The sequence below is a fragment of the Nakamurella lactea DSM 19367 genome (assembly GCF_000426645.1).
GTDB classification, from domain to species: Bacteria; Actinomycetota; Actinomycetes; order Mycobacteriales; family Nakamurellaceae; genus Nakamurella; species Nakamurella lactea.
Window position 1 is genome coordinate 1 of record NZ_AUFT01000025.1, and the last position, 47,144, is coordinate 47,144.

General features: G+C 65.4%; 42 protein-coding genes. 12 read left to right on the forward strand and 30 right to left on the reverse strand.

All coding sequences use genetic code 11. The features are described 5' to 3' along the window. Positions 1-659 precede the first annotated feature (659 nt). On the reverse strand, positions 660-2,315 hold the full coding sequence (locus tag K340_RS0120450; protein ID WP_154674388.1) for a hypothetical protein: 1,656 nt from the start codon (positions 2,313-2,315) through the stop codon (positions 660-662). Between the two features lie 744 nt (positions 2,316-3,059). On the opposite strand from K340_RS0120450, the gene K340_RS36775 reads away from it, so the two are divergent. Both K340_RS36775 and K340_RS31915 read left to right on the forward strand, forming a co-directional pair. Continuing rightward, entirely contained in the window at positions 3,060-3,200 is a 141-nt protein-coding gene (locus tag K340_RS36775; protein WP_211229565.1) for a hypothetical protein, read from the forward strand. A gap of 396 nt (positions 3,201-3,596) precedes the next feature. Further along, positions 3,597-5,069, forward strand: a complete 1,473-nt coding sequence (locus K340_RS31915; protein WP_051267047.1) for an SEC-C domain-containing protein — start codon at positions 3,597-3,599, stop codon at positions 5,067-5,069. 255 nt (positions 5,070-5,324) lie between these two features. Here K340_RS31915 and K340_RS0120465 read toward each other — a convergent pair whose 3' ends face one another. The 3 genes from K340_RS0120465 to K340_RS0120475 all read right to left on the reverse strand — a co-directional run bounded on the left by K340_RS0120465 (position 5,325) and on the right by K340_RS0120475 (position 8,092). After that, positions 5,325-6,566 (reverse strand): ATP-binding protein, encoded by a 1,242-nt coding sequence (locus K340_RS0120465; protein WP_211229566.1) that lies wholly within the window; start codon positions 6,564-6,566, stop codon positions 5,325-5,327. 271 nt (positions 6,567-6,837) lie between these two features. After that, positions 6,838-7,428 (reverse strand): YciI family protein, encoded by a 591-nt coding sequence (locus tag K340_RS34610; protein ID WP_051267048.1) that lies wholly within the window; start codon positions 7,426-7,428, stop codon positions 6,838-6,840. Next, positions 7,376-8,092, reverse strand: a complete 717-nt coding sequence (locus tag K340_RS0120475) for a DUF3159 domain-containing protein (protein WP_161632153.1) — start codon at positions 8,090-8,092, stop codon at positions 7,376-7,378. The genes K340_RS34610 and K340_RS0120475 overlap by 53 nt, the downstream gene beginning before the upstream one ends. A 106-nt stretch (positions 8,093-8,198) precedes the next feature. Here K340_RS0120475 and K340_RS0120480 point away from each other — a divergent pair, with 106 nt between their 5' ends. Beyond that, a complete protein-coding gene (locus K340_RS0120480; protein ID WP_029138074.1) occupies positions 8,199-8,831 on the forward strand; it encodes a TetR/AcrR family transcriptional regulator in 633 nt (210 codons plus the stop codon). 68 nt (positions 8,832-8,899) lie between these two features. Here the strand turns inward: K340_RS0120480 and K340_RS31925 are convergent, their stop codons facing one another. The 13 genes from K340_RS31925 to K340_RS0120550 form a co-directional block, all read right to left on the reverse strand. Then, positions 8,900-9,475, reverse strand: coding sequence for a hypothetical protein (locus K340_RS31925; protein WP_037365987.1), 576 nt, complete (start codon positions 9,473-9,475; stop codon positions 8,900-8,902). A gap of 48 nt (positions 9,476-9,523) precedes the next feature. After that, positions 9,524-10,102 carry a hypothetical protein gene (locus tag K340_RS31930; RefSeq protein ID WP_037365989.1) on the reverse strand — a complete coding sequence of 193 codons (579 nt, stop codon included), beginning with the start codon at positions 10,100-10,102 and terminating at the stop codon, positions 9,524-9,526. A 457-nt stretch (positions 10,103-10,559) separates the two neighbouring features. Then, entirely contained in the window at positions 10,560-11,165 is a 606-nt protein-coding gene (locus tag K340_RS37610) for a Fic family protein (RefSeq protein WP_084614702.1), read from the reverse strand. Between the two features lie 45 nt (positions 11,166-11,210). Beyond that, positions 11,211-11,495, reverse strand: coding sequence for a Fic family protein (locus K340_RS34615; RefSeq protein WP_154674390.1), 285 nt, complete (start codon positions 11,493-11,495; stop codon positions 11,211-11,213). 644 nt (positions 11,496-12,139) lie between these two features. Then, on the reverse strand, positions 12,140-12,640 hold the full coding sequence (locus tag K340_RS0120510) for a 2,4'-dihydroxyacetophenone dioxygenase family protein (protein WP_037365992.1): 501 nt from the start codon (positions 12,638-12,640) through the stop codon (positions 12,140-12,142). A 32-nt stretch (positions 12,641-12,672) separates the two neighbouring features. Continuing rightward, positions 12,673-13,983 carry an NAD(P)/FAD-dependent oxidoreductase gene (locus tag K340_RS0120515; protein WP_029138078.1) on the reverse strand — a complete coding sequence of 437 codons (1,311 nt, stop codon included), beginning with the start codon at positions 13,981-13,983 and terminating at the stop codon, positions 12,673-12,675. A 6-nt stretch (positions 13,984-13,989) separates the two neighbouring features. Continuing rightward, positions 13,990-14,526 carry a type 1 glutamine amidotransferase domain-containing protein gene (locus K340_RS0120520; protein WP_245599655.1) on the reverse strand — a complete coding sequence of 179 codons (537 nt, stop codon included), beginning with the start codon at positions 14,524-14,526 and terminating at the stop codon, positions 13,990-13,992. Beyond that, positions 14,523-15,575 (reverse strand): phosphoglycerate dehydrogenase, encoded by a 1,053-nt coding sequence (locus K340_RS31940; protein WP_051267049.1) that lies wholly within the window; start codon positions 15,573-15,575, stop codon positions 14,523-14,525. Before K340_RS31940 ends, K340_RS0120520 begins: the two co-directional genes overlap by 4 nt. Next, entirely contained in the window at positions 15,572-17,221 is a 1,650-nt protein-coding gene (locus tag K340_RS31945) for a thiamine pyrophosphate-binding protein (RefSeq protein WP_051267051.1), read from the reverse strand. Before K340_RS31945 ends, K340_RS31940 begins: the two co-directional genes overlap by 4 nt. Before the next feature lie 108 nt (positions 17,222-17,329). Continuing rightward, complete coding sequence (locus tag K340_RS31950; protein WP_037365994.1) at positions 17,330-18,310, reverse strand: D-2-hydroxyacid dehydrogenase; 981 nt, start codon at positions 18,308-18,310, stop codon at positions 17,330-17,332. Then, positions 18,307-19,329, reverse strand: coding sequence for an LLM class flavin-dependent oxidoreductase (locus K340_RS0120540; protein ID WP_029138080.1), 1,023 nt, complete (start codon positions 19,327-19,329; stop codon positions 18,307-18,309). The genes K340_RS31950 and K340_RS0120540 overlap by 4 nt, the downstream gene beginning before the upstream one ends. Before the next feature lie 61 nt (positions 19,330-19,390). Continuing rightward, the gene (locus K340_RS0120545) at positions 19,391-19,588 is read right to left on the reverse strand and encodes a tautomerase family protein (protein WP_029138081.1); all 198 of its coding nucleotides are present in this window, start codon (positions 19,586-19,588) and stop codon (positions 19,391-19,393) included. Between the two features lie 52 nt (positions 19,589-19,640). Next, positions 19,641-21,077 carry an aldehyde dehydrogenase family protein gene (locus K340_RS0120550; RefSeq protein WP_029138082.1) on the reverse strand — a complete coding sequence of 479 codons (1,437 nt, stop codon included), beginning with the start codon at positions 21,075-21,077 and terminating at the stop codon, positions 19,641-19,643. An 85-nt stretch (positions 21,078-21,162) separates the two neighbouring features. On the opposite strand from K340_RS0120550, the gene fgd reads away from it, so the two are divergent. Next, complete coding sequence (gene fgd, locus K340_RS0120555) at positions 21,163-22,194, forward strand: glucose-6-phosphate dehydrogenase (coenzyme-F420) (RefSeq protein WP_029138083.1); 1,032 nt, start codon at positions 21,163-21,165, stop codon at positions 22,192-22,194. 40 nt (positions 22,195-22,234) lie between these two features. On the opposite strand, the gene K340_RS31955 is transcribed toward fgd, so the two are convergent. The 8 genes from K340_RS31955 to K340_RS0120595 form a co-directional block, all read right to left on the reverse strand. Then, complete coding sequence (locus K340_RS31955) at positions 22,235-23,527, reverse strand: M24 family metallopeptidase (RefSeq protein ID WP_051267054.1); 1,293 nt, start codon at positions 23,525-23,527, stop codon at positions 22,235-22,237. Further along, complete coding sequence (locus K340_RS34620; protein WP_051267056.1) at positions 23,524-25,488, reverse strand: S9 family peptidase; 1,965 nt, start codon at positions 25,486-25,488, stop codon at positions 23,524-23,526. Before K340_RS34620 ends, K340_RS31955 begins: the two co-directional genes overlap by 4 nt. A gap of 108 nt (positions 25,489-25,596) precedes the next feature. After that, the gene (locus K340_RS0120570; RefSeq protein WP_029138084.1) at positions 25,597-27,198 is read right to left on the reverse strand and encodes a gamma-glutamyltransferase; all 1,602 of its coding nucleotides are present in this window, start codon (positions 27,196-27,198) and stop codon (positions 25,597-25,599) included. Between the two features lie 65 nt (positions 27,199-27,263). Then, complete coding sequence (locus K340_RS0120575; RefSeq protein WP_029138085.1) at positions 27,264-28,877, reverse strand: ABC transporter substrate-binding protein; 1,614 nt, start codon at positions 28,875-28,877, stop codon at positions 27,264-27,266. Between the two features lie 73 nt (positions 28,878-28,950). Then, positions 28,951-29,781 (reverse strand): ABC transporter ATP-binding protein, encoded by an 831-nt coding sequence (locus K340_RS31965; RefSeq protein WP_051267059.1) that lies wholly within the window; start codon positions 29,779-29,781, stop codon positions 28,951-28,953. Beyond that, entirely contained in the window at positions 29,774-30,652 is an 879-nt protein-coding gene (locus tag K340_RS31970; RefSeq protein ID WP_245599656.1) for an ABC transporter ATP-binding protein, read from the reverse strand. The genes K340_RS31965 and K340_RS31970 overlap by 8 nt, the downstream gene beginning before the upstream one ends. Then, entirely contained in the window at positions 30,649-31,539 is an 891-nt protein-coding gene (locus K340_RS0120590; protein ID WP_037365996.1) for an ABC transporter permease, read from the reverse strand. The genes K340_RS31970 and K340_RS0120590 overlap by 4 nt, the downstream gene beginning before the upstream one ends. Then, positions 31,536-32,849, reverse strand: coding sequence for an ABC transporter permease (locus tag K340_RS0120595; protein WP_084614703.1), 1,314 nt, complete (start codon positions 32,847-32,849; stop codon positions 31,536-31,538). The genes K340_RS0120590 and K340_RS0120595 overlap by 4 nt, the downstream gene beginning before the upstream one ends. Between K340_RS0120595 and K340_RS36075 the strand changes: the two genes are divergently transcribed. Further along, positions 32,788-33,498 (forward strand): GntR family transcriptional regulator, encoded by a 711-nt coding sequence (locus K340_RS36075; RefSeq protein ID WP_154674392.1) that lies wholly within the window; start codon positions 32,788-32,790, stop codon positions 33,496-33,498. The genes K340_RS0120595 and K340_RS36075 overlap by 62 nt on opposite strands. A 32-nt stretch (positions 33,499-33,530) precedes the next feature. Further along, entirely contained in the window at positions 33,531-34,253 is a 723-nt protein-coding gene (gene pgl, locus K340_RS0120605) for a 6-phosphogluconolactonase (RefSeq protein ID WP_037365998.1), read from the forward strand. A gap of 9 nt (positions 34,254-34,262) precedes the next feature. On the opposite strand, the gene K340_RS0120610 is transcribed toward pgl, so the two are convergent. Further along, positions 34,263-35,258, reverse strand: a complete 996-nt coding sequence (locus K340_RS0120610) for a TIGR03557 family F420-dependent LLM class oxidoreductase (RefSeq protein ID WP_029138089.1) — start codon at positions 35,256-35,258, stop codon at positions 34,263-34,265. Positions 35,259-35,516: 258 nt separating this feature from the next. On the opposite strand from K340_RS0120610, the gene K340_RS31980 reads away from it, so the two are divergent. The 6 genes from K340_RS31980 (at position 35,517) to K340_RS31990 (ending at position 41,702) form a co-directional block, all read left to right on the forward strand. Next, positions 35,517-36,239: a GntR family transcriptional regulator gene (locus K340_RS31980; protein ID WP_084614706.1), complete on the forward strand. Its 723-nt coding sequence runs from the start codon at positions 35,517-35,519 to the stop codon at positions 36,237-36,239. A gap of 136 nt (positions 36,240-36,375) precedes the next feature. Beyond that, positions 36,376-38,076, forward strand: a complete 1,701-nt coding sequence (locus K340_RS0120620) for an ABC transporter substrate-binding protein (RefSeq protein ID WP_084614707.1) — start codon at positions 36,376-36,378, stop codon at positions 38,074-38,076. 19 nt (positions 38,077-38,095) lie between these two features. After that, a complete protein-coding gene (locus tag K340_RS0120625; RefSeq protein ID WP_029138091.1) occupies positions 38,096-39,073 on the forward strand; it encodes an ABC transporter permease in 978 nt (325 codons plus the stop codon). Continuing rightward, positions 39,060-39,920, forward strand: coding sequence for an ABC transporter permease (locus tag K340_RS0120630; protein WP_029138092.1), 861 nt, complete (start codon positions 39,060-39,062; stop codon positions 39,918-39,920). The genes K340_RS0120625 and K340_RS0120630 overlap by 14 nt, the downstream gene beginning before the upstream one ends. After that, entirely contained in the window at positions 39,917-40,948 is a 1,032-nt protein-coding gene (locus K340_RS31985) for an ABC transporter ATP-binding protein (RefSeq protein WP_051267063.1), read from the forward strand. Before K340_RS0120630 ends, K340_RS31985 begins: the two co-directional genes overlap by 4 nt. Next, on the forward strand, positions 40,893-41,702 hold the full coding sequence (locus K340_RS31990) for an ABC transporter ATP-binding protein (protein ID WP_037366000.1): 810 nt from the start codon (positions 40,893-40,895) through the stop codon (positions 41,700-41,702). Before K340_RS31985 ends, K340_RS31990 begins: the two co-directional genes overlap by 56 nt. 31 nt (positions 41,703-41,733) lie before the next feature. On the opposite strand, the gene K340_RS34625 is transcribed toward K340_RS31990, so the two are convergent. The 4 genes from K340_RS34625 to K340_RS0120670 all read right to left on the reverse strand — a co-directional run bounded on the left by K340_RS34625 (position 41,734) and on the right by K340_RS0120670 (position 47,014). Then, positions 41,734-42,687 carry an LLM class flavin-dependent oxidoreductase gene (locus tag K340_RS34625; protein ID WP_051267065.1) on the reverse strand — a complete coding sequence of 318 codons (954 nt, stop codon included), beginning with the start codon at positions 42,685-42,687 and terminating at the stop codon, positions 41,734-41,736. A 479-nt stretch (positions 42,688-43,166) separates the two neighbouring features. Next, the gene (locus K340_RS0120655; RefSeq protein ID WP_029138093.1) at positions 43,167-43,571 is read right to left on the reverse strand and encodes a hypothetical protein; all 405 of its coding nucleotides are present in this window, start codon (positions 43,569-43,571) and stop codon (positions 43,167-43,169) included. A gap of 63 nt (positions 43,572-43,634) precedes the next feature. After that, a complete protein-coding gene (locus K340_RS36080) occupies positions 43,635-44,858 on the reverse strand; it encodes a thermonuclease family protein (RefSeq protein WP_154674394.1) in 1,224 nt (407 codons plus the stop codon). A 1,388-nt stretch (positions 44,859-46,246) separates the two neighbouring features. Next, entirely contained in the window at positions 46,247-47,014 is a 768-nt protein-coding gene (locus tag K340_RS0120670) for a GIY-YIG nuclease family protein (protein WP_211229567.1), read from the reverse strand. Between the last annotated feature and the right edge of the window lie 130 nt (positions 47,015-47,144).

Below are 47,144 nucleotides of genomic sequence, written 5' to 3' on the forward strand. Positions count from 1 at the left end.
TCCCGCCGAGTACACCTGCGGCTGTCGGCGCACACACCCTGGGTCCGCCTGATCACCACTGCCATCAGACAGCTGAACCCAGCACCGACCTGACCATCAGAACCCGACCTATCCCGACCTGGCAGCACCACCCCTCGGGCAGTGGAACCCGACGCACCAACCGCGGCGACACGCGGACCACCAGCCACCACCAACCGCAAACGGAAGGAGAAAAGGATCAAGACCCGGCGCCATCAGACCAACCCGGCCGACTCGCGAAAGATCGAGGCTAAAGCGGCAACCACGGTGCGATATCCGACTCCGTGCTCTCTCTGCAGTGCCCGGTTCGACAGCCCCGAACGCGCGCCACGTCGGATCGCTGCATACAACTCGACCTTCGACCGCTGCGCCACCACCAACCCTCACCTCAACGCTGGGCAGCCACATCATCACCCCGCCACCCGAGTGGTGTCGATACCCACCGGCACAACATTCCCCCGGCCTTAGGTGGTGTCGGTTCCCGGCGGCATTCGGTGTCGGTTCCTACCTCCAAAGCCACACAGCCGCCGCACCGCTCTCGGGCAGCGCCGGCTGACGCCCGAAGACATCAACTTCGTGCGATTGACCTAGTCAAGCTCATCGCAGATGAGCCGCTTAAGCATCTGGCGGAGATCCCACCGCTATACGAAAGGCTGGTATGCGACCGTGGGCAGGACGTTATCGATCCGAAGGTCGACGCTGTCCCACTGATTGTTGGCCCGCAGGATCCGCAAGGCCACGGACAGGTCGGTCGGCGCCATCTGGTCTTCGTAGGCCCACAACGCGGCATTCGCGTTCATCCTGGCGATCGTCTGGTCGATCGTCACCGTTGCACGCTGAGCGAGCGGGACAACCGCATCGATGGCGGGCTTGATCGGCGTCCAGTCATCGCTGTATTGCATGCCCCAGGATCCGGCGAGCAGGCCGACTCTGAGCGCGCCGATCGTCACCGCGCCCGGGTTGACCTGACCCTGGAATGCCATCATTGTCTTGATCAGCTCGAGTAGGCCCGGGGCGCTTCTGACGTCGCCGCTGGCGTGCGCCCGATATGGGTGTCCCGCGAACCGTGCAACGACGGAGTACCAAACCTCGGTGATGTCATACGGGTTGGGCGATGGCGGCATGTGGAGCTTGAAGGCACGTTTCGTGTCCGAGCGCGTTTGGAGCATCTCCTTTACGGCGGCCTTCGCGCGACCCTCGACCGCGTAATAGTGGTTCATGTTCGTGTTGTTGGTCGCCGAGGTTGCCGCCGCCACCAGCGGCACCAGGTTGTACGCCAGGGCCGGCCCGCCGAGGTGGTCGTTGAGCAGGTGTCCCTGGATGTAGAGAGGCCCGGTCCGGTCCAGCTTCTTGCGTTGATTGAGTCGACCCTGGTTCCACGGCATCGGCGCGGAACCGGTATCCGATGACGATCCGGGCGCCCAGGTGCCCGCGGACGTGAACCGCGCGCGCATCCAGGTGCCCACCCCGTCGCCGATGACCGGGCCCCAGCGCGGAAGGTCGGGCACCGGGAATTCCTCGCGGGGCAGGCCGGGGTTTGCGGTAGCGGCCCGCGTCGCCTGCAAGACCAGTTGCCAGATGCCTTCCAAAGCGACCTCCAGGTCGCGTGACGGCGTCAGCATCGCGCGCATGAACGTGGCGCCCGACCCCCCGGCCTGGACGTCCTGGGACTCTGCTTGGACGAGCCCGCCGAACAGAGTGTGGAGCAAGTGCCCATTGGTGGCATCGGTGGCCGCGAGCGCGAGCGCGGGCCCCAGACCTCCCCCCGGCGCTATCACATGGACCGCGTCGAGCTCGCGGGCGGCTATCTGGGCCGACCCCTCGAACACGGTGAATAGCGCCTGCCCCATCGCGCCCAGGGGCGCCGCCGCCAGCGCGGTACGCGCGGCGACCAGCTGCCCACCGACGAAGTGCGACCAGTTGCTGCGCGGAGCGGTCGTCGGGGTGGAATACTTCCCAAACCCTGTGCGTGTATAGGCGCCGCCCACCGGGTCAGCGCCCGACACTGCTGGCAGACCCAGGGGCAGCGTCTTGCCGGGACCTTGATGTTGGCGCCGGGACGCGATGGCAACGAGGGCGGGAGGTGCCGGGGGCGCTGCCGCCGCCGGAGGCAGCAGAGCGGAGACGGCGTTCGGCAGGTTTGGCGGGATCGGCCCGATCTGCGAAAGCACATAGGCCAGCATGGCGTTGGTGCTCGCGAACGTGTACTGCTGGTGCGGGTCATGCTGCATCCGCCGGACCTCTGCCTGTTGCACCGGCGTCAATAACTGCCAGGTGGCCGTTATCGCCGGATTCATGCCGGCTCCGCCCGCGGACAGAAGAGTCCGCCGAAGCGGTGCGACGGTCCGCCGGGTGAGTGGCGGCGTAGCCTCCGCGCGGTCGGAGACTTGTCGCCGCAAACGCCGCAGGTTTTCCGTAGGAACCCGGCGCTGCCCGCCGCCCGACGCTTCGCCCATCGATCCGCCGGGCACAGAGACGTCCTCACCCAGCCAAGCGGGCGACGCCCCGCCCGATCCAGAAGCGAGCCGGGTTCCAGCCCGCTGGTCGTCTGGTTCGCGACGGCGACGAGGCCCCATCACTGCCAGCCCCACGACCGGCATCGGGCCACCAGCGGCTACCGGCACATCCAATTCAGCGGGCACACCCAACGCAGCGCCGCTGCTTGCGCTCACCGATGCAGGCACAGCATGTGTCAGAGCCACGGTCGCTCACCCCTCGTCACATCGAACCTAACGCTCGGTCACACGGCACGCAACGAGACAGCCACGCATCGCAGGTCACCGCCAACACAATCCGTCACAGCGCCGGAATTCCAGCGAGATGAATCCAGCCGTACCCCACACACGACCACGGGACCCGAGCCGGCCATGATCGACGGGCATCGCCTCACACAGAGTCGGTACCCACACGCGGTTGCGCACTACCGACGTGCTGGCGTTCCATCGCGCCGACCTGGAACGTCAGCAGCAGGAATATGACGAGCTCCGCGCGCTGGAAGACGAACTCGGACTGCAATAGCCCTGCCGGGTGGCGTCGCGTGGATGGCCGGTACCCAGCGGCCCTCACTGGGCGAACTTCTCCAGCAGACCCTGGCCGCGCACGGCCCGATCGCCGAGGACGCCCTGGCCACCCTGCTGATAGCCAGGGACTCGACCTCGGCCCGATCCCGCCGAGACCATTGAGGACATCGTCGACGACGAGCCAGGTGTCGTCATGCCGTTGGCCTACGGTCGGTGGGCCTGGATCCCCGGCCTGCTGCAGGGACGAATCTTCACCCATCGGCTGACTGCGGCGGAGCGGGAGTCCGACCTGCTCGCCGTCGGGCCTGATCTGGCCCCGCTGGCGATGTTCACCGAGAGCCAGACCTATCAATACCTCACGGACGGCTCCGCCGTCACGGCGTTCGTACCGTTCCTGGACGGCGAGCTGCTCACCGAGCGCGGGATACCCCTGGACGCCGTCGGCGATCAGGAGCTATTCCTGTTGCCGCCGGGGCACTTTGCCGCCCGACGGTTCAGCATCGGCGACCTGGTCGGTCTGTCAACAACGCTGAGGACCTGGCCGGCACGGTCCTGCGGATGTTCGCCGAGTCGTTGGAGCCGTTGGTGGCGCGTGAAGCCAGGCCGGTGCTGCGCTGGTTGCGGGCGACCGCTTACGAACAACTCGGTGACGTCGAGGCGGCCGAGAAGACCTACAGCGAGGCCGAGTCGCTGGATCCGACCTGGCCGCTGACCCTGCTGTCACTGGCTCGCTATGCCAGCGATCGCGGCGATGCAGACCGCGGCCTCACGCTGTTGCGCCGGGCGGGGGTGCCGCCGGAGGACTCGCTGGTGCAACTGCTGGAGCAGTTCCGCCCGGTCGCGCGCCCCGATCTGGGTCGCAACGAACCGTGCTGGTGCGGGTCGGGTCGCAAGTACAAGGTCTGCCACCTGCATCGTGAGCGGGCGGAGTTGGCCGAGCGGGCCGCCTGGCTCTATCAGAAGGCGGGCGCCCATCTGCTCGACAGTGCGTTCGGCGACCTGCTGATGCGGGCGGCCCGGGCGAGGGCACAGCACTGGGGGTCGCCGGACGCACTGGTCGACGCGCTCGACGATGGTCTGGCTGGCGACGTGGTGCTGTTCGAGGCCGGCGCGTTCGAGGAGTTCCTGGCGGTTCGTGGTTGGCTGCTGCCCGAGGATGAGCAGCTGCTGGCCCAGCAGTGGCTGCTCGTCGAACGTTCGGTGCACGAGGTGGTCTCGGTGCGGCCGGGTGAGGGGATGACGCTGCGCGACGTGCGCACCGGTGACGTCAACGAGGTGCGGGAGCGGGCGGGCAGTCGACAGCTGAAGCCCGGCGAGCTGTTCTGCGCCCGGGTCGTGCCGGCCGGCGAGACGATGCAGATCTTCGGCGGGCTCGAGCCGGTGTCGATCGGGCAGCGGGACCGGCTGATCGAGTTGCTGGACGACGATCCGGATCCCCTCGAACTGGTCGAGTTCTTGTCCGCCCGGTTCGCACCACCGACGCTGCAGAACACCGAAGGCGAGCCGACGGTGCTGTGCAGCGCCGCGCTGAAGATCAGCAACGTCGAGCGGTTGGTGGCGTTGCTGGACAACAACAGGTACGACCGCGCCGACGACGAGCCGGACGGAACCCTGACCTGGTTCGAGCACGTCGTCACCGGCGGGATGAGCCGGATTCGTGCGCAGCTGGAACTCAGGGCTGACGAACTGCACATCGATGCGAACAGCGAGGCCCGGTTCGATCGCGTCCTCAGTACGGTCCGGACACTGGATCCATCCGTGATGGTGTTGCGCGAAAGCCGTGAGCCCGCAGCTGATCTGCGCGCCGTGCAGCGACTCGCGGCCAACGGCCCCGCGCCATCGGCACCCCCGCTCGACCCGACCAACGATCCGGCACTCGCCGCAGCGCTCAATGAGATGGCCCGCACCTACGAGGCGAACTGGCTCGACGAGTCGATTCCTGCGCTAGCCGGTCACACGCCCCTGCGAGTGCGCGGCCGACCCGACCAGGCGGCCCGACCTGATTCGACTGCTCGACTCGTTTCCCGATGACGACGGCAGCCCGGGCGCCATGAGCCCCGCCCGACTGCGCGCCGCGCTTGGCCTGAACGAAACGTGACTCTGCTGGCCAGGTCTCGTGCCATTGTCACGATCTCGGCACTCGCCGTCCTGCTACGGCGACGTCACAGTTGTCGCCGATCGAGGACTTCCGACACTGTCCTCGAACGAAGGACACGAGGAATGGTCGGCGAGGTCACCGCGGACGAACTGGTCTTGAGGATCTGCATTCGATGCCGGGCTCCGTCGTCACGGCCCGAGCAGTGCGAGTGGGATCACGGCAACGCCGTCGGGCCGGCGATAGGCATCTTTGCCGGTGGTGATCAGGACACGGTCGGCAAGACGATCGCCGAGCTGCCTCTGCAGCCAGTTGAGGTGACGGACATCCTTGTCGCTGACCGATTCGCTGAGCTTGACCTCGATCGCAACGACGCTGCTGTCCTCGCCCTCAACGATCAGGTCGATTTCACGGTCCGTCTCCTTGGTTCGCAGGTGCCCGACCCTCGCCGAGGCAACCTCTGCATAGACCCGGACACTCTGCGCCGTCAGCGATTCGAACAAGGCCCCCAGCCAAGTACCGGTGTCGGTCGCGACGCCCCGGCCCTCGCCCTTGAGCAGGCCGGCCTTCCCGACGCCGACCAGACGCGCGGCCAGCGCCGGATCGAGCAGATGGTGTTTGGGCGAGCGAGTCAGTCGCTTGAGGGGATGGAAGGTCGGGATCCACGCGGGAATCGGATCAAGGACGAAGATGCGGGTCAGATGCTCGCGGTAGGCGTCGGCTGTAGCCCTGGACGACTTGTTCTGCTCACCGGCGGTCGCCGCGTCGAGGAGCTTCGTATACGCGGTATCCGTCGCCGTCGCCGCGGCGTACGCCGCGATCCAGGCTCGCAGTGCCTCCGGGCGGCGTACCGTCACGCCGTTCTCCGGGAGTTCTCTCTCGACGATTCGCCTGAGGTAACTGTCGAGCTGGAACTGTCGTGCCCGCGGCGGCAGGCCTCGGATTCCCGGCAGGCCGGAACCGAGAATCTCGTCGGTGTAGGCGGAAAGATCGACCGGCGATTGCCCGCCGATCCTCGGCCGACGTCCGGTCAGCAGATCGCTCAACGAGACGGTTGGCGCGACCAGCCCGCGCTCCGCCATGGACAGTGGCCGCATCGCGATGCTGACGATTCGGCCTGCGCCGGAGTGAATACGCACTCCCGGGGCGACACCCGCGGAGCCGGCCAGCAGGAACTGCCCGCCCGCGTTGTGCTGGTCCACTGCCTTGCGCACGCGATCCCAGACCGACGGCACCAGCTGCCACTCATCGATCAGAACCGGCGTCGGGACCTGCGTGACGTAGTCAAGATCCGCCGAGAGCGTCTCGCGCTGGCCAGGCCGGTCAAGAGACAGCACCGTTGCCGCGCGCTGACTCGCCGTCGCGGTCTTGCCAACGCCCTTGGCCCCCTCCAGCGCGATCGCCGCCAACTCGGGGAACAGCTCATCGAGCACACCGTCGACGATCCGGCGCTGATAGGCCATCGGCCACCCAATCTGCAGATGGACGCCTCTGAACTAGGCCTTTCGACGCCACTCTATCAGGCATTTGGACGCTTCTCTGGCAAGCATATGGACGCTCGTCCACCCCTGTCCCCGTCGTGCTCGCCGAGCTGATGGATGCCACGTTGCTTGATGGACGTCGAACTGGGCCGGCGAGCGCTGACCAACGGGGTCGCACGGAGCTCAACCCCCCCCTCGACCACCTGACTCAGGAACGAAACGTCTAGGCCCGGCGACCGCCGAAACGCCAGTCGCGAACCTCGCGAGGCTCCCGGGCCAGCGAAGGAAACACCTTCTCGAACAACTCATTCGCTGCATGACGGTTCGGCGCTGGAGCAGCAACCGCGACTCCGCTGCCGGCGCTCGACTCGGCGTCCACGTCCTCAAGAATCCCGCAGACCGCGAGATCCCGAGCCACATCGGATGAGAGTTGCACCGCCTCGCCGTCTTCTGACGCGGTTGACCTGCCAGGGCGTACCAGCGTGAAGAACAGCGGCCCGTCCCAGGGCTGACGAAAATCCCACATGGTGCGGCCGATGAGGTTGGTGAAGCGCCAGACCGAGTGCTCGCCGTAGGCGCCGGCCTGGTGGTACGGCTCGTTGTTGATGAACTCAAGGACCGCGGCGGGGCTGGGCAGATCGAGCACATGGATGCTGCCGGTCCAGGATTGCCGGTCGGGGCCCAACACCGGGCCGCGAGCCGTCAGGGCGTCAGCGAACCTGTCGAAGTACGCCCAGTGCCTCTCGTCGAGATCGGGATCGTCATCCGCCTCGAGGGCACTGACTGAGGCGCGGCTGTCGATGAGGAAATCCATGCTGCTCCTTGGATGACTCGGCGTCGGATGGCTGGTGAGCAGGCTGCCGGGGCCTGTCGGCGACGGGGCGCTCCAGGCCGCCTGCCGCGTAACAAGCAGCGATCACCACCAGGGTGCCGGGCGGTCCAAGTCCTATTCTGACCGCCAGCAGCCAACCGACCGGCCCTCCGGCCAGAAAGACCGCGGTCATGGCCAGTCCGCGGGTCAGCAGGACGCCGCCCGCGAGGGCTGTCGTGAGGAGATATGCGCGCACCGTTGCCCGGTCGGCCGTGCGAGGAATCCGGTAGATCCCCCTCCAGAGACTCCCGAAGAGTGGACGTCCGGTCAGGACCGACACCAGCAGGACGCCGGAGATGCCGAGGTCGATCACCATGTCCGTGATGAGGCCGTTCGCTGCCACTCCGGTGAGTCTGGCGATCACGGTGGCGACCGTCAGGCCCACGACCCCGCCGGCCATGGTGCGTAACGGCATCGATCGTGCGATGCGCATGATTACCACCGCTGCAAGAGCCGCGACGCCGCAGCCAAGGCCCCAGCCGAAGCCGGCTCCGGTGGCCACCGCGACGAAGACGACGGTGGGCAGCTCGGGCACGACGAAGCCGGTGCGTCGCAACGAATGCCAGGCTGCGCGGAGGTCTGCGCCACGCGGCGTGGCTGTGTTCACGGTCGCTCCTCCGTGTCTGATTCCGCGACTCGGCTGCCCGAGAGAGGACTCAACCCGGGGCATTCCATCTCACTGTTATATATCGCTGTGATGGTATGGTCAAGGGATGCCGAGAGCCGCCGACCCGCAGGTTCGAGCCAAGCTTCTTGCGGCCGCCACTGGGCTGTTGGCCACCGAGGGGCGCCAGGCGCTGAGTACACGACGGTTGGCGGGCGAGGTCGGAACCTCGACCATGGCCGTCTACACGCACTTCGGCAGCATGGATCGTCTGCAGCACGAGATCCGGCGCGACGGATTCGCCCGGCTGTGCGCCGCGTTGGATGCGGTGCCGCGGACCGCCGACCCGGTCGCCGACCTGGCCGCACTCCTGTTGTGTTACTTCGATTTCGGCGCCGACGACCCCCAGCTCGACCGGGCCATGTTCGCCGACCGCACACCAACCGAAGAGGACGAAGGCTCCGGAGTCTTCGATCGAGTGCTCGCCGGCGTCGACCGCTGCGTGGCCGACGGTCGCTTCGAGACCGGCGATCCCACCCTCGCCCGCGCCTGGGCCGCGCAGCTCTGGATGGCCGCCCACGGGACGCTGAGCTTCGGTCAAACCGGCCTGCTCCCGAGCGATGCACAGCGATTCCTCGTGACAGACATGATCTTTCGATTGGCGATCGGCTACGGCGACGCCGCTTCGAAGGCGCAGGCGTCCGTTCTGGCGGCCGGCTATCAGTCCGCGCCACCCACGTGAGGAGCCATGCATCTGGACGCCTCCGTAGACGGCACGCCCCTCGCGCCGGCGGCTCGCCGAGCGAGTCGTCAGCCGGTGGCTTTCGCCTCGAACACCATCTGCAGTCCGTGGTCGGGGTGGTAGGTCCAGCTGACGTTGCAGTTCTTGCCCTCGGCGGTCTGGGTGCCGTCCAGGGCGCGGGTCTTCGTCATTCGCTCCACCACTGCGTGGCTGAATCCGAGATCATCCAGGAAGCCGACCAGCTTTGCGCCCATGGTGGCGGCGTCGCCGTCGGTGATGGTGATCTCGAGGTAGTCGGCCTCACCGCTGACCGCCGAGTTGGTGCCGAAGTGTGCCTCGGCCAGTTCGCTCAGGTTGGGCGACTGAGCTGCCGCCGCTTGAGCCACGGCAGCATGGTTGCGGTCGGAGGCCGCCATCCCCTGCCGGTATCCGACGACAGCGGCAACGGCGGCCGTCGCGACGAGCAGGACAACGAGAGCCGCGATCAGCAGGACGGCGCGAGACCGTCGGGCTGCACGCGCCGGGGGTATGGGTCCGTCGGTGACCGGTGCCGCGAACTGCGGCGCGATCGCCGCGGCCTGCGGTCTGTCGGGCTCGAACCGGGGATCGCGGGGCGCCCAGTAGGACGAATTATGGTCGATCATGATGATTCTCCTTTGATGAGTACGGTTTTGAGGGTGGACGGGCGCGAGCTACTGCCCGCTGACCGGCTTCCAGGTGCCGCAGCCGGAGACCCGGACGCTGAAGGCTCCTGAGCGGATGAACAGCAGCCCGTCGTTGACGCCGTTGTCGGCCAGTTCACCGTCGGCACTGCGGGTCTCCCAGTAACACAGGCCGTCGGGAGGGTTCGGGTCGGACGCCTGGTAGGTGCCGGGCGCTACGTCCTTGCCGACCACGTAGGTGCCGTCGCCGAAGGTGCCGGCCGGCTCGGGCGGGGCGGCCGTCACGGTGTGTTTCTCGGTGACGCTGACGGTGACCTTGCTGGTGCGCACCTCGGTGCGGGTGCCGGCCGGCTTGGGCGTCAGGGTCGCCGTCGCGGTGACGGTTGCCGTTGTGGGTTGCACCCTGGTCTCGGTACTGACGTCGGTGACGGTGCTGACCTGCGCGACGGTCGTCGGCTCGGTACGGACGACGGTGACGGTGCTCGGCACCGGCGCGGCGGCGCCGCTACCGGTCGACGAGCAGGCGGCGGCCGCGGTGATGCCGAGCAGCGCGCCGGCGATGAACAGAGCGCGGCGTGCGGCGTCGCGGATTCGTGCGGTGTAGAACATCGGAATCTCCTTCGGGTTATGGCCGTCCGATTGGACGGCGGCAGTTGGTTCGGGCAGCCGCCGATAGCCGATGTCCGGACATGCGGCATCGACGGCTACTCGAAGGTGGGGTCGGCTGCGCATCCGACCCCGAATGAAGTCCGACGGACCCCTCGTCCGTCGGCGGTCGACATGAGCTACATGACGTTCTCTGTGACGACCTGAGGAGACTGTAAAACCCAGTACCGACAATGGGTCTCGTCGTTGCGCCTATCATTCGAACAGGTGTTGCGATATCGGTCGCGACGGCCTGAATGACAATCATGTGATGAACTCGCGACTGCCGTCGATGTGGCAACCGAATGCAACTGGCGACCGGATCAACGTCTACAAGCAGGCCGCGGAAGTCTTGAAAGCGATCGCAAACGCGCAAGCCGTTGGCGAACGGGCCTCGGCACGATCATTCGCGGGTTCTGGCTCACCGGAGGGGCTGCGGGCGTCGGCTGCGTGCGACGAACTCGTCGATCATTGCCAGTATCTCGTCGGCGTGCCAATGGCCCCACGCCGGAACCCGCTGAACTTGGTGACAGCTCCCGCACTCTCGAGCGGCTCGAGGCACCGCGAAGCGTGGGCACTTCGGATGCCCATTTCCCCGGCGAGAACCCAGGTATTGAGCACCGGACCACGAACCAACGGGTCTGCCACCCGCCAGGTCGTCGAGTCCCGCCGCGCCTTCGCCCGACCCGACCAACTGCCCCGAACCTTCCCCAGTTCGCCGACGAGCCATCGCCCGTTCGCTATTGCCGAGAATGCCGCCGCGGGGCACGTCCGATGATCTTCTCTGGGTCTCCAGTTCGAAAGTCGTTGAGCGCCTGATGCTATGCCAGGATGCTGACCAGCAGGCCGGCGGAGATGGGCACGATCGCCGAGCGGGTGAGCCCTTGTTCCGCAACATCGCATCCATCAGGGCTCGACCGACCCGGCCGTTCCCGCCAGGGATCGGATGGATCGTCTCGAACTGGGCATGCGCGATCGCGGCCTGCTCGATCAGCGGGATGTCCTGTCGATTCACGTAGCGCAGCAGGTCTGCATCGCATCCGGAACGAGTTTCGGCCCCGGCGAGACATAATCAGCGCCACCGGCGTTCGGGACGAGACCCGATCCACACGGGTTGATCACGCCAGCGGCCGGCGATGTCCGGCTCATCGTGACCCAATAGTGCCTCGTGCATGCTCAGCACCGACTCGTCGGCGAGCTCGGCGGCAAGTTCGACTCCCGCGCTCGTCGCGGTCGTATTGGCGACGATCAGGGTGGCATTGCGGCGACTGGTATCCCCAGGGCGGGCCATCGCGATGGCCCGCGTCGATGCGGTGAGGTTTTCGATCTGTGATGACGCGGCGGCTTCGGTGCGCAACAGAATCGCGGCGTGGACCGCACTCTGCGTGCCTATCTCGTGATCGAATCTGGCGATCTCGTTCGCGGCATCCTCAGCAGCCGCTGCAGTCGATCTGGATGGAGCTCAGCTAGTCCGGGCAATCTCGGGGACGGCCGCCGATGAGTAGCTTCCCGCGGCCTTGGCCCGCTCTTATCGCGTCATCGTTCAGGGCTCGTCGGCAACCCGCCGCCGCGCATCTCGTACCCGACCGGCGGCAACCACCGCCCATCTGATTCCATCAGGACCCGCTACGCCCGGCTATGTCCCTAAGTGGGTATTTCATGCCGTCACCTGCACATTTGTCCACACCGGCGAGGAGTCACCGGGACTGGTGGCTAAGCAACAGCACGCCGGTGCCGCCTTCGCACCGGTGCCGTTCCAGGATTTACAGGGCGCCTACCTGTCCGGCCCACGCCCTCAAGTCGATGAGGGCCAAGCTGGCCGCCGAGTGCATTACCCGACTCGCTAACTCGAGCAGTACCAGTCAGTCGGAGATGGCAGCCCAAAACCATGCGTAGCATGCTCGCGACCGGCACTGCGTGCCTGCTCGGCGTCCGTGCTCGGCGTCCGTGCTCGGCGCGCGAGCGACGCCCGGTTCGTGAAGCAGGCCGAGCGACGGAAGGTCAACGGATGAACTGGTCGACATAGCTCGCACCGAGCCCGTTTGAGTCGTAGTAGTCACGACATAGCTGGATCTTAGTGAACGCATCTTCGTAACCAGTCTGACGGCCTTCCTCGTCCACGTAGACCATGGCGCCTGAGATGTTGAAGAACGTAACCATCTCCGACGATTCCGGCGGAACCCTCAGGGTGTGAATCTCGCCGGGCGGCTCGTAGACGAACGAACCCGCCTCCGCGGTCCAGTCGTGCTCGTCATACTTCCACTTGCCAGATATCACGTAGCCGAAGACGGCCCCGGGATGCCTGTGCCGAGACACGATGCCCGTGGTTGTGACTTTAAGCAGATTGCACCATCCGCCGGCAACCGTGTTGAACATCAATGGGCGGAACCAGACACTCGGCGCCTGCGGAACCCATACACGGGGATCGTCGGGAACTGCTGCTACTGCGATCTCCGCCGGGTAATCCGGCGAAATTGGAATAGATGGAACACTGGATGCCATGATCGATCCCTTCTCGCATTTGGGTACTGACGTCATAGGTGCTGATGTGCCTTTACCGCGCCCTCCTTGAACCGACCGATGCGGTATGGGCTTAGATCAAAGGCCACCTGTTGTTCTCTCACCAAGGCAGCGGCGGCGGCGCCGACACCGGGGCCGATTCCGAAGCCATGACTGCTCATTCCAGTCGCGAGTATCAAGCCATCGATGTCTGCGATGCGCTCGATGACAGGCAGCGCGTCCGGTGTCACGTCAACGGTGCCGGCCCACGATCGCTGAATACGCGAATTGGACCAGTCGGGGACGAGTTCGGTCAGATGCCGATGCGCAAGCTCGATCTTGCGAACATTTGCTGGAGGATTGTCCATCCGCGGCCAATCAAATGGGTCCGGCTCGCCACCGGGGAGCCGTCTGCGCAAATCCTGAAACGCAACGCGATTCAGATGCAATCGGATCATCTTTCGGTTCCGCGCGAAGTTCGGAAGAAACAATCGCAGGTCACCGAGTGTATCGATCGCTATGTCGTAGTCACTCCATGCCGCACTGCCGAAGATCACGGATCCGTCATTCTGTTGACTAAAGCCCACCTGCGGGACATGAACGGCCAATTCAGTGACCCGCGGCAACGGCACCGTTCGTGCCGCTGTTGCCCGAATCCATCGGACCGGCAGCCGCAACCCCAGCGGCGCCAATAACTTCCGCGACCAGGCACCAGCAGCGATTACCACGCGGTCAGCGGATCGAGAGCCTGCCGAGGTGTGCACGCCGCGCACGACATCGGAGATGATGTTCAGGCCGGTGACGGTTACCTGCTCCTCAATGATCACTCCACGCCGGCGGGCAGCGTCGGCTACCGCAGCGCCCGCACGTTCTGGGTCCGCATGACCGTCTGTGGGCGTATAGAGGCCGCCGGCCCAGCGGCCCGCCGTCCAAGGCACCAACTCGGTGGCTTCCTCCCCGCTAATCATTCGGCTGCCGAATGCCTCAGTACCGCTGGAGGTATCGAGCCACGTGCGGTACTTGGTGAGCTCGGGCTCAGTCCGGGCGAGATTCACCAAGCCCTTCTTCACCAGGGTGAGATCGGGCCCGATCTCCTCGGCCAAGCGCTCCCATGTCGAGGCGGCGCTCTGGACCAGGTCGATCTCTGACGGGTCGCAGCCCTGACGGCGGACGAATCCCCAGTTCCGGCTGGACTGGAGACCAGCAGCCTTGCCCTTATCGATCAGCCGAACAGTCAGGCCGGATCCGGCCAGCTCGTACGCGGTTGTGAGCCCGACGATGCCGGCGCCTACGACGATGACATCCGACCCGCCAGGGCCCGTCGGTCGCGATCTTTCCTCGGACACGCGCGGTCAGATCTTTCGAGCCGCGAGTGCCTCGATGAAGGGCGGCATGAAAGCAGGCAGGTCGTCCGGGATCCGTGAGGTGATGATGTTGCCGTCGACCACCACAGCCTCGTCAGTGAACTCCCCACCCGCACCACGGATGTCGTCGGCGATGGAGAAGTAGCAGGCGATCTTGCGACCCTTGCACAGACCAGCCGACGCCAGCACCCATGGACCGTGGCAGATCGCGGCGACCGGCTTGCCGGACTCCCCGGCTTCACGCACGAAGTCGATCATCTTCGGAGCCCGGCGCATGTAGTCCGGTGAAAAGCCGCCGGGTATCAAGACTCCGTCGAAGTCATAGGAAGACACCGCATCGATGTCGACGTCGGCAGTTACGGGCAGTCCGTGCTTGCCCTTGAATGTGGACGCCCGGCCGCTCCCGACGATGATCACCTCGGCCCCCTCCTCGCGCAGCCTGTACAACGGGTACCAGAGCTCGACATCCTCGTACAGATCTTCGGCCAGCACGGCCACCTTGATCGAGTTCAGTGACTGACTCACGGCATGACTCCATTTCCTTGGGTTGTTTCGGGGGCGGGGGTAACGACGATTGGTTGGGCCCACACGGGAGCTCGGGGTCGATTGACCAGGTCCGCGGGTTTGGTCCCGGTCAGCGCGGCAGCAACCGCCTCTGTCGCGTGCCACACCATCGACCGTACCGAGTCGCGAGTGAGACCACCGACGTGGGCGGTGAGGACCGTCCGGTCGACCAGATCCAGCAATCCTGATCTCGCAGGTGGTTCGGTGGTGAACACGTCAAGGGCTGCCATCGCGAGATGACCACTGCGCAGTGCAGTCTCGAGCGCACGCTCATCGACGATCCCGCCGCGCGCCGTGTTGACGAGAATCGATCCCGGTCGCATCGCCTTCATGAGCGTCGCGTCGAACATATGCCAGGTCTGTGGAGTCAGCGGGAGATGGAGCGAGACGATGTCACAGCTGGCCAAAAGCTGGTCCAGCGGCACGACGGTCACACCCGGCAATTCGGCCACTAGGGGGTCGGTGCCGAACACCGAGGCACCGAACCCCTCGAGACGTCGAGCGACCGCACGGGCGATGGTGCCCAACCCGATGAGGCCGACACTCGCCTTGTGTAGATCGCGGCCCACCCAATCGCCGGTTCGGTCCCACCGACCCGCACGCACCGCCCTGTCGTGCTGGGCGACTTTGCGGCACGCCGCCAGGATCATCGCAACCGTGTGGTCGGCAACGGCCTCCTCGTTCGTTCCTTTGGCACTCGTCACTGCGATGCCTAGGTCAGCGGCGGCGGCTAGATCGATGCTGTCGGTGCCCACCCCTACCCGACTCAGGATGCGCAGGGTCGGTGCTGCCGCGAGTACCTCGCGGGAGAAGCGGTCGGTGCTGACAATGCCAGCAACACAACCACTAACGAGTTCGATCATCTCCTCGACCGTACGATCCCGGGTCCGTGGTGACCGCCGCAACTCCAGTCCGGCGGCCTTCAGCCGGGCGACCTCCGGGGATCCGTCATCGGGGAAGTCCGGCCAGGTGACCAGCACCTCGCGTGGCGCGTCGCGGACCGTCGTCATGCCCAGGCTCGAATCTGCAACGGCGAGACGAACGCATGCACCACGGCCGGCCGGTCCTCCGCGAGCGCCTTCGACATGGCGGAAACAAACTCGGCGTTCGTACGGGCGCAATAGGCAGCGGCGCCCATCGCGAGAGCACAACCGGCGAGATCGAGGCTGCCCTGGTCGACACCGATCTCCCGGCCGGGGAACCTCCGCTCCTGGTGCGCCCTGATCGAACCGTAGGTGCCGTTGTCGAAGTCGACGAAGACCAATCCACCTAATCCCAGCCGCACAGCGGTGTGGATCTCGCTCATCGTCATCGCCGATCCACCGTCGCCCGCGATCGCCACGACGGGCCGGGCGGGGTCGGCGAGCTTCGCCCCGATGGCAGCAGGAATCGCGTATCCCATCGATCCGGAAGTGCTCCCGTAGAACGTATCCGCCTTGTCCCAGCGGAAGTATCGGTTGAGGTATCCGGAGAAGGCGCCGGCGTCGCAAGTGATGGCCCCGTCCGGTGGCAACACATCGCGCAGGGCAGCGATAGCGCTCGGCAGGTCGACCATTGGGTCGTCCTGGTCATTCACCGGGATCTCCGGCACGGTCGAGTCGAGGTAGCAACGGTGGACGTCGGCGGTGCGGGTCCGACGTTCGGCAAGGAGCGCATCGGCAGCCGGACGGTCGGCGAGTGCGGCCGTGATGGCCTCAGCGACCGGCCCTGCATCACCCACGACGGGGACATCGGGATTTCGCACCACGTTCATCGATTCCGCGCTGGAGCTCACCTGAATCAGTAGTTGCCCGTCCCCAGGGACCGAGTAGCTCAGCGAGCTGAAGTCGCCGAATCGGGTACCCAGCGCGACGACGACATCAGCGCCGCGGAGTGGGCCGAGGAGATCGGAGGACAGCCACGGCAGGTTCCCGGCGTACTGCGGATGAGAATTCGGGAACGCATCGAACCGTCGCCAGCCGCCATAGACCGTTGCGCCGGTTGCCTCGGCCAGCGCGATGGCTGCCTGACGGGCGGCCTCACCGCGCAAGCCCCCACCGACGACCATGGCGACAGATCCAGCGAGTCGAAGCGCCGAGGCTGCGGCCGCAACGTCTTCCAGATTCACGCCCGGCCGGGGGACCCTTTGCCGGGCGGGAGTCTCAGTTGTCGACGTAGCGTATCCCAGGTCCTCAGGCAGACTCAGCAGCACCGGTCCCGGCCGGCCGGACTGGGCCAGGTAGAAGGCTCGCTGTACCTGTTCCACGGCCCGGTCGGCGCTGACGATCTCGACGCCGTCCTTGCCCAGGAGTTTGCCAAAACCCACCATGTCGAGTTCCTGGAAGCTTTCCCGACCGGCGTCCTCTCGGGGAACCTGACCGACCAGCACCACCAGCGGCGTCGAATCCTGTCGAGCGGCGTGCAGGGCAATCGCGGCATGCGCGAGGCCCGGCCCCCTGGTCACCATGAACACCCCCGGCCGACCGGTCGTCCTCGCCCAGGCGTCCGCCATGAATCCGGCGCCTTCTTCGTGGTGCGCAGTGATCAGGTCGACGCCAGGCGCATCGTTGAAGGCGTCAAGCACCGGAAGGTAGCTCTCACCGGGCACGCAGAAGACCCGATCTACGCCCTCTGCTTCGATCGCCCGCACGATGATCTGACCGACGGTCGCGCTCATCGTGGCACCGCCACGGCACTCCGGGTCACGGTCGTTCTCCTTGCTCGGTATGCGGATCCGTCCGTTCTTCTCGATGGACAGAGCCCGACTGATTCGAAATTTTGACCGTCAGTTCAAAGGGGCGTAGCCAAGGTCGAGATCGACGACGTTGAGGACCGACTGCCCGGTCAAGTAGCGCCGAAGATTCGTGACGAACAGGTCGACCATGGCCGTCTCCCAACCAACGAAGTCAGCGGACATATGGGGCGAGAGAAGTACCCGATCGTGCTGCCACAACGGGTGGTCCGGCTCCAGCGGCTCCCGCCACACCACGTCAAGCCCGACGCCACCGAGCCGGCCGCTGTCGATCTCCTGCACCAGCGCCGCTTCCTCGATCACCGGACCCCGCCCGATGTTGACGATCACCGCACCGTCCGGCAACGCTGCAAGCTCGGTTGCCCCAACCATCCCGCGGGTCTCTTCCGTGAGTGGGGTCGCGACGACCACGTATGCGGCCTCAGCCATCGCCCTCTCCAGTTGGTCCGCGCCGACCACTTGATCGAACCCGTTGATGTGGCGAGCGGTGCGACCGACGCCGATCACCCGCATGCCCATGGACTTCGCCCTGCACGCGAGTTCGCGGTTCACGGCACCAACGCCGACCGTCACCAGCGTCGTGCCCGCAAGCAGTCGGGTCTCGCGGGGGCGCCATCGCCGATCGGCTTGGTCCGCGAGGGTGGTCGGCAGATCCTTGGCGTGGGCCAACATCAGGGTGAGCGCGTATTCGGCCATCGCGACCGCCGTGACGCCCCGAGAGTTGGTCACGGTGAGCTGCCGCCGACGGACCTCCGCCGAAAGCGAGGCATCGACGCCGACTGCGGCGACATGCACCCACCGCAGATCGGTGAGCCGGCCAATGGCGTCCGGCACCACAGTGCTGCGGAAGTTCCAGACAAAGGCGATCTCGATGTCGCCGGCGTCGGCGGGGACCCCGTCGACGCCGGTCACGAGGACCAGGTCGACCAGGCCCTCGACGGATCGACGCAGTCCTGGCGGCTCGATGCCGTTGGGGCGCAGGGCCACCAGGACGCGTGGACGGGCAGGACTCACGGCTGGGCGGCCAGCGGAACAACTTCCTTGGCGAACCGGGTCATGTGCTCGAGGCCGAACTCCGAGTCTTCCCAGCCGTGCAGGTAGAAGTCCATCACCAGGTGGTCGACACCGGCGTCCAGCAGTCCGGCGAGGCGCTTAGCCGCGTCCTGCGGGCGACCGATCATCAGCCGCTCCTCCGGCCGGGCGATGCTCGGGTCGTCCTTCTTCTCCAGTGCCTGGTCCAGGGTCATCCCGTTGGTCCTGGCGATCAACCGCGGAATCGCCCAATCCTTGATCCACTGTTCGTCTTCGCTGATCATGCCGTAATTGACCACAGCCAGTTCGAGCCGCTTCTCCCGCCCGAACTTCTCGCTCTTGGCAGCGAGGGTCGGGATCATCTCGTCCCGCACCTCCTGTTCGGTGGGGAACAGCGGATAGAACGCCTCGGCGAACCGGGCCGATCGGTCCAGCGACTTCTCGCCGCCGCCGATCCACATTGGGAACGGTTGTTGGACCGGGCGTGGGTTGAGTTCGAGGCCCGCAGACTCCCAGATCCCATCGGACTCAACTGCTTCACCCGCCCAGAGTTTGGTCATGACGTCCAATGCCTCGTCCATCCGCTTGCCGCGGCGCTTGGAGTCGACCATGCCGACCGAGTAGTCCTCGTCCCACCAACCGAGCACCGGCACTGCCAGGGCACGGCCGTTGCTGGCGTTGTCCAACGACGCGAAATACTGCGCCCAGACGAACGGGTGCAAAGCAGGCACGACAAATTCGAAGGCGATCTTGATCCGGCTGGTCTCCCTGGCCAGGATCGGCATCAGCACCATTGGGTCGAACAGGTACCGAGTACCGAACTCCGCGAAGCTCTTGGTCTTCGGCATGGTGAAGTGCCACGGCACATGGACCGCGTCGAAGCCCAGGTCCTCCGCCGCCTTAACGAACTTGATCATGGACGCGACGTCCGGTTCGTTGGCACCCCAGGGAAAGAGGTAGACCCGCAGCTTGCTGAAGATTTCTTCGGTAGTGAACGCCATCTTGGTTCCTTTCGGCGTGGGGAGTAATCGGGTTGGGGCGGATCGAGGGGTGGCGTTGGCGTCAGTCGTCGGACATGTTGAGGTGCTTGTGGAACGTCGTCCCGTGCGTGCCCCACATCTTCGGGCTGTGCTCGGTAAGCAGCACCTGGATGTTCTCCAGGCGTGCACCGTTCGCTACCATCACGTCCGTGATGCCGGCGATGATCGCCTCCCGTTGTTCCTGCGTGCGGCTGGCGATGTCGACTCGGACGAAGGCCATGTCGTGTCCTTTCTGTTGACAACTGATCGGATAGTGCTTGCGGGAACGGGTTTCAGGCCCGTTCGTAGGCAGTCTTGACCTGGGTATAGAACTCCTGGGCGTATCGGCCCTGCTCCTTGGGTCCGAACCCGGAGCGCTTGCGTCCGCCAAAGGCGACGTGCGGGTCGACCCCGGCAGTCGGCAGGTTGACCGTCACGATGCCAGTGTCCGCGCGCCGACGGAACTCGGTGGCTGCCCGCAGTGAGCTGGTGCAGATGCCGGCGACCAACCCGTAGGCGGTGTCGTTCGCACGCTTGATTGCCTGGTCCAGATCGGCTACCGATTGCACGCTGGCGACCGGACCGAACGTCTCGGATCGGTTGATCTCGCATTCATTTCCGGCACCGATCACAACCGCCGGGGTCAGGAAGTGACCATCGGTCGCCGCTCTAACGTGCCGACCACCGTGCACCTGGACGTCAGTCAGAGCCCTTGCGCCCTCGATCCTGTCGACGACATGCGCAAGTTGGCGCCCATCGACCACCGGCCCGATCTGGGTTGCCGGATCCAGCGCGTGCCCGATGCGCAGCGACTCGGTCCGGGCGAGCAACCGATCGACGAATATCTGGTAGATCGGTTCCTCGACGTAGATACGGCTGGTCGCGGTACATCGCTGCCCGGTCGACATGAAGGCACCGTCCACGGCGCAGTCGACGGCCAGATCGAGGTCGGCATCGGCCATCACCACCAGTGGGTTCTTCCCGCCGAGCTCGAGTTGGACCCGGACCAGCCGGCCGGCTGTCGCTGCGGCGATCGACACCCCCACCTCTTCGGATCCGGTGAAGGTGACGGCGTCGATGTCGGGGTGGGACACCAGGTGTGCGCCAATGTTCGAGCCCCTGCCGGTGACCACGTTGAACACGCCCGGCGGACACCCTGCCCGGTCGAGGATCTCAGCCAACGCTATGGCGCTCGCCGGCACCAATTCGGCCGGCTTCAGTATCACGGTGTTGCCATGGGCCAAGGCCGGTGCGCACTTCCAGGCCGGAATCGAGATCGGGAAGTTCCATGGTGTGATCACGCCGACGACCCCGACCGGCTCCCGGACGTGCGTCACGCTGACACCGGCCCGGATCGAGTCCTGGAAATCCCCGACCAACCGTAGCGCCTCGCCCGCATGGAAGCGGAAGATCTGTGCCGCCCGCCGAACCTCGCCGATCGCCTCCGGAAGTGTCTTGCCTTCTTCCCTGGCAAGCAGCGTGCCCAGCGCGGTGGCGTCCGCATCGATCGCCGCCCCGACGCGGTCCAACAGATCCGCGCGGACCTGCGGCGACTGTGCCGCCCAACCCGGTTGGGCCGACCGGGCCGCCACGACCGCCTGGTCGAGCAACTCCTGGTCAGCGTCGGCGAACAGCCCAATCACGTCGGTGACGTCAGAAGGGTTCACGTTCGGGACGAGCTCGGTCGCCACCACCCAGACACCGTTCAGATATGCGCCGTGCCGTTCCATGTTGTGCAATGTAGCATGCTACATGCAACATGTTCAAGCTGCGATCGTCAGGTTTGCAGCAGACACTTGAGGAAGAGAGATCGGAATGTCGACGCGTTTCAGACTGGGCTACAAGGCATCTGCAGAGCAGTTCGGACCCCGCGACCTGGTGGAGTTCGGCGTCAGCGCCGAGCAGGCCGGGTTCGACTCGGCGATGGTCAGCGACCACTTCCAGCCCTGGCGCCACACAGGTGGGCACGCACCGTTCTCGCTGGCCTGGATGACGGCCGTCGGCGAACGCACGGAACGGATCGTTGTTGGTACATCGGTACTGACGCCCACCTTCCGCTACAACCCGGCCGTGGTGGCCCAGGCCTTCGCCACCATGGGTCTGCTGTACCCAGGGCGGGTGATCCTGGGGGTCGGCAGCGGTGAGGCACTGAACGAGATCGCCACCGGGTTCCAGGGCAGCTGGCCGGAGTTCAAGGAACGGTACGGCCGGCTCCGGGAATCGGTGCGGCTGATCAGGCAGCTGTGGACCGGCGAACGGGTCGACTTCGACGGTGACTACTACCACGCAATCGGGGCCAGCATCTACGACGCACCCGTCGGTGGTATCCCGATCTATGTCGCCGCCGGCGGCCCATTGGTCGCCAAATACGCCGGGCGGTTTGGCGACGGATTCATCTGTACTTCCGGCAAGGGCATGGACCTGTACACCGAGAAACTGATCCCGGCAGTGCAGGAGGGTCGCGCAGCCGCCAAGGACCCGCACCGCGAGGTCGACCACTTGATCGAGATCAAGCTCTCCTATGACCGAGACCCGAGGCTCGCCCTGGAGAACACCCAGTTCTGGGCGCCTCTGTCGTTGACGGCCGAACAGAAGCACAGCATCGACGACCCGATCGAAATGGAACGCGCAGCCGACGCGCTGCCGCTGGAGCAAGTCGCCAAGCGGTGGATCGTTGCCTCCGACCCGCAGGCCGTGGTCGACCAGGTCAGGCCGTACGTCGAGGCCGGCTTCAACCATCTCGTGTTCCACTCCCCTGGGCACGATCAGCAGCGCTTCTTCGAGCAGTTCGCACAGGACCTTCATCAACCGCTCCGTGATCTGCAGTCCACCTCAGCCATCGGCTGAGCCGTCCGGCGGTGCCGCGGCTCGCAGCGGCACCGCCGGATCACACCGTGATCCAGCCCCATTCCGTCGTCCACGGAACCCGGGACATCTGCAGCGCAGGACCGGATTCCTGCACCACGAAGGTGTCGGAAAAGTTGGCGCTGAAACCGTCCACTGGGTCGTAGAGGCCAGGCTCAACGGAGAAGCACATGCCCGGCTCAAGGACGGTGCCATCGCCGAGTGCGAGCCACGGCGGCTGGTGTCCCTCCGGCCCCTGGCCGTGCGCCGGCCGGTGATACAAGTGGCCCTGCATCCCTGCATCGATCTGGAATCGATGGATCACCGCAGCGACCTCACCGCAGGTCCGGCCTGCCTGCAACTGCTCGCGTTGCAGTAGACAACTGTCCCGCACCACAGTCCACAGCCGCTCGCGGCGACTTGTGCGCGGCGAGATGACGTAAGGCCGATAACACTCACCGCCGTACCCTCCTAGTCGGATGACGCCGGAGACTTGCAGCGGCCCACCTGGTTCGATCTTGGAGTACCGGAATTGATTGGGGTGGGGATATCCGGTCACCCGGCCCGCCCGCACCCATCCCAGGTCGACGGCCACGCCGACGCCCCGATGCGGCTCGCCGTCCAAGCCGAGGTCCGGAACGATCAAACTGAGTGCGTGCTCGGTCATCGCCGTCCGCAGGTCGTAGTCCGTCAGCCCTGGTCGGTAGTCGGTGAGCAGGAAGTCGCGGGCGAAGGCGTGCACCCGCTCGAAGTAGCCGTAGGCCCGCCGAATGAGGGCAAGTTCCTCGGGCCGCTTGTGGACTCTGGACCGAAGGCATCGGTCCCGCAACGATTGGGGCGCATAACCGAGGGCTCGCTGCGCAGTGATACGGTCCGCACCCTCGACATTTCGATCCAACATCAGGCTGCCGGGCGCGGTGAGCCCCCGGCCGGCGCAGATGCTCAACGCCCAGTCCCACAGATCGAGGGCCGGACCGGGTTCGGCTGTCCCGCGGCTCGGGAACTGGCCGGCGACGTGGGGGTAGTCGAAATACTCCGCGCCGTCGGCGAACCACCAGCTGGTCACCAGTTCTCGATCGAGCGTCGGGTAGAACCAGAACGGAGCGGAACCCCCGACGGTGAGTAGCGCGTACAACGGACGCTCGGTGGTAGCGGCCCACAGCCCGGTGTAGTGCACGATGTTCCACGGATCGGTGAGCAGCACCGCACGCCCACCCAGGCCGGCGACTTCAGCCAGCAACTCTTCGGACCGCTGTCGGTTGAACTCCAGCGGCAGTCGGGTGTCGATGGACGGCTGGATCGCCGGCTCGGGAAGGAACAGGTCGACCGAGCTCACAACGACCCGCCCAGGTGTTCCAGGAAGTACCTCGCCATAGCCGAGGAGACGTACTCCCCTCGGAACCCAGAGAAGTGATGCGGCTGTTCATTGACCGGCAGGAAGTCGAACGGCTTGCCTGCCTCCATCAGTTTGTCGACGAGCTGCAGTGACGCAGCAAACGGCACGTTCACGTCGGACGTCCCGTGCACGATCAGCAATTTGCCGACCAGACGGTCCAACATCGGGTACAGCGACAGCTTGTCGTATCCGGCGATGTCGTCCGCGAGCGGGCCCATGACGCATTCGATCGGTCCCGGCCCGTTGCCCTCGCGCATCTCGTAGACGCCGTTGACGGCAACACCTACCTTGTACACCTCCGGCGCCTCGAGCAGGGCCCGCGCCGTGAAGTACCCGCCGTAGGAACGGCCGTACACGCCCACCCGGTCGAGGTCGAGGTACGGCCGGTCCTGCGCCAGTTCCCGCAGTGCCGCGACATGATCGCTTATCACCTCGCCCGCGAAGTTTCGGTAAGCGACGTCGTGGAACTCCTTCGAGCGTTCCGGCGTGCCGCGGCCGTCGAGCATCACTACTGCGAACCCGAGCTGCGCCAACGCATGGGACTGGATGCCGTTGGCGTCCAGCAATTGTTGGGGGACAAATGCACTGTTTGGCCCGGCATAGATCGATTCGATCACCGGGTAGCTCCGTTGCGGGTCGAAGTCCGCCGGCAGGAACAGTTGCCCGTGCAACACCGTCACACCGTCGGCGGCGATCACCGTGAATTCCTCTGGCGGCGTCCACGGCGCGTCCGCAGGGGTCTTGATCTCACCGGTTAGCACACGCTGCGACTGTTTACCGTCCACCGCAAGCAGATCCACGACCGGTGCATTCTCCATGCTCGCGTGCCGGTCGGCCAGCCAACGCCGGTCCGGCGACAGACTGCCGGAATGGACGCCGCGTCCTGAGGTAAGAGTCTCGACACCGCCACCGTCCAGCCGTGCCCGACCCAAATGAACGTCGTACGGGTGGTCTGGGTCTGAATGGGCTTCGAAGTACACCCAGCCTCCGGCCTCGTCAACGCCGAACACCCTAGTCACCGCCCAGTCGCCGGCCGTCACAGTCGCCACCAGGACACCGTCGTCGTCGTGGCGGTACAGGTGCGCGAACCCGGAACGTTCACTGAGCCACAGTTGCCCCTCGTTGCGCGGCAGCAGCGTGACGGAAAGACCCTTTTCCCAATACGAAACCCAGGTCGTCGAACGCTCTTCCCGCACCACCCTGGTCGCTCCGGTCGCCGGATCAACGGCCAGCAGCACGTACGGGTTCTTGTACCGGTTGGCCTTCAACAAGTATGCCTGTTTGCCGTCGGCGCTCCAGCCGACCGGCCGGAGGTCCTGTTCGGGTTCCGGCCCCGAGTCGACCTCCACCGCATCCCGGCTGATCCGATGGATCACGAATGCGCGGGTCGACTCGACGGCGCCGCCGACGCTTCCAGCCGGAAAGAAGTCGACCTCTTCACGCGGCTTGAGCCAATGCACAACCGGAAACAAGTCCATCCGTCGGGTGTCCGTTCGTCGGGCGAGCAACTGCAAGCCGTCCGGCGACCAGGTGGCACCTGCCCCGTCCCAGCGATTGCGCGGTTCACCCGTGTTCGTCAGCGGAACGATGCGGTCGTCCACCGCCCAACGCGTGCCAAGATCGTCACCAACCTCGGTGGCGAAGAACTCACCACCCGGCCCCGGCACCTCGAACACGGTAGGCCGACCGATCTTGAAGGCTGAACGGATCGGCCGGGCTGCGACCGGCGGTTCCCGGTCGAGCGGACGCGTCTGCCTGGTCGACAGATCGGTCGACCAATGGCGGCCGTCTGCGCTGCAGATCAGTCCCGAGTCGGCCCACCGGGTGCGGACATCGCCGTTGGCGACATGGTCGGCAAATCGGAGGAATTCGCGGTAACGGGGATCGAGGTCGTCGTTCATGTTCCTTCGTTTCGGTTCCCGGGACCCTGCGGCGGGTCCCACATGGTCGGTGTGTCGTGAATGCCGGCGTTGCCTCCTCCCGGCTTCGATCGTCCGGGTTCGGCGTCATCAGAATCCAGCCGCCTTGCCTTCCCTGCGCGATCCGGCCGCTCCTGCGAGCACCGAATCCCCGATGCGCCAGCACATCTGGAAGGAGCCGAGATGCCAGTTCGTCAGACCGAGTGGTGTCACGCGAATGCCGAGCCTGGCCAGGCCTGCTTCCATTCCAGGTGCGACTGACATTTCCATCGGCAGGCTGTAGTCGGCCTGCAGCGGCATCGAAAGCGCGGTCGCCTCCGCGGCGTCCGGCGACATGGCGAAGTCGAGCACATTCGACAACACCTGCGGGACGGTTGCCTCGACCTTTCCCGGGGTGCCCAGCGCCAGCCACGGCTCCCCGTTCCTGACAACCATGGTGTTGCCCATCACAGTCCTCACCCGTCCACCGCCGGTGTACCAGCCGCTGATGTTCTGTGGCGGGTCGAGGCTGGTGTCCGTCAACGATCCGGTCATCGGAACTCCGCCGACCACCTCCCCTGGGATGCCCGATCCGGACAAGGTTGTCATCGCCTGCACCCAGTTGCCGTCGGGATCAATAATGCTGATTTCGCAACTGTCAGTGCCCAGAGGGACGGGGGCGCTTGGGGTGCGTGAGGTGAGATGCACGTGCTCACTCAGGTCGCGGTGCGGCACTGAGCGGCGAATCACCGACGCTAGGCCGGCCTGAAACCCCGGATCGAGCATCACCTCGGTTGGATCGTCGAATACCTTGGGGTCGTTGAGATATCCGACCTCTGTACGGACTCGACGCAAGACATGCGCCAGGAAGTACCGCGCCAACGGCTCCTCGTCGTAATGTCCGATGGACGTGACGTCTAGCTCGCGAAGCATTCCTAACACCAGAGCAAGCGACACGCCCTGAATCTGTGGAGCTGCGAGCGACACGATCTCGTCCGGCCCGTGCGGGAACCGAATCGGGTCCTCCCATTCCGGCGGAGACGCCCCGAGATGCTGCAAGCGGACAGGCCAGCCGAGCTCATTGCCGCGTTCGACGAAAGCACGCGCCCATCCGCCGGAGATGAAGTGTCCCGGACCCTCGTTAGCTAGCTGCTGCAAGGTATCGGCGAGAACCGGCTGTCGCCACACCTCACCCACCTGCGGTTGCCGGCCACTCGGGGTGAAGTGGGCGCGCCCGGACTGCGTCCACTGGAAGTAGGGCAACATCCAGGCCATAACTTGGTATTCGAACGGGCTGATGCGATGCCCTTCGGTTGCCGCCTCTAGCGCGGGGGCCACCAGCCGCGCCCAGGGCAGCCGGGCATGGTCGGCGTAGCATCGGGCCAATGCCGGCATGAAGCCGGGTACGACCGCGCCGGCACCCGGCTGCTGCGCCGAGTACGTACCGGGGACCACAGGTAACGGCCGGAATGGCGCCAACCCAGGAACAACACGTCCGGGACTGTTCAGTTGCTGGAATCGTCCGGTCGCACGCTGGTAGTGCAGGACGGTGACCGTGCCAGCATGGTTGGTTAGCTCCTGGGCCACCGTTGCCTGCACGAGGCAGGCCGCGATCAAGGCATCGATCGCGGTCCCGCCCTCGCGCAAAACAGCCACCGCTGCGTCCGTGACGGCCGGATGTTGGGTGGACACCATGGCATGCTTGCCGAACACGACGGCCTTCCGGCCGACACTGCCCGGCGGGTAGTAGTCACGGAGTGGCTCCAGGTGCGCTGGCCTCATGCCGCGGGCGGCCCGATCTTGCTCCAGTCGAGCAGCACGACCTCTCCCGGGTGGAAGAATCCTTCGATACCGGTGAGGTTGGCCCGGATCGCTTCGGTGTACTTCACCTGGACCAGGATCGAAGTGGGCAGGTCTTCGGCGATGACCTTCTGCGCCTCGGTGTACAGCGGCGTGCGTTCGGCCTGCTCGTTGGCCGAATTCGCCTTGAGGAACAGCTCATCCAGGCTTTTGTTGCAGTAGCCGGTCGCGTTGCCGAATACCGCATTCTGGTCGTTGTCGCACGTGTACCGACGGTACAGGCCGATGGCTGGATCGGCGCCAGAAGCGATGTTGATGGTGTAGGTGTCGAAGTTGTGCTTCGAGAAGACCTCCTGGCGGAATACCTCCGCGTCGTCCTGGACGACCTTGGTCTCCACCCCAATGGCCTTCCAATTGTCGGCGATCACCTCGGCTACCTTCTCACCGCCCGGCTCGCTCGCCTCATAGCGGTGCGTCAGGCTGAATCGGATGCCGTTGGCCTGCTTCGGATATCCTGCCGCATCGAGCGCCGCCTCGGCAGCCTTGGGGTCGTACGGGTATAGCTTGTCGAAGTCCACTTCACCACTGTTCGCCCAGTGCCCGTCAGGTAGCGGCGCGTGCCCCGGCGGGAAATATCCGCCGAACACGCTCTTGGAGATGAAGTCGCGATTGATTGCCTGGAACAGCGCGTGCCGGACCTCCGGCTTGGCCAGGATTTCGTTGCGAGTGTTGAAAGGGAACATCTTCATCGAGATCGAAGCGCGACCGATGTCCAGTTTGACGTTCGGGTCCTCGTCGAGTTGTTTGATCGCCTCAAACGTCACGTCGTAGGAGTTGATGTAATCAATGTCGCCCTTCTTCAGGGCCAGCGCCCGCGCCGTCGGATCGCCGAGAACGGTGAACACAACCTTGGCGTATTTCGGTTTGTCACCCCAGTAGTTGTCGTTGCGCACCAGTGTGATCCGATTCGACTCCCACGACTCGAACTTGAACGGGCCCGTCCCGACGGGGGCGCGGTTCGCCGGGTTCTCTTCCAGGTCGGTCCCGTCGTAGATGTGCTTGGGGAGGATGGTGAACGACATCGGGTTCAGCATGGCCAGGAAGGCGCCCGACGGCGACTTGAGCGAAACCTCGACCGTGGATTCGTCAACCGCCTTGCTGGACTTGATCATGTCCTTCAGCGATGCGGTGCCGGAGTTGATCCCGAGACCATTCTCGAAGGTGTAGACCACGTCGTCGGCGGTGAAGGGCTTTCCGTCATGCCATGTGACGCCCTCACGCAGGTGGAATACATAGGTGGTGGGATTCTTCATCTCCCACGACGTAGCCAGCTGCGGCTCGATCTTCTTGTCCCGGCTGACGGTTACCAGAGACTCCTCCATCGCCAGACCGACCAGACCGACCTGGACGTCGCCGAGGAACAACCGGATCAGATGCGGGGGATCCGCACTCATTCCGACGACGAACGTGTCATCGGCGGCTGCTGCCCCGCCCCCTGAGGAATTGGACTCGTTCATGCTGCCGCATCCGACGGCGACGAGCGCCGTCACTGCACAGGCGATCAGCGCCTTGAATCTTCCGTACTTTCTCACTGGAACTTCCTCTCTGGACGTCTGTCGAGCTGTCGGGGCGACCCCGGCAGAGGTAGGTGGCGCATTCTGGAACTCAGTGCACCCCGGACGGCGGAGTCAGGCGTGGCGTGGATCCGAGAAGCGTCCTGGTGTACTCGTGTTGTGGGTCCGTGAAGACGTCCGAGACCGACGCCGACTCCACGATGTCGCCTTGGTACATGACGGCAACCCGGTCGGCGAGCGCGCCGACCACCGAGAGATCGTGGGTGATGAACATGACGCCCATCCGTCGCTGCCGCTGGACTTCTCGAATCAGGTCGATGATCTGGACCCGGACCGAGACGTCCAACGCAGAGGTCGGCTCGTCGGCCACCAGGTACTCGGGTTCGTGGAGCAGCGCGCGCGCAAGCGCGATCCGCTGCTGCTGTCCACCACTTAGCTCGTGCGGGAACCGACCGAGGAAGGTCTCCGGTGGCGTCACCCCGACCTCGTCCATAGCGGCCGCGACCGCGGCGCCCACGTTCTGGGCGCTGGCGTGCCCGCGGCGGGCGGCGTCGGTCAGAATGCGGCGGATCGTCTTCTTCGGATTCAGCGATGCGGCCGGCGACTGGAACACCATCTGAACCTTGCGTCCGAAGCCGGGTCTGATCCCGCGGCCCTCGTAGGACCGACCGTCGATGCTCACCGCGCCGGAGTCAGGAACCAGCAGCCCAGCCATCACCCGGCCCAGAGTCGTTTTGCCGGAACCACTCTCCCCGACCACTCCGACGATCTCGCCCCGGTTGATGGTCAGATCGATGGAATTAGCGGCGGTGACCGACCGACCCTTCTTGGCCCGGGTCCGGAACTCGACCCTGATCCGCTGCAACTCCAGTCGCGCGGCGGCGCCCTCCCGGTCGTCGAGTGCGGTGTCCGGGTCACTCATTCGTCACTCCCGACTCGTCGGCTTCGGGGATCGGAGGATCCGACCAGTCCCGGGCAGGCATTCCGGTGTCGTAGAGGTGACGCATGGCGGCCATCAACGACTGTGTGTACGGGTGCTGCGGGCGCCACAGAACGTCCTCGGCGGCGCCGGCCTCGACAATGTCGCCCGAACGCATCACGGATATCCGGGAACACACCTGCCCGATCACGGCTAGATCGTGTGATACCAGGAGGATGCCGACCTGCTCCTCCCTGGCCAACCGCTGCAGCAGACTGAGTACCTGGGCCTGGATGGTCACGTCCAGCGCGGTGGTCGGCTCGTCAGCGATCACCAACGCCGGCCCCTTGGCCAGCGCGATCGCGATCACCACCCGCTGTTTCATCCCGCCGCTGAGCTGATGGGGATACGAACGGGCGAATTCGGCGGCGGTCGGCAGCCCCACGGATCCGAAGAGCTCTTCGACCGTTCGGCCGCTGTCGCCGATCGCCTCGGCGACCTGGGCGCCGATCCGCATAGTCGGGTTCAGATGCGCGTTCGGGTCCTGGAACACATAGGACATGTCACGCCGCAACCCCATTCGGCGCTGCCCGGCGTTGGCCGTGGCGATGTCGCGGCCCTGCAGCATGATCGAACCGGTCACTTCTGCCTGCAAACCGGGGACGAGCAGTCCAGCGATAGCGCGCGACAACATCGTCTTCCCGGAGCCAGACTCGCCGACCAGGCCGACCATCTCGCCGCGGTTGATCTCCAGCCGGGCACGCCGGACCACCGTCGCCCGCTCACCGTCCTGCGGACGGATCGAAACGGACAGGTCCTCGACCGTGAGGACCCGCTCGGGGTTCACTCCCGGTTTCGCTACCGCGACCGTCACAACGCCCTCCTGCCGTTGTTGCCACGGTTGCCCAGGGCGTCACCGATGACGTTGAAGGACAGCACCATCAGCGCGATGCAGATTCCTGCTGGCACGCTGAACCACCACGCGTCGGACAGGTACGGCTGTGCGCGCCGCAACACACCGCCCCAGCTGGAGGTGGTGGGGTCGCCGAGACCCAGGAAGCTGAGTCCGGCCTCGAGCAGCATGCCGCGGCCCACGTCGAGCGATGCCTGAACGCCGGCCGGCGCGAACGCGACCGGGAAGATCTCGAACGCGATGATCCGCCAAGCCGGCGTCCCGGAGATCCGCGCAGCATCCACGAACTCGGCCGTGCGCAGGTTCAGGAACTGGCTGCGCACTATTCGGGCGGACTGTGGCCACAGGGCGATGATCACGGCCAAGGCCGTCAGGGTCGAGTTGCGTCCGATCACCGCGACGATCACCAGCGCCACCAGCATCGCGGGCATGATCTGGAAGACCTCGGCGAACCGCATCAGCATGTTGTCGACGGCGCCACCGACGTAACCGGCAATGCCACCGACAATCAGGCCGATGACCAACGAGCCCAGACCGGCTGCGATGCCCACGAACAAGGACACCCTCGCCCCGTAGATCAGCTGCGATGCAATGTCTTTACCCACGTCGTCAGTGCCGAGCAGGTGGGCAGACGACGGACCTTCCAGGATCGCCTCGGAGATTGCGAACGGATCGTACGGCGAGATGAGCGGGGCCAGCAGCGCAGCGAGGGCGAACAGCACAACCAGGACGAGCGCGATCGTCGTCAGCACCGAGGGTCGGCGCCACCTGCGCTGGCGCCGATCCGGTTGGGCCGCACCGGGGTCGGTGGCGTCCTGCTCTTTCGTGATTCCCTGATCGATCGTCATCGGATCGTCGCCTCCCGCACCTTAGGGTCGACCAAGCCGTAGACGATGTCGGTAATGACATTGACCAGCAGGGTGATGACCGCGACCACCACGACAATGCCCAGGACCACCGAGGTGTCCCGACGCTGGACGGAGTCGTAAAGCAGGCTGCCCATCCCCGGCCAACCGAAAACCTTCTCGACCAACACCGATCCGCCGACCATGGTGCCGAACGTGTAGCCGAGCACAGTTACCACCGGCAGCAGCGAGTTCCGCGTGACATGCCGTCGGATGATCTGCCTCCTAGGCAGACCCTTTGATACAGCCGTCAGCACGAACCCTGAGTTGAGGACGCCGTTGGCACTGGCCCTGGTCATCCTGATCATCAGAGCGGTTTCGGGAACCGCGAGTGCGGCAGCCGGCAGCAGCAGGTGCTGGAACATGTCCCAGGCCTGTCCGAAGGTATCGCCGGAATATCCAATCGTATTGATCCCCTGGGTGGGCAACAACCCGAGATTGATGGCAAAGACCAGCACGCCCATCAGGGCCAGCCAGAACGTCGGAATGGAGAAGGCAATCAGTGAGAGCACATTAATCGTGGTGTCGATCGTCCGGAACCGGGTGGTCGCCGCCCACATGCCGACCGGGAATCCGATCAGCACGGCCAGCAGCGTGGCGGCTACCACCAGGATCAGCGTGGCACCGAGGTGGTCGATCACCAGCGGTAGTACAGACTGCCTATTCGCGAATGAGAAGCCAAGATCGCCCTGCACGACGCGTGCCAAGTACTTCAGGTACTGGATCGGGAAGGGCTCGTCGATACCAAGTTCCGCCCGGCGCTGTGCGAGGTACTCCTCGGAGGCCGGATAGTCACCGATCGTCGCTGTGACGATGTCGCCAGGTGCCAGCGAAACCAGGATGAAGGTCAGCGTCACGACGCCCCAGATCAGCGGGATGACATAGGCGAGACGCCTGACGAGCCAAGACAGCACGTGGGTACGGTCCCTTCCTCTGTGTGCGTACGGACGGCGGACCGAGCGCGTCCGAGCAGATCCCTGACGGAGAGGTTCAACGTGGTTAACTGCTCTTACCAGCAATCGAACATAGCCGGTTGCATGTAGCATGTAGCATACAGCCCGCAGAGTCAAGGACTGGTCCGGGGACGCCGTTCCACCGGTTGGACGGTCCGCGCTCCACGGCACGTCCCGGAAGGACGGATGGCAACCGGCGACCGCTTCGCCACCGCGTGCGCAGCAGAAGGGGATCGACATGTCTGACATGCCCAGCGCCGTCGGGGCCGGAGAGCCCTCGGGGCACGGCTTACGCGCCATCGCAGAACGCCCGTCGAGAACCCGGGAGATTTACGAGGAGTTGCGTCTGGCCATCGCCCGACGCGACCTGCAACCCGGGTCGCTCTATTCCGTCGCCGACCTCGCCGAGACGTTCGGCGTGTCGCGGACGCCGGTTCGGGAGGCTCTGATCGACCTGGCAGCGAGGAACATCATCAAGTTCGAACGGAATCGAGGGGTGCGAATTCTGCAATCGTCAGCAGAGGACCTACGGGACATATTCGATCTTCGGCTCATCCTGGAGACCCACGCCGCCCGAAGGGCCGCCGAGAACCTGGACGAGGTGACGGAAGCGGCGCTTCGTGAGGCTTTCGACGCTCTCGAGCTGGCAACCGCCGGTGGTGACGACCTCGTCTACTGGTCGTCGGACCGCGCATTCCATCGGGTACTCGTCGAGGCCTGTGGAAATCATCGGCTGTCCGAGATCGTCGAGGGGCTACGGGATTCGATCCTCGTGAAGGGTGCGACCAGCTCCGGTCGCACCCGCTCGCTGCAGACCATCACCGACGATCATCGCGAGATCTTCGAAGCTGTAGTCGGTCGAGATCCGGATGGTGCGGTAACGGCGATGCGCAAGCACCTGGAGCAGACCGCCAGGCAGCTACTGAAGTCCGAACACTCGAGCCCCTGATCAGTTAACGACAAGCGCCCCAAGGGAGTTCAATGTTTGAGTTCCGTGTCCTGCCGGACGCCGAGACCATCGCATCGGCAGCCGCCACCGACGCCGTCAACATCCTGCGGGCGGCGATAGCCGAACACGGCCAGGCTGTCTGGGTGGTAGCCGGGGGCACCTCGCCCAATGCTGCCTACCGCCGGCTCGCCGCTGACCCAGCCGACCTTGACTGGTCGAAGGTGACACTGGTGATCGGCGACGAACGCCTGGTCCCGTTCGACCATCCCGATTCCAACTGGGGCCAGGTGATGCCGCTGCTGACGGCGGCCGGCGCCGTGGCTGCGCGGGCGTTGGCCCCGAACACCGAGCTCCCACCCGCCGCAGCCGCTGAGGAGTACCAGGCCCAGCTGGAGGCCCTGCCGACAACTTTGACGGGCGCGCCGCGCCTCGATTTGGTATGGGTCGGCATGGGGGAGGACGGACACACCTTGTCACTGTTCCCCGGTCGGTCCGCGATCGATGAACAGACTCGGATGGTCGTCGCCGTGACGGACTCGCCGAAGCCCCCGCCGCGTCGAATCACCCTGACACTGCGGGCACTCGACGCCACAGGTCGGCTGCTGGTCTTCGCAACCGGGGCCGGAAAGCGCAATGCCCTGTCCAGGGTACGAGCCGGGGAGGCACTGCCGGTCGGCATCGCCGCCGACCGGGCGGCGGCAGGTGGTGCAGAGGTCACCTGGCTGGTCGACTCGGCCGCCGATGGGGCACCCTGATCCGGCCCGTCACCCCAGCAGAGGCAGTACACGGGCGGCGTACATGTCGATGAACTCGGCGTGGTTGTCGCCGACGTTGTGCACATATACCTGGTCGTAACCGGCATCCAAGAATTGGCTCAACAGTTCGCCGTGCCGATCGGGGTCGGACGAAACCAGCAGGCGCTCGTCGAGATCCTCGGGCCCGACCAGTGCGGCGATCTGTTCGACCAACTGCGGCGAACGCAGGTCTCCCCGGGCAAATCGCATGGCCCCGATGGGGAACCGAGCCAGCGCCTGCCGGATTGCCTGTGCCTGGTCCGGCGCCCAACTCACGTTGACATGCGCGATGCGCAACAGTCCTGCCGGGTCCCGACCCGCGGCCTCGGCGCCCTCGCTGAGTCGTTGCAGGAGTCGGCGCCCCTGATCCGGCCGGACTCCGACGGCCAGCAGTCCATCCGCGACCCGGCCGGCCCGTCGTGCGGTCGCCGGCCCGCCGGTGGCGACCAGGACTCGCGGTGGCACAGCCGGGGTGGTCCACAGGCGCGCGGTTTCCAGGGTGACATACTCACCGCGATAACGGCTGTCCCGACCCGACGATGAGGCTGCGAAGAGCCGCCGGATCGCCTCGACGGCCTCGAACATCCGCTCGATACGTTCGGGGGCCTCCGGCCACGACGCCCCTGTCACGTGTTCGTTGATCGCCTCGCCGGGAGCGACAGACAACCAGACACGGTCCGGGTGCAGTGCCGCCAGGGTGGCAGCGGCCTGCGCCAAAGTCGCCGGGTGTAGCCGATATCCAGGCACCGTCATGCCGGCGAACAGGTCTCCGGCCGTATGTTCACCGATCGCCGACAACAGGCTCCACACGAACGGTGCCTGCCCAAGACTGGGCAGCCACGGCTGGAACAGATCGGCGGCGAGGGCACCACGAAAGCCCGCACCATCCGCCCGCTCGGCCAATGCGACTGCCTCCCGCGGCGACACCCGGTCTATCGGCACCACCCAGCCTGATCGCGACGACACCGGGTCAGAATAGGCGACGCGTCGCCGGGTCGAACCCACAGCGCCGATCCCGCGGCCCCTGGTAGTGCCAGCGATCAGCACGCCGACGTGACAGCGGGGACCGCAATCAACGCGCCGTTGACCCCTGCGCCGACGGCGCCGATCGTCGCTCATCAGTGCGGGCGGGCTCACCTGGGATAGCGTTATCCAGCCACCATCGCGATCGCGGGCACGACACGTCCGCGGCGACCGACGACGACAACGCGAAAGAAGATCAGGATGGAACGCGCACCCAAATCAGCCATCGCGGAATCAGGTCGCAGCGGCGTCCCGAACGGCCTTGGCGCACTGCGAGAGCGACCCTCTCGGACGCGCGAGATCTACGAGGCCTTGCGTCTGGCAATCGCTCGACGCGATCTTCGGCCCGGGAACATGTACTCGGTCGCCGAACTCGCCGAATCGTTCGGCGTTTCGCGGACTCCCGTCCGCGAGGCGTTGATCGACCTGGCCGCCCGTGGGATCGTCCGATTCGAACGCAATCGCGGTGTCCGCGTGACCCAGTCCTCGCCCCATGACCTGCAGGAGATTTTCCAACTCCGGTTGATGCTCGAGGTCCCGGCGACCCGGCTTGCCGTCAGCACGATGAACGACGACCAAATTGCCGCACTGCAGCGGACGTTCGACGACCTCAAGACGGCGACGAAGAACGCCGACGATCTGGACTACTGGGCAAGCGACCGCGCATTTCACAGCGCGATCATTTCGGTGCTGGATAACGGACGCCTGGAGACGTTCGTCGATGTATTGCGCGATTCCATCCTGGTCCGCAGCGCGACCAGCGCCGGGCGGACCCGCTCGCTGGAGGACATCACCCGAGAGCACGAGAGCATCATGAAAATGATCGCCGCGCGGAACGCCGACGGCGCAGCCGAAGCGATGAGGGCACACCTGCAGCACACTGCGGACCTGCTGATCGAGCACGAGACCGGCACGTCAAGATGAGCTCGGCCGGGTTGCCGGCGCTCGCATCAACGGACCGCTAGAAAATCAGATCCATCCTTGACAGGCTCCCACCCAACGGCAACAGTAGCATGTTACATACACTGGCGTATGTAACATACAACCTAGGGAGTCCCCGATGGTCACTGAGCGTTGGATTCGCCATCCAAGAGGCATGCGGCTCGGGCAGGCGGCTCGGATCGCCGTAAGCCTGTTGGCCGTGGCGGTGCTGGCGGCCGCCTGCTCCAGCTCAGATCCGGAGCAGCCGGGGGCGGCGCAGAGCGTGTCGCCGCAGCCGGGAGCGTCCGGGTCGGGCGGCCAGACCGAGCCAGCCGACCCAGCCGGACAGCCGGTCACCGGGGGGACCCTGGTGATCGGCCTGCAGAGCGACCCGAGTCCACTCAATCCCAATCTGTCCACCAACGGGCCGACGCAGCAGATCGGCACGATGATCTACGAGCCGCTCATGTATTTCGACAACGCTGCCGCCGGGCCGAAACCGGTGCTGGCCAAGTCATGGGATGTCAGCAAGGACGGACTGACTTACACCTTCAAGCTGGTTAACGCGAAATTCAGCGATGGCAAGCCGATGACGTCGGCCGACGTGAAGTACACCATCGAAGAGGTCTCGGCGAAGTCATTCGCCCCGTTCGCACCCGCAGCAGCGGCGATCAAGTCGATCGAGGACAGCGACCCGCACACAGTGGTGGTTCATCTCAAGAACGCATTCGGCCCCTTCCTCTTGTCTCTGACCAGGGTGTGGATCCTGCCGAAGCACGTGTTCGAGGGCACCGACCCGCTGACCAACCCGGCCTCGACGGACAAACCCGTCGGCACCGGCCCGTTCGTCCTCGACTCGGTAACCCGGGGCGATCGTTGGGTACTCAAGCGGAACCCGGACTACTGGCAGCAGGGCCGGCCCTACCTCGACGGCATCGTCGGCAAGGTGGTTCCGGACGCGCAGTCGGCGACCCTCGCGCTGGCCGCCGGGGAGATCAGCTACCTCTCCTCGCAGGTGATCTCGCCGTCCGACGTCGAGACGGTGACTGCTTCCGGCAATGTCGTCGCACACCCGGACTCTTTCGCGCCCAACATGACTCAGCTGTTCTTCAATATGACCCGGAAGACCACTGCCAATAAGGATGTGCGCCATGCCATCGGGATGGCGATCGATCGGCAATTTCTGCTGACGAATCTCTTCCAGAACGGTGGCCAGGTGGCGAAGGGGAACTTCGACACCAGGCTCAAGTGGGCGTACAACTCCGAGGTCGACTTTGACAAAAGCTACCCGTACGACCCGGAGAAGGCCAAGCAACTGCTGGACACCGCCGGTTTCCCCAACAACGGCGGCAGCCGGTTCAGCCTGACCATCCTGGTCGAGGGTTCCAGCCGATTCCAGCCGGTCGCGGAGGCGATCGCATCGATGCTCAAGGACGTGGGCATCGACGCCAAGGTCTCCGCTCCCGAGGCCTCGGTGGCGACCAAGCAGGCGTTCGAAAAGCCGGGCGACTTCGACCTGTATCTGCAGTCCTACACCACGAACTGGGATCCGGCCCTCGGCATCGCCCGGGCCTACGTGAGCTCTTCGATCGGGAAGACCTTCGGCAATGCCGCCGGATACTCGAACCCGGAGGCCGACAAGTTGTTCGACGAGGGCCAGGCTGCGCCGACCGAAGAAGAGCGGGCGGTGCCCTACAAGAAGGTGCAGACCATCCTCGCCGACGACCTGCCGGTGATGCCGCTGATCGAGACCAAGCTGAACGACGTCGTCAGCCCAAAGATCCACGGCCTGTGGTACGCCGCGAATTGGGGCCAGTGGCAGGAGGCCTGGTCGGAATGACGACGCGACAGCCCGATCCGTGCTGAGGTACGGGTTACGGCGGCTCGGCTGGGCGGTCCCGACGGTGATCGGAATCGTCGCGGTCGGGTTCGTCCTGACCCACATCCTGCCCGGCGATCCGGTGCAGGCGATGATCGGCGAATTCCCGGCACCGGAGGGATACGCAGAGCACATCCGGGAGAAGTTCGGCCTGGACCGTCCGCTGCCGGTGCAGTTCTGGTTGTTCCTGACCAGCCTGCTCCGCGGCGACCTGGGCTACTCGTTCGCGCACAACGCACCCGTCACCGACATCATCTTCACCCGGGCCGGCGCGACCCTGGCGCTGATGATCCCCTCGTTGGTGCTGGCCTCCGTGCTCGGCGTCGTGTTCGGCGCCATCGGCGCCCGCCGGGCCGGCTCCCGCAGCGACGTCGCGGTGACGGCCTTTACCGTTTCCGGGCAGTCGGTGCCGGTCTTCTGGCTGGCAATGATGCTGATCCTAGTGTTCTCAGTGCGGCTGGGGTTGTTCCCGGTGACCGGGATGACGTCGATCAGCGCGCCTGAGAGCGGTTTTGGTCGGTTCACGGACTTTCTGCGACACCTGGTGTTACCGATGGTGACACTCACCCTGGCCTACATGACCGTGGTGGCGCGGGTGGCTCGTTCGGCGATGATCGAGTCGTTGCAAGAGGACTACATCCTGACGGCCGAGGCGAAAGGCCTGAAGAACGGCGAGATCCTGCGCAAACACGTGCTGCGTAACAGTTTGCCACCGATCATCACCGTCATCGGGTTCAACTTCGGGTACTGCCTGACCGGTGCGGTCCTCACCGAGACGGTCTTCGGCTGGCCGGGCATCGGCAGCCTTTTCATCCAAGCGGTGACGAACCGCGATTACCCGGTCATCGAGGGTGTCTTCGTGCTGTCTGCAATCGCCGTGGTCCTGGTCAACTTGATCGTGGACTTGCTGTACGCACTGATCAACCCGAAGATTCGGAGAGCACATGCTGTGGCGTAGACCAGGGCGGCGGCTGCTGAACAACCTCAGCGGCCGGGTCAGCGCCGTCTACATACTTGTGCTCGTCATCGTAGCCCTGGTCGGGCCGCTGGTGATCTCCAAGGACCCGAGCCAGATCTCACGATCCGTCCTTAAGCCGCCCTCCCCGAGCGCCTGGTTCGGCACTGACCAGCTCGGCCGCGACCAGTTGGCCAGACTGGTGGACGGCGCCCGGGTTTCGCTGTTGGTCGGTGTGGTGGCTGCCGGCATGGCGGTGATCGTCGGGGTACTCGTGGGCGCGTTTGCAGGGTTCTTCGGCGGCTGGCTTGACATCGCCCTGATGCGCGTCTCCGAGTTCTTCCAAGTGATGCCCACGCTGATCGTCGCGGTTGCCATCGTGGCGCTGATCGGCCCCGGCCTGTTCAACATCATTCTGGTGATCGCCATGCTGTCCTGGCCGCAGACAGCCCGGGTCACCCGCGGAGAAGTGCTGCGGGTCAAGCAGTTGGAGTACATCGATGTGGCGCGATGCCAGGGCCGGCCGGAGTGGCGCATCCTGCTGCGCGAGGTGATCCCGAACGCGATTCCGGCCGTCATGCCGCTGATCGCGTTGTGCGTGGCTGAGGCCATCTTGCAGGAGGCATCGATCAGCTTCCTTGGGCTGGGCAGCCCGGACACCATCAGCTGGGGTCTGTTGCTGCACGACGGTCAACAGAACCTGTTGCGGGCCTGGTGGATGTCGGTGATCCCTGGCGTGGCAACATTCATCACGGTCCTGGCCTTCAACCTCTTGGGCGATTCGGTGAGCGCGGCTCTCAATCCGCGACTCAGACTGATCGGCCGGGTCCGACGGCGGGTGAAGATATGAGCGCACCGATCCTGAGCATCAACGATCTGCAGGTCACTTACCACGCCTCGGACCGTCAGGTCTTTGCGCTGCAAGGGGCGACGCTGAAGGCCGGTGCGTCCGAGACGATCGGGGTGGTGGGCGAGTCCGGGTCCGGAAAGTCGACGATCGCCCGCGCTGCCCTCGGCCTGCTGCCGTCCGGGGTCGCCGAGATCACCGGCGGCAGCATCGCGATCAACGGCAGGGATGTGACGGGCCTACGGCGTCGCGACTGGCAACCGCTGCGCGGCAAGCCGATCGCGATGGTGTTCCAGGACCCGTTGAGCTTCCTGAATCCGGTGATGCGGGTCGACAGGCAGATCGGTGAGGCGATCCGGCGGCACGCGCCGCAGCGATCGACGAAGGACCGGGTGGTCGACCTGTTGGAGCTGGTTCAATTGCCGGCGAGCGTCGCGCGGTCATATCCGCACGAGCTGTCCGGCGGGATGCGCCAACGAGTGCTGATGGCGGTTGCTCTTGCCTGCGAGCCGAGCCTGCTGATCGCGGACGAACCAACCACAGCTTTGGACGTCACCACCCAGGCGGAGATCGTCAAACTGCTCCGCGACATCCAACGCACCCTGGGCGTGAGCGTGCTGTTGATCAGCCACAACCTGGCAGTGGTGGCGGAACTGTGCGACCAGATGTACGTGATGTACGCCGGACGGGTCGTCGAGTCCGGACCTGCAGATGAGATTCTCAGCCATCCTGGGCACCCGTACACCTACGGGCTGATGACGGCCGCCCGGAGCCTGCGCGATGCGGATGGTCGCTACGCCACCATCGCCGGCGACGTGCCGAGCCTGGCCGAGCGTTTCGTCGGCTGCCCGTTCGCCGCTCGCTGCCCGGTCGCGATGGAGCACTGTACCCAGTTGGCTCCGCCTCCGACTTCCGTTGCCGGACAGGCGAACCACGTTGCCGCGTGCTGGCACCTCGTCGAAGGGAAGGGGCGCGATGACCACCGAGACATTGCTGGAGCTGGAGCACGTCACGAAGGCGTTCAAGCGTAGGGGTACTTCCGAGCAGGTACTCGCCGTCGACCAGGTGAGCCTAACGGTGCGGGCCGGCGAATCGGTCGCACTGGTGGGCGAGAGCGGATCGGGCAAGTCGACGCTGGCCAGGATCGCGCTCGGACTGGAGCTGCCGGACGCCGGCAGCGTTGTGCTGACCGGGCACGAGCTGAGTACGTTACGCGGCAAACAGTTGCGGTCGGTGCGACGCCGGATGCAGCCGATCTTCCAGGATGCTGGCGCCTCGTTCAATCCGCGACGCTCGGTGCGGGCTGCGATGTTCCAAGGGCTGCGGCACTTGGGCAGTGACGACGAACGGCAGGCCCGGGCCGTCGACCTGCTGGACCGGGTCGGTCTGCGGCCCGGTGAGTCGTTCCTGCACCGGCTGCCACACGAACTCAGTGGCGGGCAACGGCAACGCCTGGCTATTGCGCGGGCGATTGCCAGTGACCCGGTGTTGATCGTCGCCGACGAGCCGTTGTCCGGCGCCGATGTCTCGGTGCGCGGCCAGGTGATGAACCTGCTGGTCGACCTGCAGAAGGAGCGTGGCATCGCGTATTTGATGATCACCCACGACATCTCCCTTGCCCGCTCGTTCGCCGATCGGGTCGCAGTGATGCACCATGGTTCGGTGGTCGAGCAGGGATCGACGGACGATGTGCTGTCCGAGCCGAAGGACGACTACACCAGGCTGCTGGTGCGGGCAGTCCCGGAACTCAACGGTCCGATGCCCTCACGGGCCTATCTGACCTGACTACCGGCCGCGAACGCGGTGACCCCCAGCGCTAGTCGCGTAGCGCCGGCAGCACCTCGCGGGTGATCCGTTCGAACTGACCGGCTTGGTCGAAGCTGCTGATCCGGAGCAGGATGCTGGTGGCTCCGGCGGCAACGAACCTGCGTAGGTACTGTACGCAGTCGTCGGGGGTGCCCATGGCCACCCAGCGCTGCAGGAACTCCGAGGAATAGTCGGTCATCGAATGCGCATCGAGGAATCGCTTCGATTCGTCGAAGGCCGCTTCCTTGCTCTCCGCCAGGCAGATGTTGGAGCACACGGAGACTTGGAAGTCGTGTGGCAGTGGACGTTCGGCCTCGTCGAAGTACTGCTGGATAATCTCCCACGAGCGAGCGATGTCGTCCACGGTGGTGTGGGTGGTCTGCCAGCCGTCGGCGTACCTGGCCACCCGCCGGTACGCCGTCTCCACGTTATTCGGCTTTTTCAAATCGGGATTGGCCGCAATCCAGATCGGCACCCGCTGGGCCGGCTTCGGGAGCAGGGTGACGTCCGAGAACTGCGTGTAGGTCCCGTCGAAGTCGACGCCGTCGCCGCCCCAGGCAAGCCGCATGATCTCGATGGCCTCCTCCATCCGCCGCATCCGCGACGACCGCTGCAGACCGAGATTTACCAGCTCCTGGGCGAACTCGCCGCTGCCCGGGCCGCCGCCCTGGCAGGCGACGAAGATGGTCCGGCCCTGCGACAGCAGGTCGAGATTCGCCCATTGGTGGGCCAGTAGCAACGGTTCACGCAGCGGTGTGCTGGCCATGCATGCCGGGCCCAGTCGGACCCTCTTCGTTCGGGCAGCGATGGCGGCGAGCAGGACGATCGACTCGACCCGGGGCTTGGCCAGGAACGAATCGCCGACCCAGACTGAGTCCCAGCCGGCTTCTTCTGCCGCGACGCCGGTGTCGACCAGATCGCCGACCGTGCCGACGCCGAGCACCGGACCACGGTTCAACAGCATCAGTCCAACTGACGGTATGACTGCCATTGCGCGATCTCCTGACATCTCGTGTGTAACATGTTACATGTTGCGGCTAGCCAACCGGTAGGCGTCACTTCGAACACCATCTGCAATCCGTAGTCGGGTGGTTGGCCCAGCCACGTTCCAGCTCGGCGCCCGCGGTGTCAGCGTCGCTGTCGGTGGTGGTGATCTTGAGATGCTCGGCCTCAGCGCTGGCCGCCAGCATGCGTCGAAGTGCACCTCGGCCACTTCGCTCAAGTTCGGCGGCTGCCATCCCTGCCGGAATCCGACTACGGCAGCAATGTGGAGAGCCTCTGCGTCAATCAGAATCGGCGGATGCCGACGCTGCTCGGGCTTGGACTCGAACACGTGGGCGGGCCGCCGGAGCGACGCGCCATCGACGTCGAACGGTTCCTGCGGTGCAGGGGCGGAGTGGGCCCCATTGAGGGCATCGCGCAGAGCACACCGTTCCATCACTGTCAGCTCGGGGCCGCGCCACCGGCGGTGTTTGACGGGCTCCAGGGTGATTGCGGAACTTCCACTTCCTGCGCCGTTGGCGCGAGGATGCGCTCCGTTCGTCTTCCCGCAGGCAGCATGATCGCCAGCGCGATCCCGATGACACCAATGCCAAGGAGAGCCGTGGTGCGATCACTCCCCGCCTTCTCCTCTTCGGCCATGGCGACCAAGAGATCCCGCGTCGTCCAGCCGTTCACCACGGCCTGCTGTGCTGCACCATTGGTCGTGAGCTGATTGACCTGGTCAGCCGACTGAATCGCGGCCAGGTTGGACTTTGCGGTGCCTGCTCCCGCGGAAGGCCACATCGTTATCCAGATTGCCGCTGCAGCAGCCGCGATCAGTACGCCTGCAATGATCCTCGGAATCATCGTCTCGCCTCGACTCTCGTACTGTGGTTTAAATTCGGATGCTCGCCGGCCGCGCCGAAGTCCTCAACACTTCTGCCAACCGGCAGCGTTCGGCAGCCAACAGCGGGGTCCTGTGTAACCCGGTGGTCCGCCATTCCGCGGATACACAGGGCCATATCCCTTGGAGGATCCGCTCCCGCCCCCATCACTGTCGGCGTCGTCACTCTCCTCGCGCGCGCGTTCCTCTGCGTTCTGCTGCGCCTCTGCGCGGCTTGCTTCGTCGGCCGCTCGCTCCCGTTCGGCCTGCTCCGCTGCGGCACGCTCGGCAGTCTCCCGTTCTGCCTGTTCGCGAACTGCGCGTGATGCCTCCGCGGACCTGCTCGCCGCGGCGGACTGCCGAGATGCTTCAGCGCGACGGGCAGCCTCAGCTTGTTGTGACGCTTCAGCTTGACGTGATGCCTCCGCCGATCGAGCCGCGGCACTACTCGCCGCGGCCTTCGAACTTGCGACGGACGCCTTCGACTTCGCCGCACTCGACCGGTGACCCGCGTCTGCCTCCCTCGCACGTGCTTGCTCGACGGCTTCGTTCGCCTTCGCCTCGAGCGCTGTCTGCTCGGCTTCGGTGAGGACATCCCAGATCACCCCAACCCTCGGCTGGGCAAAGAGTCTCTTTATTGCCATAGCGGCGGCCACCGTTCGATGCTGATCGTCGACGTCTTTGCAGCCTGCGGCAGCGGATGCCGAACGTGTGGTTGTCGTCGTAGTCGCAGTGCGCGGCGTAGGTGATGGGCTCGGGCTGGTGTGTTGCGACGACGCCGTTGTTGCTCCGCACCACACCAAAGCGACCTGGCCGGGGACCGTGCACGGAATATTCGGGGAATGGAGGCCCGCCGAACTCTCGATGGCTGCATCGTTCGCTACAACCAACTCGTCGGACAGGGTTCCGGGCCTCTGGTCGAGCAGCGCTGCGGCCAAACCGTGGCGGACGAGAAGAGCTCCAAGATCGGCACCGTCCGCGAGTCGCACTGAAGCGACCACCCCGGGGCCAAGCTTGCCGAAGTCCACCAGATCGATGTTCATGCCCCTTGAAAGGTGGGTGTTGACCTCCTCGACAGCCTGGTTCGCAAGGCATTCGGCGGTGGAGTCGGAGGTCCCGACTGTTGGTGTGCGTATAAATGCGAGGTCGACCATCGTCGGCGTGCCGTCGATAATGACCTTGACCGTGTCGCCGTCAATCACGTCCTGAACCGTCGCCACAACGGCGCGACCCTGCCGCACGCCACCTGACGAACCAGTCACGGCGTCCACAGTGCGCTCCGTAGACGAGATGGACCCGCGTGTGCTGGGTCGGTCTGCCGTCTGCGAGCCGCAAGCAGCCAGTGGCCCGGCAACCACAAGAGCAGCTGCCAGCGCCGGAAGTATCGCGCCGAGCCCACGCCCGTTCGGCCTCGACGCCAACAGGATTCCCTTTACGTGACCTGTCCGGCCCGACCGACGACGCGGACGTGTTCGAACCGACTCCAAAATTCCCCCAAGATTGCTGATGATGGTTAGCCTTCTGTGCCTATCGGTACCGGCGTTCGAACCGTTTCACGCTCCGACGATCCGTATCCGATTCGAGACCTTGAATGCGCACCGGTCGGCTATGTCGACCGGTCGTGCTTACGATGTTGTCGCGGGCGTGCTCGGGTGCTCCGACCGGAAGCCAGGATCATGATCAAGTTCGAGGGGGCCAATGATGTCCTTCACCGTCGGATGCGCGAGCAAAAGGCAGCGGCGTGGGGTTGCGTAACTGGTTTCGGCGCTGGCGCGCCCGCAATCGCGTCCAGCCGCCAGCGCCAACGTTCCCAGTGCCGCCGCCATCACGGCCGCGTCGCACCGTCCCGGCACCTATTCCACCAACACGACAGCAGCCGGCCGCGAGGCCGGCATCGAGGACGCCGACCAGGCCCCGCCTCACCCAGCGGGATGCCTCCGGCCAGGTCGTCTACTGCGAGCTCTGCGACCTGGACCGTCGGTTCTGCGTCCACGGGTTCGAATCCCGCCGAGCACAGGACTTGGTGTTCGCCACCAGGCTCGGCTCCACGTACCACCTGCGCGAGGACTGCAACGCCATGATCGTGCCCCGGGCGATGTCGCTCGACCGAGGCGGCGGGCGGTCCCGGATGCTGCAGATGTCTCGCGGCTCGGCCCGCCAACGGGGTCTCGACCCGTGCCGCATCTGCGCTGGTGGAACCGCGGCCTGGCGTCGATGATGAGTACGGCTGATCCCGCCGGAATTCGGACTCGCACCGCACCTCCGGTGGCTTGGTTCGCTGGTGGCCGGTGAGGCAGGCCCGGGCAAGCCGACCCGAACGTTCGGTGACGCGCCAGCTGGTTGCCCATCGCGACCAAGTGGAGGCGATCGACCGCGATCCCACCGGAACTCGTCGGTCTGCACGTCCAGCCAGTCCCGCTTGCTCGCGCCGGCCAGATCTGCGTTCACCAGCGAGGTCATCCATGGGTTCGTCTCGGCCCAGGTCTGCTTGGCCATCGTCCAGTGCTGGCGGCGACATCTCGAACCCGTCGCCGTTTCGGCGTCTGGGCCTTCGCAGGTCTGGTCCTCGCCACCATCTGGCTCCAACAGGTGACCCCGAAGGCTAGCCGCATCGCTCGAACGCTTCGTGCCCCGCCCGTGCGGACACCCTGAACCGGACCTAATTCCTATTGAGTCCATGGGATCGAGTCAGCAGAGCGTTCTTGAAGTGCGACTCCGCCGCGTCAACCTCCGCCATCGGCACGCTGGGGCCAAAGACCCGCAGAATGCTGAACCAGAAGCTCCGGGCGTGCGTGGGATCCAGGCCGGCGAGACCCCGCAGGGCGATGTTCCCGCCATGACCGTCTCGGGCGTATGCGGTCCAACGCCCGAGAATGCGTTCGGCCCCGTCCGCCTTCCCGACGTACAGCTGTCCGGTACTCGCGTCGGCGATCAAGTAGACGCCTTGAACTGAGCCGAGGGCGGTACGCCATCCGGCGTACCGCGCATCAGTCACCATCGCCTGGAGCTCGGCATGGTCGATCAACACGTTGTCGAAGCCGGGGAATGGCACCACCTCGGGGTCGGCGATCTCGGCCACCGGGAAGACAGAAGCCCGGTCTGCAGTCTTGGCCCAATTGACGGTGTCCCCGGACCATTCGATGACAAGTCGCCCCGCGAGCACCGACAGCACATCTGACGGCCGGAGATCGAAGCAGCGGACCGTCTCCGTGCGTTCGCCCGGCACCTCGCCGTGGTTCTCATAAGCGACAAGGAAGCGGGAGCGCCTGCGTCCGTCGGCCATGAAGACTAGCCAGTGGCGTGGCGGGTTCTTGCCAAGCTTGTTCTTGTGTTCCTGTCGCCGGGTGTAGTCGAGCACGTTGTCGACCGTGAGGTCGCCCGACGCTCGCAGACCGTCGTCGGTATAGGTGTGACGGAGGATCACCACCTCACGAAAATCCAACCCTGCGGCAGACAGGATGTGGGGTTTGCCCAGGGTCTGGTTGACCGGTTCGTCAGGCCGCGGGTGCGGCTCTGTTGATTGTCTCAAACTCGATCGGGGTCAGCTTCCCGAGGCG

Bases quoted from the DNA above. Each gene is read 5' to 3' on its own strand.
- K340_RS0120595 (WP_084614703.1), bottom strand. From the start codon at position 32,849: ATGGCGCGTAAGCCGTGCCCCGAGGGCTCTCCGGCCCCGACGGCGCTG.
- K340_RS31930 (WP_037365989.1), bottom strand. From the start codon at position 10,102: ATGTTCTACACCGCACGAATCCGCGACGCCGCACGCCGCGCTCTGTTC.
- K340_RS0120655 (WP_029138093.1), bottom strand. From the start codon at position 43,571: ATGATTCCGAGGATCATTGCAGGCGTACTGATCGCGGCTGCTGCAGCG.
- K340_RS0120550 (WP_029138082.1), bottom strand. From the start codon at position 21,077: ATGGAACGGCACGGCGCATATCTGAACGGTGTCTGGGTGGTGGCGACC.
- K340_RS34625 (WP_051267065.1), bottom strand. From the start codon at position 42,687: ATGCTGTTGAACCGTGGTCCGGTGCTCGGCGTCGGCACGGTCGGCGAT.
- K340_RS34610 (WP_051267048.1), bottom strand. From the start codon at position 7,428: ATGGATTTCCTCATCGACAGCCGCGCCTCAGTCAGTGCCCTCGAGGCG.
- K340_RS31940 (WP_051267049.1), bottom strand. From the start codon at position 15,575: ATGACGACGGTCCGCGACGCGCCACGCGAGGTGCTGGTCACCTGGCCG.
- fgd (WP_029138083.1), top strand. From the start codon at position 21,163: ATGTCGACGCGTTTCAGACTGGGCTACAAGGCATCTGCAGAGCAGTTC.
- K340_RS0120590 (WP_037365996.1), bottom strand. From the start codon at position 31,539: ATGACGATCGATCAGGGAATCACGAAAGAGCAGGACGCCACCGACCCC.
- K340_RS31980 (WP_084614706.1), top strand. From the start codon at position 35,517: ATGGAACGCGCACCCAAATCAGCCATCGCGGAATCAGGTCGCAGCGGC.
- K340_RS0120480 (WP_029138074.1), top strand. From the start codon at position 8,199: ATGCCGAGAGCCGCCGACCCGCAGGTTCGAGCCAAGCTTCTTGCGGCC.
- K340_RS36775 (WP_211229565.1), top strand. From the start codon at position 3,060: ATGGCCGGTACCCAGCGGCCCTCACTGGGCGAACTTCTCCAGCAGACC.
- K340_RS36075 (WP_154674392.1), top strand. From the start codon at position 32,788: ATGTCTGACATGCCCAGCGCCGTCGGGGCCGGAGAGCCCTCGGGGCAC.
- K340_RS0120450 (WP_154674388.1), bottom strand. From the start codon at position 2,315: ATGAATCCGGCGATAACGGCCACCTGGCAGTTATTGACGCCGGTGCAA.
- K340_RS0120620 (WP_084614707.1), top strand. From the start codon at position 36,376: ATGGTCACTGAGCGTTGGATTCGCCATCCAAGAGGCATGCGGCTCGGG.
- K340_RS34620 (WP_051267056.1), bottom strand. From the start codon at position 25,488: ATGAACGACGACCTCGATCCCCGTTACCGCGAATTCCTCCGATTTGCC.
- K340_RS0120630 (WP_029138092.1), top strand. From the start codon at position 39,060: ATGCTGTGGCGTAGACCAGGGCGGCGGCTGCTGAACAACCTCAGCGGC.
- K340_RS31965 (WP_051267059.1), bottom strand. From the start codon at position 29,781: ATGAGTGACCCGGACACCGCACTCGACGACCGGGAGGGCGCCGCCGCG.
- K340_RS0120510 (WP_037365992.1), bottom strand. From the start codon at position 12,640: ATGGCATCCAGTGTTCCATCTATTCCAATTTCGCCGGATTACCCGGCG.
- K340_RS31990 (WP_037366000.1), top strand. From the start codon at position 40,893: ATGACCACCGAGACATTGCTGGAGCTGGAGCACGTCACGAAGGCGTTC.
- K340_RS0120540 (WP_029138080.1), bottom strand. From the start codon at position 19,329: ATGGCGTTCACTACCGAAGAAATCTTCAGCAAGCTGCGGGTCTACCTC.
- K340_RS31925 (WP_037365987.1), bottom strand. From the start codon at position 9,475: ATGATCGACCATAATTCGTCCTACTGGGCGCCCCGCGATCCCCGGTTC.
- K340_RS31915 (WP_051267047.1), top strand. From the start codon at position 3,597: ATGTTCGCCGAGTCGTTGGAGCCGTTGGTGGCGCGTGAAGCCAGGCCG.
- K340_RS31945 (WP_051267051.1), bottom strand. From the start codon at position 17,221: ATGAGCGCGACCGTCGGTCAGATCATCGTGCGGGCGATCGAAGCAGAG.
- K340_RS31985 (WP_051267063.1), top strand. From the start codon at position 39,917: ATGAGCGCACCGATCCTGAGCATCAACGATCTGCAGGTCACTTACCAC.
- K340_RS0120545 (WP_029138081.1), bottom strand. From the start codon at position 19,588: ATGGCCTTCGTCCGAGTCGACATCGCCAGCCGCACGCAGGAACAACGG.
- pgl (WP_037365998.1), top strand. From the start codon at position 33,531: ATGTTTGAGTTCCGTGTCCTGCCGGACGCCGAGACCATCGCATCGGCA.